Below are 57,671 nucleotides of genomic sequence, written 5' to 3'. Positions count from 1 at the left end.
GACGTCCGGCCCGGGTAACACCGACTTCGAGCACCTGAACGATATTGGGATGGCCCGAAAGTCTGCCCATGACCTGCTGTTCACGTAGGAACCCCGCGCGGTCGCCTGCCTGATGGTCTGCAATCATCACCTTGATCGCCACTACTCGGTCGAGAGCGGGCTGGCGACAGCGGTAGATGACGCCAAACCCTCCTCGTCCGACTACCCGGAGATCGTCGAAGCCCTCCGCGGCTAGTTCGTTCCTAATCTCGTCCTGAGCCGGGCTTCCGGGATTCGCGACCTCATCGGCGGGCACCGCACGCCTCACTGACCACTGAACCGGGGTCCGGCAGTGGAGGAGCGGACCAAGGCCGGAGCCCATCCACGGACCGGTCCGCGAGAGCCATCCGCACCTCTAAGCATGCGCCACCTCATGTTGCCTCAATTCTAAACCGCGCCCCTACCCCCGGAACGTGACCTCCAGCAAGGATGGTGCAGACTGTGGCGTTCTCCCGGTCTCCGGTCGCCAGCGGGCTGTCCGGGGCGGTTCGCGACGGACGCGCACGGCGCCTCGTTTCGGCGATCGGCGCCACCCTGCCCGGGGCAACCTGGCACCGTTGCCGTACCTACTACGCCGCGACCTGCTCGGTTCCGTCGAGTATCGACGATCCACGTACCTGAACAATCGAGCCGAGAACTCGCACCTGCCGACCCGGCAGCGCGAGCGGGCGATGAAACGCTTCAAATCGATGCGGCACGCGCAGCGATTTCTGTCGGCGTTCTCGTCGATCTCACAACACTTCCGGCCACACCGACACCGATTGTCGGCGGGTGAGTACCGGGAGGTGATGGCCGACCGGTTCACCATCTCGCGTGAGATTCAGTTGCCGGAGATCCCTGAATGATTGGCTCCGACGAGGAAGACCCCGAGTCGGGCCGGCGAATCGGTCTTGTTCCGCCGACCGTGCAGAGTTCCGTTCTGGACCACACTGTCTCCGTGACGGAGCACGACCTCGCGGCCTTCCGGCAATTCGAGGATTACCTCTCCTTCGATGACGACGCAGAAATCCACCGACGCTGTCACGTGCCTACCGGGGGCGGAGTCGTCGGAAACATTCACGCCTTGAACATCGTTCGCGGAGTAGTCGATTTCGGATTCCGGTTGAACAACCAGTTGGACGAATCGGATGCCGCCGACGGGAGGGAACGGTGCAATCCTCGGATCCACGCTGCCGTCGGTCGGAAGGTCCGGGATTGTGTCCGTTCCCCAGAGCGCATGGAAATTTGTTCCGGCTGCCGACATCTTGGAGATCTCGACCATGCGATCCTCGGCCACGATCGATTCGCCCTGACGGTCATGGGCTGTGATCACGAGACGTGCAGGGTTCGAACTCATGGTTCTCTGTTCCTTTCGATGGTCCAACCGAGTGATGTGCCACCATTGGCGAGGGATGATCAGGGGCGAGTCGCCCGGTCCTCACTCTTGCCCGGCCTTCCTACCGCAGACTGCGAGCAGCGCGGCCACTATGGCGGATCCGAGAATGAAGAAGAAAAGGAAGCGGATCGACTGCACATTCACCACACCCACGAGGGCTGCCGGGAAGAGCATCGCCGCGATGGTGAGCGGCAGGATCGAGTAGAGGGACTGCCCGAGTGTCGTCATGGTGAGGTACAAGCTCGATGCCGACGACCGGCGAGTGGCCGCGACGGATCGAAAGATGAAGTTGAAGTTCGCGGAGAAGAAGACGCCGATGACGATGCCGATGATCAGGTGCACTGCTGCGAACACCAACACCTGGTTGAACGACAGCACACCGATGATCGCGCTGAGCCCGAGTAGTCCTGCGCCGCCGAGGATGACGCCGATGTAACTCATCCGCTGCAATGCCTGAACCGCGATCACTCCGCCGACGAGGAATCCCAGAAAGTAGAAGGTCTGCAGGTAGGCGTAACTTCTGGCACTCAATCCGAGTCCGTAGCCGAGCGTCTCGCCTGCCGGTGTCTGGGCAACGTACGAGGATGCGATGAGGAACAGAGTTCCCGTGCCGGCGACCAATCCACCTGCTATCAGCCCCACAGTCATTCGTCGGTCGGTGAGAATAGACAGGTCGATCAACGGGTTCTGCGACGCCCTCGAGTGCCGGACCCAGATTGCGATCGCGACGATGCCCACGATGAAGAGGACGATGGTCGCAGCCGAGGCCCAACCGAGTGACGGTCCGAAGCTGAGACCGGCGAGGATCGCGGCCACGCCGCCACCGAGTAGCAGCACGCTGACGTAATCGACCGAACCGGAATCGAAGACGGTCGATTCGGGGATCGTCGCGAGGATCAGTACCGCGAAGATGGCCATTACTGCTGCAACGCCCCAGAATACGACCCGGAATCCGTAGTTGTCGATCACGGGACCGGTGATGAAGGGGATGAGTGCCCCGGGTAGTCCCGACCCGGTGGCGACGAGGCCGACGCCGAAGGGCGCGATCCGTTCCGGAAGTGCTTCGCGGACGAGAGCCGGCGCAAGTGCCGCGCAGGCGAGGGTCGCGCCTTGCAGGAACCGTCCCGCCAGCACCACCCAGTAAGCCGGTGCGATGGCAATCAGCACGGATCCGATGGTTCCCACTACCACGAGCGCGATGATGATGCGGCGTTTGCCGTAGAGCTCGCCCATTCGCGCTGCCAGCGGGGTCAGGACCGCTGCTGCGATGAGTTCGAGGGTGACGAACCAAGCACCCTGATCGGTGTTGAACTCCGCCGAGACGAACGGCAGTCCTTGCGGTCCGAGCAGGACCGTAGCGATCGCACCGACCAGACTGCCGACGAGTGCAAGGACGACGATGATTCGGCGCAGGTTCCATCCGGTGCCGGGCGAGGATGACGTACGCTTGTGTGTCTGCGTGGTTGTGGACGAGTTGTTTAGTGAAGAACTCATGCATTCCGCCTGAATGTCGAGGTACGGCAGGCAACCGGCGATCGCCCGCAGCACGATGTGCTCGACGAGCATCGGGGTTCGCGAAGAACCCGATCTCTGTCCGAGTGGGGAAAGTAGGGGTCCTGCGCGCGCAGGAAGAATCCCATCGGTGATCACTACCGATGTGGATTCGAATCGGTAGTGAGGGGATGCGGTATCGACAGCCAACCCCTCACTACCGATCTGTGCCGCCTGCGATCAGGATTCCGGGGCGGCGTGACGTGCGCCGGCCGATCATTCTCCGACTCGATGTTGCGGAGGGTGGGAGAATGTCGGTTCCGGACTTCGCACGGATCACTCTCGAGACATTCATACAACCTTGACGGGCAGCGAATTCAGCTGGTTGACCAGCGAACTCCAACCGCGTTCCGGTGTGCCGTTCAGTTCGAGCCGAACGCCGCGACGATTGATGTCCTCGAACAGGATTCTCAGCTCGAGTTTGGCCAGCATGCTCCCGACGCACCGATGTGGCCCACTACCGAATGCGACACCGTCTGCTGCAAGCGGTTTCGGATCCCGGAACGGGTCGAACCGATGAGGATCCTCGAAGATCTCGGGATCTCGATTGGCTGCTGCCAACATCAGCTGCATGGTGTCACCCTTGCGAATCTGTTGACCGTTGAATTCGAGGTCGTGAGTGGCGGTTCGTGCCACGTTGTACGCCGGCGTGACATAGCGGAGGCATTCCCCCACCAGTCGAAGGTACTCGCCGTCGGCGAACGCCTTCTCGAACGTCGCCCGGGTCACCTCATCTTCGATCATGAGACGGATCGACTGCGACATCAGCGTCTGCGTTGTCTCAGTGCCCGCCACAAGAATTCCAGTGGTGTACATCTGGTACTCGAACTCGTCGATTTCGCCGTTGTCGAGTGCGGCTGCGACAACCGACAGAAGGTCGTCCTGAGGATCGCGCAGCTTTTCCACTCCCAGCTCAGCCATGTATGCGCCGATCTCCGCGAAGACTGCTGCGAAGGCGGCGCCTCCGTCCTGCTCCGCCTTCGCTTGCGCGACGAAGACGTCGAGCGACCATTGAACGATCTGCTCTCGCATCTCGCTCGGGACACCCATGATGGCACTCATCACGCGGCACGGAATCAGCTTGGCAACGTCCTCTACGAAATCGAACTCCCCGAGGGGAAAGGCGTTGTCGAGTGCCTCTTCGGTGACCTCACGGACCCAACCGTCGAATCGTCGGACGATCCGAGGGCCGAAGGACCGCGAGGCCATCCTCCGGAGCCTGCTGTGCTCCGGAGGGTCCATGAAGAGAATGTGCTTCTGCATCGGACTGGTGCCATCCATGTTCCCCAACGGGTAGAAGGCGCCAGGGACCGAGCTGAAATCGGCTGGACGAGACTCGATGTCCATCACGTCGTTGTATCGGGTGACGAGCCAGAGCCCGCCGTTGTACGTGCCGTGTTCTGCCGGCTGCCACACCAGACCTTGACGAGCCCGGATCTTGTCCAACGTTTCATGCGGAAAGCCTTCGACGTACACCGCGGGATCCGTCAGGTTCGGCTCCTGCAATGCGTCGTCCACAATTGAGGTCATAATCTCACCGTTTCGGTTCGGGGATCGCTGATTGATTCGCAAGGGGGCACGCGCAACTCCCGGTGTCCCTTGCGCTGCGCTCAGGATTCGGAGGGGCCCGCCATCAGCGCTAGCAGACGCGTCGGATCGTTGTATTCGCGCCAGTGGGTGATCTTTCCGTTGTCGTCGAACTCCGTGATGCCTGCGATCGGAGTGGAGATGATGATGCTGCCGTCGGCGCGAAGGAGGTGGTCGATGCGCTCGTGCAGCACGATGTTCCCGACCTCGGCGATGTGCCGAACCTCCACGCGAATGCACTCCATGCCCAGTGCCGAGTCCTTCGAAGGCTGAATGATCTTTTCGAGGGCTTCGTCAAGACCCTGAACCTGGGGCAGAGACTCGGTGTTCCACCAGATCGTCTTGTCGGTGAAGACGTCGCGGAAGGAGTCCACGAATGTATCGAAATCGGTGTCCCACTTGTCCCAGAAGGTGAGCAGCCGCTGCGAGTTCGGTCCGGTGTTCGTCATTTCTTCCTCCAGATGATTCTTCACGGTTGATGCGCATGAACCGAGGCGTACTCCCCTCGAGGGCCGAAAGCCCGAGTGGATTGGTTGAGAAGCCGACGCTGCGGAAATGCGCAAATGTACGCTGTGCCTTCAGTTCCGGATTGAAACTACGGCTGGTGACGCAGGGGCGGATCGGATACTGCCCTTGCTGCGTATACCGTATCCCAGTGTGTTGGCGATCACAAGCCTCCGATTTCGGAGCTTGGTGTCCCCGACTGGAACCTGCCGCTTCGGAGGGTGGGCGCGGCGGGAGAGCGAACCGCTCCCGTGCTCGGGGCAGGGGAGATAGGGATCGTTCTCGATCGGTAGAACGCGGGGGACATGTGCCGGCCCGCGTTCTACCGGTAGGGAGCAGTCGCACGCGGACAACGACTCGTGGGTATGTCCGGCGAGGTTGGACACGATGGTCCGGCGAACTGTCCCGAGTCAATTCTTCCGGTGAAGGTTTGCTCGCTCGAACGCGTGCATCGCGTGTGCGCGCAGGGTTTCCGGCTTGTCATTCACCCAGTCGTACAGTGACACCCGGACACAGGTGACGATGATTGCCGCCACCAAGCGGGCGTCGTGAGGATCCGAGTATTCGGGAAACGCAGTTTCGATGGCTTTGGTGTATTCGGTCTCGGCCTCGAGGGCGGAGCGCAGCCAGACCGAGCTGAGTTCCTCGACGCCGAACAGCAGGCGATATGTGCGATGCGCGCCCTCGAGCCCACCGTGTGATTTTTCGTACGACGCCACCAGAGCATCGGCGGCCCGTTCGACGATGTCGGGCTCATCCGAGTCGATGAACGCCTGGTGCTGGATCTTCATATGTTCATGAAGGATCGGCCAGAACGCATCCGACTTGTTGGCGAAGTGCCGGTAGAACGTGCGGACCGAGATGCCTGCGTTCTGGGCGATGTCGCTGGCGGTGACCTCACTCCAACCCCGCTCGTCCAAGAGCGACATCGCCGACTGTGCGAGCTGGCTGCGGAGTGCCACGCGCTGCTGCTCGCGGAGGGTCGGCTGTTTCGTCTCGGGTTTCGATGTAGTCACGCCTCATCGCCTTTCTTGTCGGGTAAGTCGACCGGCTCGGCGGGCCGCTCGGCTGTTCTCGAGGAGAGTCGTCCCTGCGGTCCGGTGAGCGCCGGACCGCCCCGCCCCCCAGGCGGGCTTCTCCTCACGAAACTCGGCAAACACAAGCGTGAACTGTGGTTCTGCCTCAGAGTTCGAGCCTGCTTGCAGGTCGAACGGCTGCGCGGCCGAGCGCGCCGACGCCGCGCGCCGACGCGGTACCGACCTCAGCCGGTGAAGCACGGTGTGAAGAGCCACGAGACCATCCTTCCAGCACCGCACGCACCGCCGCTGTGCCGGTTCGTGGTGCCCAAATTCATCGGCAACCGAGTATTGCGACTTCTGTCACTTTGTGCCAAAGTAGCTCAAGATGACACGTTAGGGCAAGCGTCATCGGTTGTGATAGCGCAGCGTCTCCGCGGGTGTAGTTGCTCGTGGAGACCGACGTGGACCGGCAGTGCGCGGCGATCCGCCGCTCGCGTCTCCGGCCAGTCGGCAGTGCCTCCGGCCTGTCGACCAGATCAGTCCCCGGCAGGTTGATTCGTCGTGACGTCGAGTCGACCGGCTCGGCACGAGAAGTAATTCGAGCTCATTCGGTTCCCATTCTCTAGGGAGAGGTGTATTTGCGGTGTTGGATTTGACGGATGTTTTGTATGAGGTTGTGGGTGGGGTTGCTCGGATCACGATTAATCGTCCGGAGAAGTACAACGCGTTTCGTGAGGAGACGTTGGATGATCTGATTGCGGCGTTCGGTGCTGCGGAGGCGGATCGTTCGGTGGGTGTGATCGTGTTGACGGGGGCGGGGGAGAAGGCGTTTTGTTCGGGTGGGGATATTGCGTGGGAGGATGCGTCGGATCCGGTGGGGGCGGCGCGGATGAATCGGCGGACGAGTAATTTGTCGTTGATTATGCGGGGGTGTGGGAAGCCGATTATTGCTCGGGTGCGGGGGTTTGCGGTCGGTGGGGGTAACGAGTTGCAGATGTTGTGTGATTTGACGGTGGCGTCGGAGGATTCGAGGTTCGGTCAGTCGGGTCCGAAGATGGGGAGTGTGCCGGTGTGGTGGGGGACGCAGTTGTTGCCGCGGATCGTGGGTGAGCGGCGGGCGCGGGAGATCGTGATGTTGTGTGAGCAGATTCCGGCGCCGGAGGCGGTGTCGCTGGGGTTGATCAACAAGTGTGTGCCGGCGGCGGAGTTGGACGCTGCGGTGGATGCGTGGTGTGCGCGGTTGTTGTCGTTGAGTCCGCAGGCGTTGCGGGTGGCGAAGATTTCGTTGAATTTCGAGAGTGATCAGTTGTGGCCGGCGGTGCAGCATGGTCAGCAAATGATCAATTTTATTCATGGGACGGATGAGTTCCATGAGGGGACGCGTGCGTTTTTGGAGAAGCGGAGTCCGGATTTCGCGCAGTTCCGTAAGTAATGCAATTCCGTAAGTGGTTCTGTCGGTTGGTTTTGTCGGTGTGAGTTTTGTGGAGGGTGGTTTGTGATGCGGTGTGATGGCAAGGTTGCGGTGGTTGTCGGTGGTGGTAGTGGTATCGGGCGTGCGGTGGCGGAATTGTTTTCCGCGCAGGGTGCGGCGGTGGCGGTGGCGGATGTGAACAAGGCCGGTGCTGCGGAGACGGCGGAGTTGATTCGTGCGCGTGGTGGTGTGGTGTCGGAGCATGTGTGTGATGTGACGGATTTCGGTCAGACGGATGCGTTGATCGAGTCGGTGCTTCGGGAGCATGGTGGGGTGGATATTGTGGCGAGCACGGTGGGGTGGTCGGATACGACGTTTTTTGCTGATGAGGATGATGAGTATTGGCAGAAGATTGTGCGTATCAATTTGATGGGGTCGATTTATTTGTGTCGGTCGGCGTTGCGGGTGTTCAGTGCGCAGAAGTCGGGGTCGATCGTGTTGACGAGTTCGGATGCGGGGAAGGTGGGGACGTTGGGGGAGACGGTGTATGCGGCGGCGAAGGCGGGGGTGATCGGGTTTGTGAAGTCGTTGGCGCGGGAGGTGGCGCGTGATGGGGTGCGGGTGAATGCGATTTCGCCGGGGCCGACGGATACGCCGTTGTTGCGGGCGCAGTCGGATCAGCATGTGATCGATAAGATGGTGCGAGCGGTGCCGTTGAAGCGGATGGGGACTGCGGAGGAGCAGGCGGCTCCGGTGGTGTTCTTGGGGTCGGATGCGGCGAGTTATGTGACGGGGCAGACACTCAGTGTCAGTGGCGGATTGACGATGACATCCTGATCGCGTAGCCCGCCGTAGATTCAGTCCCCGACCGCCGCCAGGAACTCGCGGAACCCCCGAATTTTCGCAGGTCGGAACGTGAGCTCGTCCTGGACAAGGCGACTGTTTCCTGTATCCAGTATGACTGGATACAGAAGATGTATCAGATCATTTCAGCAGAGGATCCGACGCTTTCTGCGTCGTCATCGAGATCCCACTGAGTAGCTTGCGTGCGATACACGTATTGAGGAGCCCATTGTGAGCGTAGAACGCAAACTGCAGTTCGCCCTCGAAAAGGCAGTCGAACGGGGAGAGCGCGGCGTCCAGATCGCCGCTTACCTGAAAGGCGAGCCGATCCTGTCCGGTGCCATCGGCACCATGGACGACGCGGGGACCCCGGTCACCGGGACGAGCCTGTTCCCGATCTTCTCCGTGACAAAGGGATTGGCGGCGATGGCCGTCCATATCCAAGCCGAGCGCGGGTTGCTCGACTACGACGAGCCTGTTGCCACCTACTGGCCGGAATTCGGGTCGAACAGTAAGGGCGAGATCACCGTCCAGGAAGTGCTCGTGCACCAGGCGGGGGTTCCGCAGATGCCGCCGGGGACAACCCCCGAGAGGTTGGCCGACTGGGATTGGTGCGTCGCCGGGCTCGCTGCGCTGGAACCGTTGTTCCCGCGTGGACAGAGTGCATACGCGTCCATCAGCTACGGTTGGCTGCTCGGCGAGGTGGTGCGCAGGACGGACTCCGTCGACCGCACGTTCGCCGACTTCATTGAGCAGGAGATCTTCGAACCGCTCGGCATCGAGGACTACTACCTCGGGATGCAGGGAAACAATCACCAGCGTGTCGCGCAGCTGTACACGGCGGGCGGGCTGCGGCCGCAACCGTCGGAGTACCGTTCGCTTGCGATGCCGGAATCCATTACACCAGGCCCGATTTGGAACAATCCGGTCTTCTACGATGCGGTGGTGCCGGGGGCCGGCGGCATTGCCAACGCCGACTCCGTGGCCAAGTTCTTCGGATTGCTGGCAAACGGGGGGGAGCTGAACGGGACGCGCTTGCTCAGCGAGGAGCGTGTGATGTCCTTCGTCGAGCCGCGGCCGCGGTCGGAGGAGTACGACGAGGTTCTCGGCCAAACGCCGCTCGTCGGGGTGGGCGGGTTCTGGCTCGGCGGGAACACCCCGCCTGCGGAGCCGATCATCGGGACGAACCCCAATATTCTCGCGAGTAACGGTTCCGGCGGATCGATTGCGTGGGCCGATCCGGACACGGGCCTGTCTGTCGCGATCTGCCACAACCGCATGTTCCGGATCAACCCTCCGCTTCCGCCGGACGAACATCCCTTCACCGAGCTCGGCGATTTGGTGCGAGACATTGCCGGATAACCGTTTCCCTGTCTGTAATACCGTGACGACTCCACCTGCACTGCAGTGGGATTCGTCTAGCATGAGAGTGGTCAGCTGATATGGCATCACCGAACGGACGTAAGCACTCTGAAACGCTCGATGTGCTCGACGCGACCGAGGGGCGAGAGTACCTCACCGGGTCGGATCTGCTCCTGCGCCTGCCGGCGATTCAGAAGCGGCTCGATGATCGTGCCGGGCTGCATACCCGAGGCTACGTGTCGGGATACCCGGGTTCGCCTCTGAGCGGTCTCGACTCCTTGCTCCGACGTGAGAAGTCACGGCTGTCGGAGGTCGGCGTCGAGTTCGAACCCGGTATCAACGAAGAGTTGGCGGCCACGGCGGTCTGGGGCACTCAGAACCTCAATCTCGGAGGAAACCACTCCGATCTCGATGGTGTCTTCGGCATGTGGTACGGGAAGGGGCCGGGTGTAGAGCGGTCGGCCGATGCGCTCCGCACGGCAAGCTACTTCGGAACCTCCCAGTATGGTGGTGCGTTGGCGCTCGCCGGCGACGATCACGAGGCACGAAGCACGGTGACGGCTCAGCAGAGCGAAACCCTGTTCGTGCACATGGGGATGCCTGTCCTCAGCCCGGCGACCTTGCAGGAGATGCTCACCTACGGGTTGTTCGGTTGGGCGCTGTCCCGGTACTCGAAGATGTGGGTCGGGATGATCTGCCTCAACGATCTGGCCGATTCCGCCGGTTCGGTCGACCTCGGTGCGCTGCCGACCATCACCCCCCCCGGGGGTGACGGTGCACCGGGAGCGCAATTGGGAAGGACCGCAATCGATATCGAATACGATATCAAGCGGTGGCGTATGCCCGCGGTGCAGAAGTTCGCCGAGGTGAACGAACTCGATCGAGTGACGGTTGAGGGTGGACCACACCGTCGGGTCGGCATCGTGGTCGCGGGAAAGCCGTATCTCGATGTCCTGGATGCGCTCGATGAGCTCGGTGTCACGGAGCAACGCGCCCTCGAGCTCGGCGTGACGGTGTACAAGCTCGGGTTGGTGTGGCCGATCGCGGAGAAGGGTGCGCTGGACTTCATGTCCGGTCTCGACGAGGTGATCGTCGTGGAGCCGAAGTACCCGGTCATCGAGGATCAGCTGAACCGACTGGCCAATCGTCTGGACCGCGATGCGCGCCCGCTCATCGTCGGCAAGACGGACGAGCAGGGTGCTCGGCTCGTGCCCGAGATCAGCGGATTGAACTCCGGAATCGTCACCGAGGTGCTCGGAAAGCGGCTGAGGCGTTTCGGATTGGAAACGGGGAAGACCATCGCTAGCGGCGTGGGGCAGTTGTTGAGCCTGACTCCGGTGCAGGGCGGGTTGGTCCGTGCTGCCGGCTTCTGTTCGGGATGTCCCCACAGCACCTCTACCCGCGTCCCTGAGGGCAGCTTCAACTTCGGCGGAACCGGTTGCCACGCGATGGCGACGTTCGCCGAGATGGAGGGTCGCGAGACCGACATGCTCCCGCAGATGGGAGGCGAGGGGGCCATGTGGATCGGCATGTCACGGTTCAGCTCCGAATCGCATGCCTTTCAGAACGTGGGCGACGGTACCTACTCGCATTCCGCATCGCTCGCGATCCGGGCGGCGATCGCTGCCGACGTGAACATCACCTTCAAGGTTCTTCTGAACGGGTTCATCTCCATGACCGGAGGCCAAGCGATTCCGGGTCAGTTGAGCGCGATCGAGGTGGCAGAGCAGGTTCTGGCCGAGGGCGCCAAGAAGGTCGTCGTGGTGACCGAGAGCCCGAGGCGGGTACGGAGGCGCGGACGGTTCCCTCGCGGTGTCGAGATTCGCCACCGGAAGAAGTTCATGCAAACCGAACAGGAACTGTCGACGGTTTCGGGAGTCACCGTCCTGATCTACGACCAGGAGTGTGCGGCGGAGCTTCGGCGACATCGCAAGCGGGGCGCAGCGGACGATCCGGATAAGCGCACCTACATCAATCCCGAAGTGTGCGAGGGGTGTGGGGACTGCAACCACCTTTCGAACTGCATCTCGGTCGAACCTCTTGAAACGCCTCTCGGGCGGAAGCGGAAGATCGACCAGTCCACCTGCAACAAGGACTTCAGCTGCGTCGACGGCTACTGCCCGAGCTTCGTTACTGTCTACGGCGCCACGCCGCGCAAGCGCACCATCGACGGCGCGTCCTTGGATGCGCTCCCGGCGGCACCGGAACCCACCGGGTTCCCGTCGAATCGGGAAGCGTACAACGTGGTCATCGGTGGTATCGGTGGCGGTGGTGTGCTGACGATCGGGGCGCTCCTGGGTCGCGCCGCGCACACGGAGGGCAAGTTCGTGTCGGTCCTCAACGAGACCGGCATGGCGCAGAAGAACGGTGGTGTCCAGAGCCACGTTCGGATCACGTCGATGTCGGATGCGGAGCTGTCACCGCGGATCGGACCCGCTTCGGCGGACCTGGTGATCGGTGGCGATATCGTCCTCGCTTCGTCGAAGGACCTGCTCGGTTTGTACGATTCCGACCGCACGAAAGCGATCGTCAACGAAGAGGTCAAGCCGACAGTCGCTTTCGCGGAGAATCCGAACCTGAACCTCGACAGCGGGTACATGGTTTCTGCCCTGCGGGAGGCGACAGCCGGAAACGTGGAGTTCGTGGATGCGAACGGGTTGGCGGTCGCGCTTCTCGGCGATGAGATCTATTCCAACATCATCCTGCTCGGCTACGTGGCGCAGCAGGGCAAACTCCCCGTGCGAGTGAGCTCGTTGGAAGAGGCTATCGAGTTCAACGGGATCAGTGTGCGAAAGAACCTCCAGGCTCTGCACATCGGCCGGCTTCTCGCCGCGGGCAACCCCGCAGTCGAACGGCTCCTCGATGAACTGGACAGGGCCGGCACCGTGGGATCGGGCGACGCCCCGGTCGACGTGGATCTCGAGGACGTGATCGTGGATCGCGTCGCGCGTCTGACCAACTATCAGAACCGGGAGTACGCAGAACGCTACCTGTCGCTCGTCAACCGGGTGAGGTCGTCGGACATCGGTGATGACCTGCAGTTGACGCGGGCCGTCGCGGTCTACTTCTACAAGTTGATGGCGTACAAGGACGAATATGAGGTCGGCCGGCTGTACACCGATCCCGAGTTCCGGCGCGGGCTCGAGGAAGAGTTCGAGGGCGACTTCCGGATCAAGGCGAATCTGGCGCCTCAGCTGTTCAACACCCGGGACAGCTACAGCGGTCGATTCCGCAAGTGGGAGATTCCTTTCTGGGCCGCAGCCCCCGTGTTCCGTGGACTGGCAGCGATGAGGCATGTGCGGGGAACGAAGCTCGATCTGTTCGGGGCGACCGCGCACCGCCGTGCAGAACGAGCCCGGGTCGGCGAGTACGAGCAGCTGATCGACAAGCTGATCGGTGACATCACCGAAGAAAATTACGGTATCGCGGTCGAGATCGCCTCGTTGCCGGAGCAGATTCGAGGGTTCGACTCGGTAAAGGACCTCTCTGCGCAGGATGCCGATCGGCGACTCCGCGAGCTCCGGACGGAGTTCGATGCGTCGGAGACATCGTCGGTCGCGTGACGCGCGTACAGGGAAATTCGAGTGGATATCGTTGAGGAGGTCGTAGAGATGACTGCACGCAAGTCGGTGGAATTTGTCGATGTAGACGGAAAGTGCCCATTCCAGTACTACGAACAGGCGCGAGCCCGCGAGTCGGTGGAGTTCGAGGACCGGACCGGGTTCTGGATCGCCGCGGGGTACAGCGCTGCAAGTAACGTGCTCACGGACGAGGAAACGTTCCCTCGGTTCCTTCCCGAGGAGATCGTCACCGACCCGAAATATGTTCGTACCGTGGCCACTCCGTCCTTCCTGCTGGGCGAGGAGCGAGTCAAGCATCACAAGTGGTGGCTTCAGCTCTTCAACGCCAAGGAGCTGGCCCGGTACCGCCGGGACATCGTCAGCGGTGTGGTGTCGGCGACGATCGACGAGTTCGCCGGCAACGGGACGGTGAATCTCATCAGCGAGTTCACCGAGCCGGTTGCGGACCGGGTCATCGCTGCGGTACTCGGCTTGCCCTGGCATGACGCCGAGTGGATGGCCGAACTGCGGCACAACTTCGATCTGACCGAAAGGTACAAGGAGTCGATCTACCTCAAGCCGGCGGAGTCGAAGCAGTTCGCCGAGGCCGCCTTGGCCGGAACCTACCGGATCGACGAGCTCATCCGCCCGTACATGGAGCGGCGGAAGCAGACCCCGGACGACACCGTGATGAGTCGGATCTTCCACGACGATGCGCTCGAGGGGTGGTCCGAGGACGAGCGGTACGGCTTGGCGCGGACGTTCTTCACCGGTGGCAGCGGCACCACGAGCGTTCAGATCGGGAATGCCGTGTGCCTGATGCTCCAGACCGAGGGGATGGTGGAGCAGCTGGTCGACGGTGACAGCGAGCTGACCGCCCGGTTCGTCGAAGAGGCGCTGCGTTTGGTACCCACCAATCACTTCCGCAGTCGGAAGATCGCCGCCGATACCGTTTTCGAGGGTGCCAACCTCGAGAAGGGGCAGGTTATCGCGGCCGTCATCGCCTCGGGCAACCGCGACGAGAGCAGGTATATGAACGCTCACGAACTGGACTTGACCCGGCCGAATCCACGGCAGCACTTGACGTTCAGTGTCGGAATCGGTGCTTGTGTGGGTTCGGGACTCGCGCGCGTCATTCTCCAGGAGTCGATCGCTGCATTGACCTCGCGGCTGACGGGGATGCGTCTGGACACTGCTATGGGCGTGCCCGAGCTGCGGGGGTCGATGTTCCGGCCGTACACACCAATCCACCTGACCTTCGAAGCTGCGAAGTAAAGGACCATGCTCCGGTCGAGAACTCGACACGGAACTACGAAAGGAAGTCGAAACAATGGGTCGCATGCAGGACAGGGTGGCATTGGTTACCGGTGGAGCCTCAGGCCTCGGCGCTGAGACGTGTCTGCTGTTTGCCGAAGAGGGTGCTGACATCGTCGTCGCCGATGTCAATGCCGAACGTGGGGCGGAAGTCGTGCGGGGTGTCGAACAGCGCGGCCGCAAGGCGGTATTCCACCACACGGACGTGGCCAAGAGTGCGGACCTCGAGTCCGCAGTACGGCTGGCGGAAGAGACCTTCGGGAAGCTCGACACGGTGGTTGCGAACGCAGGTATAGGCGGGGCCGCTTCACGAAAGCGACTCGAGGATCTCACCGAGGAGCAGATGGACGAGGTGATCCAGGTGAACATGAGTGGAGTGTGGCGAACCTTCAAGTTCGCGGCTCCGGCTCTGCGACGTGCAGGTGGCGGGTCGATGACTTCGAGTGCATCGGTTGCCGGCCAGACTATTCTGGGTGGCTCGACGCTCGGAGGTTACACGGCGTCGAAGTTCGGTGCAGTGGGCCTGACGAAGTTCTTCGCCTCGGAGTTGGCCGCAGACGGAATCCGGGTCAACTGTGTTTGCCCTGGGCGAATGCAGACGAACATCGACGAGAGCTACCACTGGTCGGCTGAGGAGCTCGAGGCTGCGCGCAAGCGCCGCCAGGGTGCGGTGAACACTGCGATGCGGACGATGGCGGAGCCTCGTGAGGTCGCCTACCTGCACCTGTTCCTGTGCTCCGATGAGGCCTCCTTCGTCACGGGCCAATCGATCGAGGCCGACGGTGGCCTGAATCTGTTCATGAACAAGGCCGGGCTGGTAACCGAGACCCCGGCTGATCAGGCCTGACCAGCATCATTCCGGCGGCCGGCCGTAGCGGTCGCCGACCACTCGAGCCCGTGCCGATCGGCCCGTGGACAGAAGGGAGGAGACTGCAGTGACAAACCTTGCGAAGCTCGTCTCGGTCGCTGAGTATCGGCGGACGGCCCAGCGTCGGCTGCCCAAGTTCGTTTTCGACTACGCAGACGGGGCGGCAGGTGACGAGAAGACGATGGCTCTCAACCTGCGTGCGTTCGACAAGTACCTTCTGCATCCGCGGCAGCAAGTCGATGTGAGCCGAATATCGATGGAGACGTCGGTCTTGGGACGCACCATCCCCTTTCCGTTGATGTTGGGTCCTACCGGGCTCCAGCGGATGGCTCATCGTCACGCCGATCTGGAAGTGGCACGTGGCGCGTCCAGGACCGGGGTTCCCTTCGTGGTGAGCGCGTCCACGGCGTTCACGGTGGAAGAGATCCGCGAGGCGAGTGGTGGCGGGGATCTGTGGCTGCAGATCTATCCGTGGCGAGACCGTTCGGCGATCGAGCACGTGGTGAAACGTGCGATCGCGTGCGACTACTCGACTCTTGTCGTGTCGGTGGATGTTCCTCTACTGGCTCGTCGTGAACGTGATATCCGAAACGGCATGAGCATCCCGCCGAGACTGAGTGTGAGCAATATCTTCCAGGGGGCTACTCATCCCCGGTGGGTGACTCATCTCGTGCGTGGACCGGAGATCACGTTCGCGAACTTTGCGGATCTGGTTCCCGATTCGCACGGAATGGCGCTCATGAACTGGGTGAACGAGGAACTGACCAATCCGGGGTCTCGGTGGGACGAACTGACGTGGCTCAGGGGTCTGTGGCCTGGACCGATGGTGGTCAAGGGCATCATGACAGTGGCAGATGCTCGGCAGGCTGTGGCCAAGGGAGCCGATGCAATCGTGGTCTCGAATCACGGTGGCCGTCAGTTGGACGGGACCCCGGCGACGATCGACGTGCTGCCGAGGATTGTCGACGCGGTCGGTGACCGCACCGAGGTGTTGCTCGACGGTGGCGTGCGACGAGGCACGGATATCCTCAAGGCAGTGGCTCTCGGGGCGAAGGCGGTCTTGATCGCACGGCCTTACTGGTGGGGTCTCGCGGCAGGCGGGGCGAACGGAGTTGCCGGCGTGATCGACCTTCTACGAACCGAATTCGAGATGGCGATGGCCTTGTCCGGCCGACCCACAATCGAGTCGATCGGGCCGGATCTGCTGGATCCGGACGACGCGTGACCGGATCGTAACCGGTAGGTCGACGAGGCGCGCGAAACTCGTTGTGATTAATGCCATATCCGTATTCGGTATACGGAATCCCGATGATTCGAAGCGGCGGTCGGGCCGAGCGAATGTCAAAACGGAAGGGGCTGTGGTGGTTGATTCAGAAAGTGCCAGCACACGTTTGGTCGGTAGGGTCGCCATCGTCACGGGTGGTGCGAGCGGTATCGGGCGTGCGATCGTCGAGAGGTTCGTTCGAGAAGGCGCACAAGTCGTCATCGCCGATCTGAACATCGACGGCGACACCGTTCCGCGCGGTGAGTCGATCATCGCGGAGCGTCTCGATGTCACGGACCGCGAGGGTTGGGTCCGTGTCGTGCAGAAAACTCGTGAGCACTTCGGCGACCCGACTGTCTTGGTATGCAGCGCAGGTACGATGGCGATGAGCTCGCTGCTCGATACCGACGGGAGTGAATACCGGACGAGCTTCGACATCAACGTTCTCGGCGCCGTCTTCGGAATTCAAGCGACAGCGCCGGGCATGAAAGATGCGGGCGGCGGCTCGGTGATCATCGTGTCATCGACTGCCTCCGAGATCGGCACATCGGGTCTCGCGCCGTACGGTGCGAGCAAGGCCGCCAACAAGTCACTTGCGAAAACGGCGGCGATCGAACTCGGTCCGATGGGGGTGCGAGTGAATTCGCTTCATCCCGGCGGCACCGACACACCGATGCATCAGAACTTGATGTCCGACGGTTTCGACGAGGACGCCTTCTACTCGCATCTTCCGATTCCCCGCGTCGCCAGGCCTGAAGAAATCGCCGGCGCTGCCGCATTCCTCGCGTCCGAGGACAGCAGCTTCGTCACCGGTTCCGCGATCTTCGTCGAGGGCGGGCAACTCGCCGGACCAGCCATCTGACAGTCGGCTTGTGCCCCGACCTCGATTCGACATCAACTATTCCTCACTTCATAGGACAGTCATGACACTCAGCGTGGAGACACCCATCCCTTTCGAAGACCCCAACTTCTATGTGAACGATCCGTGGCCGGTGTACAAGGAGCTGCAGGAGAACGATCCGATCCACTACTACGAACCGCTCGATGTCTTCATCATCACGCGGTTGGACGACCTTCGCGAGGGAGCGAAGCGGAACGATGTGTTCTCGTCGGGACACGGCATGTTCCTCAACGACCTTCGCATGATGAAGACCGCCGCCACCACCGAATCGGTGTTCGACGGATTGTTCCCCGCAGATGCGGAACACTTTGCCTTCGCGGACCCGCCGGAACGTCACAAGACGCTCCGCGGTCTCATCAGCCCGGCATTTGCGATCCGCAACATCAACGCGATGCGGCCGACGATCGAAGGCTTCGTCCGAGAGCTGTTCGACAAGATCGAGCCGGGAAAGCCGATCGATTTCGTCGCCGAGTTCGCGGATCTGCTTCCGATCATGATCGCCACGCGGCTACTGGGCATCCACGGCAGGACCGTCGAGGAAGTCAAGCGATGGAGCGACGCCCTGGAAGCCATGAACTCCGTCGAGACTCCGGAGCAGATCGCCGAGGCAAAGGCCACCTTCGCCACGATGAACGGGACCTTCGCCGAGGAGATCGAGCGTAGTCGTCGCGATCCCAGCCCCGGGCTCGTCACGGACATGGTCGATGCGACACTGGACGGCAAGCCGGTGTCCGATTCGAACATCATCGCCTACTGCACCACGGTTCTCGCGGCGGGCAGTGACACCACCCGGGCACTCATGACCGGCATGCTCCTCGCCTTCGCCCAGTTCCCGGAGCAGTACACGCGTCTCCGCGAAGACCGGTCGCTTATCGGTTCGGCAATCGAGGAGTCCCTCCGCTGGGTGTCACCCGCTCGGTCGTTCCTCCGTACCGCACTGGAGGACACCGAACTCGGCGGGCAGAAGATCAAGAAGGGACAGCGGATCTTCCTCCTGTTCGCGGCGGGTAACGTCGACGGTTCGGCGTTCGACGACCCGTACACGTTCGACGTGGGACGGACGAACGCGCTGCAGCATGTGGCGTTCGGCTACGGCCCGCGTTCGTGCATTGCGGCGCAGCTCGTGCGTGCCACCATGCGAATTTTCCTGACCGAGCTGCTCGACCGCTTCAGCGCGATCGAGTCGGTGTCCGAGCCGACTCCGGTGGTGCATGTACTGCGGAACAGCTGGTACGACGCCGAGCTGGTGTTCACGAAGTAGCAGCAGGCAGCCCGCACGCGGACGGCACTGCTTTTGCCGGATGCGGCCCGGACCGGAGGGTCGAACAGGAACTCGACCTCCGCGTCCGGGCGGGTGCGCCGCGTGTAAGGCAGCAAGCGACCAACTGAGAGGGACGAGTTTCATGCAAGTGTGCGAGGCGCTCGCAAGGGCGCTCTACGACAACGACATTCGCAAGGTGTTCGGTGTACTCGGTGACGCCAACCTGTTCATCATGAACAGCTTCCACGAGATGGCCGATGCCGAGTACATCGGCGCAGCGAGTGAGGGTGGCGCGGTACTCTCCGCGGTCGGCTACGGCCAGGTCTCCGGCAAACTGGCCGTGGCGTCGGTGACGCACGGTCCGGGCTTGACCAACACACTCACAGCTCTGGTCGAGGCCGAGCGCGCTCGGCAACCACTGCTGCTGATTGCTGGCGATTCGCCCCTCTCGCAGCGCGAACACATCCAGGACATCGACCAGCGCATGGTCGCACTGGCAGCGGGTGTTGCATTCGAGCGGGTCCGGTCCGCGGAGTCCGCCGTGGCGGATGTCGCGGCCGCGGTCCGACGCGCATGGGTCGAGCGGATCCCGGTCGTGCTGAACGTGCCGATCGAAATCCAATGGCAAGAGGTGGAGTACCGTGCCGTCCGTGCGTCGATCGACGCCGTGCCGTCTCTGCCGGCAACGGAGTCGATCGAGGATGCGGTGGGGCTCATTGCTTCGTCGGCCCGTCCGTTGGTGCTCGCCGGACGTGGCGTCGCATTGTCCGGCGCGACCGAGGCCATCGCACGGTTCGCCGAAAGGGTGGGTGCACCACTGGCGACGACCCTTCGCGGAAAGGACCAGTTCCGGGGACTCCCGCAGAACCTCGGGGTTTTCGGGACGCTGAGCCACGAGGCTGCGCTGCAGGTCATCACGCACAGCGACTGCGTCATCGCGTTCGGCTGTGGGCTCAACCCGTGGACTACCGCCGAAGGATCGTTGGTGCGTGGAAAGCGCGTCGTGCACGTCGACACCGATGCGACCAGGCTCGACAAGTCCACGACCGTCGACGTTGCGGTCCTCGGCGATGCGCAATCGGCTGCCGATGCCATGGCGCAACTCCTGGATGACGCGGAAGTGCCGGCCTCGAAGTTCGTCGATACCGCAATTGCCCTCGTATCCGCGGGTGCCGACGACGATCGGCCGTCTCGGGCCACCACCGGAAACTTCGATACCGCAGCAATCCTTGCGCGGGTCAATGCCGCAGTGCCGAAGAACAGGGTGGTGGTGACCGACAACGGACGGTTCATCAAGCAGGCGTTCACGGCGTTGGAGGTGGAGGAGCCGCAGTCGTACGCGCACGCGGTGAGCTTCGGAGCAATCGGCTGCGGCATGTCGGTGGCGCTCGGCGCCACTTATGCAGCACCGGACCGCCCCGTCCTCGTTGCGGTCGGAGACGGTGGGTTCGCTCTCGGTGGGTTGTCGGACCTCGTGATGGCAGTTCAGCAGAAGCGGAATCTCGTCGTCCTGCTGTTGAACGACTTCGCGTACGGTGCCGAGTATGTCCAGTTGACGGGTCGGGATATGGAACCGGGATTTACAACGCTCACCTGGCCTGACTTCGGAGAGATCGCAAAATCCATCGGCGCACAGGGATATACGGCTTCGAACTTCGTCGAATTGGACGAGGCTCTGAGCAGTCTCGACTTCGCGAGCGGACCCGCATTGCTCGAAGTTCGAATCGATCCGGCCAAGGCGTAAGGAAGGCTCGCGATGCGTGACAATACTCTGTTGGCTCGACTCCGACGTGGCGAAGTTTCGGCAGCGAGCTTTGTGACCGTGCCGGATCCGTTCGTCGCGGAACTGATGGCGCGATCGCAGATGGATGCGTTGATCGTCGATACCGAACACTCGGCGATGAGCGCCGAGCAGCTGCAAGGTGTGCTCACCGCACTTCATCCGAGTGATTCCACGGTGATAGTGCGGGTCGCGGACAAGGCCGACGTGTACATCAAGCACGCCCTGGACCTGGGCGCCGAGGGTGTGCTTGTCCCCGGCGTGAGTTCCAAGGCCGATTGTGAGGCTGTCGTCGCATCCTCGTTGTATGCGCCCCGGGGAAACCGCGGGTTCGGTCCGCGCCGTGCGAGCCGCCTGTACGGGACCCGCGCCGACTACTTGGCCAGAGCAAACGACAATATTGCCGTCCTCGCGATGGTCGAGAATGTTGCAGGTGTGGACGTGATCGACGAGATCGCGACGGTCGACGGCCTCTCCGGTCTCTTTGTCGGTGTGGGTGACCTGGCGGTGTCGATGGGCCACATCCTCGATCCGGGTGCACCGGAGGTGGCCGAAGCGGTATCGGTGGTAGCCCGTTCGTGTGCCCGCCACAAGGTTCCATTCGGTGTTTTCACCGGCACGGAAGCTGCTGCGAAACATTGGATTTCGCAGGGAGCAACGTTGGTGACCATGGGTAGCGACGTCGGATACATCGACGCCGGTATCGCCCGGACCCGCGAATCGTGGGCAACCCTTTCCTGACTACATAGCAGTCCGAGATCGAATCGGACCGGATTGGAGAAACAATGTTCGTGCTGGACACTGAGTCGATTCCGTGGGAGCCGGTTACGGCGAATACCCGAACCGGAAAGATCTCACGAAAATTCCTTCGCGAGAACGAGCTCGCCGAAGGCATCGGATACACGACAGACCTGGTCTACTACCACAAGTCCGACGAGGCGTTCACCGCCCCGAGGCATCGGCACGACTTCGCTCAGTTCCGTGTGACGCTGAGTGGGCTGACGGACTACGGGTTCGAGCAGGTTGCGGAGGGAGGCGATGTCACCTACTTCCCCGCCGGCGCGTACTACGGCCCGGAGACCATCGAGGAAGCGGAGATCCTCCTGATCCAGTGGAGTCGCGGCTGGGTCACTCGCGAGAAGTCGAACCGCGCGTTCGAGGAGCTGGCGAAGAAGGGCACGTTCAAGGACGGCTACTACCATACAACGGACACCAAGGGACGCCCCGTGCGTCGTGACGGAAATATGGCCGTGTGGGAAACCGTCACCGGAACGCCGCTGACTATTCCATCGCCGAAGTACGGTCAGCCGATCGTGATGAAAACATCCGGTTACGACTGGAGCGCAACAGAATCCGGCCTTGCGGTGAAGGATCTCGGACACTTCACCGACGAGGACGTGAACGTGCAGGCCGTGAAGTGGAAGCCCGGTCAGGAGATCGAACTGGGTTCGGAACGTACGACCCTGGTGTGGGTGGCGAGCGGAGAGTTGTCCTCCGAAGGCCAGAACCTCACGGCGCGATCCGTCATGTTCTCCGATTTCGGCGATACGCACACGCTCACGGGCGTCGAAGACGGTGAGGCGCTTCTGCTCCGCCTGCCGATAGTCGAACCCGGGGCATGACCCCACCCCGCCCGCGAAGGCGGGTATTGAAATGTGACCAAAACCGTATACTGTATACAGAAGATTCATCGAGTGGGATCCCCTGCAGGTACGTCGTTCAGTGCGCCGGTGCAATGGTTTTCCGCTCAGGCATCGAATAGGAAGGCGTGTCACGCCATGTCGAAAATTACCTATGTTCAGCCCGATGGCTCCCTCGAGATATGCGATGTACCCGCAGGTAAGTCGCTGATGCTCGCTGCGCAGGCCAAGGGCATCGCCGGCATCCTCGGTGAATGCGGCGGGCAGGCCATGTGCGCGACGTGTCACGTCTACGTTGACGAGGGATACCTGGACAAGCTGCCGGAGCCGTCGGAGGAGGAGGACGTGATGCTCGAAGAGGCGGCCTCCGATCGTCGACCCAACAGTCGGCTCTCGTGCCAGATCGACGCCTGCGACAAGCTGGACGGGCTCGTGGTGCATGTACCGGAAGAGCAGCTGTGGTGACGCCGCGGCGGGTCGTCGTCCTCGGGGCACCACGCCGGCTTCCACATCGCCTTCTTTCTCCGGTCGAAAGGCTGGACCGGCGAGCTGACCCTGATCGACAGTGAGAACCGGGTTCCGTATCAGCGCCCACCGCTGAGCAAAGAGTTCCTCTGGGGTAAGCAAGAACTCGATGACGGAGTGTTCCGACCCGCGACCTACTACGCCGACGAACAGATCGAACTGATCTCGGGCCATCACGTGACGGCAATCGATCGACCCGCGAAGCAGGTCGTGATCGACGGGCACGACCCCCTCTCCTACGATCATCTGGTTATCGCAACAGGGTCCGTTCCCCGTAAACTGCCGGTGCCGGGCGGCGACCTCGAAGGTGTGCTCAACCTTGCAACGGCAAGCGACGCATCGGAGTTGCGAGGCAGGATTGCCGACGCCCGGAACGTGGTCGTGATCGGTGGTGGGTTCATCGGGCTCGAGTCCGCGGCTATGGCCGCATCGGCGGGAAAGCAGGTCGTGGTCTTCGAGGTCGGAAACCGATTGATGGCACGTGCTGTCTCGCAGCCGATGTCGCGGTACTTCGAGAATGTGCATCGGGCCGGCGGCGTGGATCTGCGTCTCGGGACGGGTGTGACAGCCGTCGAAGGTCGCGATGATCGTGTGACGTCGGTCGTGGCATCCGACGGGACCAAGGTGGACGCGGACCTCGTGGTCGTCGGGATCGGCGCAGACGCCAACGATTCGCTGGCCGCGAGGTCCGGTCTGGCGACCGACCGAGGGATCCTGGTCGACGAGTTCCTGAAGACGACGGATCCCGATATCTCGGCCGTCGGTGACTGCGCTCGGTATCCGATTCTCGGGTCGGATGGCACCCCGCCGATCCTTACACGCCTCGAGTCGGTGCAGAACGCCACCGATCAGGCGCGCTATATCGCCCACCAGATCATCGAGGATTACTCCGAACCGTACCGCGCGGTTCCCTGGTTCTGGACGGAACAGTTCGGGCGCAAGCTGCAGATCGCCGGGCTGGTGGAGGGACACACCCGGTCGGTGCAGGAATCCGTCGACCCCGACAAGTTCTCGATTCATTGTTTTGCCGACGAGACCTTGCTCGGAACCGAATCGGTGAATGCACCGCGGGATCACATGGCGGCGCGGAAGAAGCTCACCACCCGACTCAAAGAGGAATCCAAGGCGCGCTGAGCGTGATTCGTCGACGAGTTCCGGGCTCCGTCCCGAAGGGCTGCGAACGCAACGAAAGTGAAGGATATGAATGAATCGGACGAAGTGACGCCCGTCGGTATCGGGATGGTGCTCAATTCACTGAACCTGACGGACGTTGCGCGACAAACGAAGGCTGCGGATGAGGCCGGGTTCTCCTTCGTCACCGTCGGCGACAACCCGGAACACATGTTGGACACGTACGTGTCCCTGACCCATGTCGCGCAGGCTGCAGAGCGTTGCCACGTGGGTACGACGATCACCACCCCGACCCATCGTGATCCGTTGGTGGTCGCCACCGCGTTCTCCTCGGTGGAAACCATCCACCCGGGTCGTGTCTTCATCGGGATCGGGACGGGTCGTGCACGTCAGAAGGTCAGCGTGCGTGACCTGCGTGAGCACATCGAGGCATTACGCGAACTCTGGTCGGTTGGGAAAACGACCTATCGGGGTGTCGAGATGCGACTGAGCTGGGATGCCAAGCCCGTGCCGATCGTGGTGTGTGCCTCCGGACCGCGTGCCCTGCGCGTGGGTGGGGAATTGGCGGACGCCGTCATCATCGAGTCCGGCCTCACCCCGGAGTTGATCGAGAGCGCGAAACAGCACGTGGCCGCCGGAGCGCTGGCGGCCGGGCGGGACCCCTCCGATATCACGCTGTGCTGGTACGCGCGGACGAGCATCGGCGTGACCACGGAGGAGGCCCGCTACGACTGCCTGCCGTCGATGGCGGCGGCGGGAGCATTCCTCACCCGCCGGGACGCGGGTCTCGAAGATGTTCCATCGGTGCATCATTCGAAGATCCGTACACTCGCCGAGAACTACGATATGAGCGCGCACCTCCGCACCGATGCCGGCAACCCGAATCGGCGATTGCTCGACGACGAGGCACTGCGGAATTACCTGATCGAGCGTATGGGTGTGGTCGGTTCTCCAGCGCAGTGGGTGGAGAGACTCGAAGGACTCCGTGAGTTGGGCGTCCACAACATCCTTTGTGTCGGTGCGAGCGGAGACAAAGACGAGATGATCGATCTGGTGGGTAGGGACGTGCTCCCGAAGTTGCGTAGCGGTCGGGTCGGCGTGTAGCTCGCCTGGTCACGATAGACGTGCATTATGGATACGGTATACTGTGAGTGTGTACTCTGCTATTACAGAGGGCTCCTGAATGCCGGGTCGAAACGGACTGCGACGGACCACAGCGGTCGTCGGTCGGGTCACTACTACCTGGAGTTTCATATGTTCACACACGTAGTCCTCATCAAGTTCAACACCGATGCCGATGAGTCATACATTGCCGATGTTGGGAGCAAGATCGACACGCTGCCACAGGAAATCGAACAGGTCCGCGGCGTCGCCTATGGGGCCGACATCGGATTGACCAGCGGTAGCTGGGATTACGCAATCATCGTCGAGCTCGGTGCGGCCTCCGACTACGAGGCGTACGCGAAGCACCCGACACACGTCGACCTGGCCGAGCTGATCAAGAAGGGCGTGGCCGATCGCACGGTGGTCGACTTCGACGGCTGAGCGTGGGACACCCTCAGCCGATTCGACCGATAACTCTCTCTATCAGAACATCCAACCGAAGGGATCTCGAAATGTCACTGACCTCGATTGACGACAACGCTGCGCTGGTGGTTCTCGACCTGCAGGTCGGTACCGCGGGTCTTCCGTCCGTGCCGAACGCCATGAGCGAGATCATCGACCGATCGGTCGCTCTCGCAGAGGCATTCCGCAAGAAGGGCCTGCCGGTGATCTGGGTGAACGTGGCTGGCGGCAGTACCGCTCGGAAAGAGGTCACCGATCCGGGCGGCTCGCTGCCGGAGAACTGGACCGAGCTTCTTCCCGAGCTAAAGGTTCAGGATTCGGACAAGACGTTCACCAAGTATGCAATGGGTTCCTTCCACGATGACCGATTCTCGGAGCTGCTGTCGGAGCTGAAGGTCGGCCAGCTGGTTCTCACCGGCGTCACCACGAGCTTCGCGGTCGAGTCGACCGCTCGCGGAGCGTACGACCGGAGCATCAACGTCGTGGTCGTCGGTGATGCGGTGGGTGACCTCGACGCAACGGTCAACAATCACGCTCTCGAATCGGTGCTCCCGCACGTGGCGGAGATTTCGACAACGGACGAGGTGCTCGCGGCGGTCCGCTGAGTGGGCGAGCCACTTCGCGAGTCGGCAACCCAGTCGACCGGAAGTGGCGGCGCCCGCCGGTGGGTCGTGGGCGAGAGTGGCCACAGTGAGCGTGGTGGACCTGGATAGGATACGAGCGTACTCACTAGCGGCGTTCGAAGATGTGGCGATTGGCAGGGACAAAACGTGGCGGCAACCAGCACATACACTTCCGAACTGCAAAGAAGTCCGCTCGGCAATCAGATTGCGGATTCGCTGAGGCACGACATCATATTCGGAGTTCTGCGTCCGGGCACTCGCGTCTCGCAGCAGGAAATGTGCGATCGCTTCGGTACCAGTCGAATGCCAGTTCGCGACGCGTTGCGCATCTTGGTCGAAGAAGGACTGATGACGGTCGACAGTAATCGGCGGATCGTGGTCGCACCGCTGACGCGCGAGGATCTCCTCGATGCCTTCACCATCCAGGGTGTCTTGACCGGCATGGCGACAGAGCGTGCTTCCCGGCGTGCCGAGCAGTCGGAACTCGATGAGCTGCAAGTAATGCAGAGTCGGATGGTTCAGGCGGCCCACGCGGACGACTTGGACGCGATGGTCGATCTGAACTGGACTTTTCATCGCAGAATCAATCGGATGGCCGGCTCGCGCAAGCTTCTTGTCGCGATTCGGAAAGTTTCGGTCGATCTGCCGCGAGACTACTTGGCTCAATTGCCGCAGTGGAGCGAGCGGTCGATTACCGAGCATGCCGAGATCATCGAGGCGATGACTCGGCGCAAGCACCGCGCGGCTCGGGATCTCATGGTGGAGCATGTCATCAGCTCCGGGCGTGGACTCATCGAATACCTCGAAAGCCTCGGCATCGACTTGGACTAGGACGAACAGCTTCCCTCGCGCGCCCGTTCTTCGCGGATGTATGTCGTAAGCCGTTCAGCGGGGGTGTTCGATCGATTCACCCTCGCGTACCTGGTCGACCAATGAATCTTTCACGGGTTCCATTTCCCCAATAACGGTATACGGTATACAAAGGAGAAGACATGCGCGATACCTTCCTGGTAGGTGTCGGTATGACACCGTTCGGCAAGTTTCCGGAGACGGATCTGGGCTCGTTGGGTCGAGGGGCTGTCCTCGAGGCGCTGGCCGACGCCGGCCTCGGTCCACGCGACATCGAAGTATTGGCCTGCGGTTCCGCGCGGAGCGGCACCCTCCAGTCAAGAGAGAGTGGCGTCGGTCAGCTCATCGGCTGGGAAGCCGGTATCGAAGGTGTGCCCGTCTACAACGAAAAGGCATTCTGTGCGTCAGGCGCGATGGCGTTCAACATCGCCACTATGGCTGTCTCGTCCGGTACCCACGATGTCGCGCTCGCGATCGGCGTGGAGAAGATGTCGCAGCGCAATGGAACGGGCAGGCCTCTCACCTCTGACGGTATGGCCTTTCAGAGCGAAGCCGGATACACACCGCCCGCCTACTACGCCATCGCCGCCCGCCGTCACATGGAGGTGTACGGAACCACGCGCGAACAGATCGCCGCGGTTGCGGTGAAGAACCGGACGGCTGCAGCCGACAACCCTCGCGCGCAGTATCGAGACCCATACACCTTGGATGACGTCCTGTCGTCGAGGCCCGTCGTGTGGCCGCTGAACCTACTCGATTGCTGCCCGACCGGCGATGGCGCTGCAGCCGCGATCATCGTCAGCGAGGCGGGGGCGGAGCGACTCGGGATCGAGCCGAAGATCAAGATCGAAGTGTCGTCGGCGGGTACCGGTTACTACCGAACCCAAGACCGAGACATGACCTCCTTCGGTCTCGACAGGGTCACCTCGCAGCGAGCCTACGAGAAGGCCGGAATCGGACCCGACGACCTCGATGTCGCCGAAGTCCACGATTCCTTCACCATCGGTGAGATCATCCACTACGAAGATCTCGGCTTCTGCGAACCGGGCTCCGGTGGCAAACTGGTCGAAAGTGGAGAGACCGCGCTCGGTGGCCGACTTCCCGTCAACACCGGTGGTGGGCTCCTGAACCGCGGGCATCCCCTCGGCGCCACGGGAGTCGCCCAGATCGTCGAGCTGGCCGATCAGCTGCTCGGCCGCGCAGGTGCCCGCCAAGTGCTCGGAGCGAAGACTGCTCTCGCACACATCTCGGGTGGCTTCCACGAAGACGACTTCGCTACTTCCTGTATCACCATTCTGACCAAGTACGGACGGTAGAAGCATGAAAGAATTGGGAGAACTGTCGCTGGGGCGGTCATTGCTCCTCCAACTGGACGGGCAGTCACCGCGGCTGGCCGCGAGCCGTTGCCCGAGCTGTGGCGATGTACGCATTCCGCAACGCGAGGTGTGCTGTAACCACCAGGTGACATGCGAACCGATCCAGCTCAGCGGATTGGGCACAATCTACGAGGCCGTTCATATCTCGTTGCCGCCGAGCGGATTCGACGAACCGTTCTGGGCCGGATTCATCGACCTGGAGGAGGGGCCCCGCTTCTTCGCGCAGATCGGGTGTGAGCCCGGCGAAGGCAACCCCGAGCACGGCGAGGTCGTCGAAATGTTCGTCGAACCGATCGGATCGGCCGAATCACAAATTCTGGCACCGGTGTTCAGGAGGGTGGGTAGCCATGCTGCACTCTGACCTTGACGAGCAGCTGAGAGACCTCGTGGATGTCACACACCGTGTGGCAACGGAGAAGATTCGACCCCTCATCGACGAGACAGAGCGTTCCGGCACCTTCTCGCCGGAAATTCGAGCCATCCTCGCTTCAGCGGGATTCTTCGGACTCGTAGTACCGGAGGAATACGGCGGCGGCGACAGCGACGTCCGGCACCAGGCAGTGGTGTTGGAGCAGCTGGCCCGCACCTATCCCAGCGCTTGCACGTACCTGACGGCACACTGGCTCGCCACCAAGGTGATCGCGCTCAATGCGACAGGACCGGGCGAACCCGACTGGGTCCGTCCACTGCTCGAGGACGCGGCTTCGGGAACGCGGATGGGCGCCATTGCCGCCACCGAACCCGACCACGGTTCGGACCTCGCGCGAATCACCACGAACGCGCGGCGCGACGGTGACGACTGGATAATCAACGGCACCAAGCGATTCATCACCAACGGTGGATTCGCCGATTTCTACACCGTCCTGGCGCGCACCGGCGGAGAAGGATCACGAGGGCTGTCTCTGATCTTCGTGGAGGCGGACCGCGCCGGCGTGAGCGTCGGCCGGTGGGAGCGGAAGATGGGCCTCCACGGCTCGGCGACGGCAGAAATGATCTTCGACGACGTCCGCGTTCCGGCAGACCACGTCATCGGCGAGGTCGACCGAGGATTCACCTACCTCATGCGGGGCTTCGACGAGGGACGCGTCGGTGTTGCGGCCATGTGCCTGGGGATCGCTCAGGGCGCCCTCGACGCAGCGACCGCCTACGCGACGCAGCGCCGACAGTTCGGCAAGGAGATCGCCTCGTACCAGGGCGTGCAGTTCCTCGTCGCCGACATGTCGATCGGTGTGCAAGCGTCACGCTCGGTGGTGTACGACGCGATGCACGCCCTCGTCGCCGGGCATCCGGACGCATCGAGGCTGGCTGCAATCGCGAAGACCCTGGCATCCGACACGGCAATGGAAGCGACGTCCAACGCGGTCCAGGTCCACGGCGGAGCGGGATATGTCAGCGACTTCCCGGTGGAGATGCTGATGCGAGACGCCAAGATCGGCCAGATCTACGAGGGCACCAACCAGATCCTGCGGATGCTGATCGCACGCTCGTACTTTGGGGACGCGGCGCGATGACACCGCCACCGGGAGGCCGGCACACCTCGACCGCTCCGTCAGGCCCGTCTGCGGCTGCCGACACCGTCTCGAATGTGTCGGATGGTCAGGTGCAGGTGGAATTCGACGGTCCGGTCGCCCACGTGATTCTCAACCGTGCCGGAAAGATGAACGCGATCAACCGAGGTGTCCTGCGCGGTGTCCGCACCGCGATCTCGCTCCTCGATCACGAACCCGCGGTCCGCGTGATCGTACTGAGAGGCGCCGGCAAGGCATTCTCGGCGGGCGGAGATCTCGGTGAAGTATCCGAGATTGCCGGCGACACCGCAGCGTTCAGCGAGTTCCTGGACTTCTGGCACGCGTCGCTCGCCGTCGTGGAGAAGTCCGATCGACCGACTATCGCCGCGGTCCACGGATTCGCGCTCGCCGGTGGATTCGAGCTCACCCAAGTCTGCGATTTCGTCGTCGTCGGTGACCGGACGGTGTTGGGCGATCAGCACGCCAACTACGGACTGTTTCCGGCCGGTGGCTCGACGCAGCGGTTGCCGCGCCAGATCGCCGAGCGCCACGCGAAGTGGATGCTGATGTCAGGTGAAGGCATCGAGGCCGACACTGCGGTCTCGTACGGGCTGGCCAATGTGGTCGCGCCGGAAGCCGAGGTGGTCGAACGAGCCCAACAGATGGCGGAGCTCCTTGCGGACAAGAGCATGCATGCGAGCGCAGCAATCAAATCGGCGGTCGCGCTCGGTCGTGACCGGCCTCTGTCGGATGCGATTGCACTGGAGCGTGACATAGCGGTCCGGCATATGGCCGGCTCCGATGCACGCACCGGTTTCGAAGCGTTTCGGGCGCGGTCCGTTCCAGTATTCAGATGAACTTTTGCTCAGAGAACAAATAGCGGGAGAGGTGTATTTGCGGTGTTGGATTTGACGGATGTTTTGTATGGCGGATTGACGATGACATCATGACCACTTCCGGGTCCTCGACTCCATCCGTAAACGGCACAACCATCGATTTCGGCCTTCGCAAAGACGAAGGGAAGTCGAAGGTCATGGAGCTCGACGATGCGATCCGTTCGTTTGTCGAGCCGGGCAACACGATCCACGCGGCCTATTCGGATGCTCGCCCCAATGCTGCGCTCATGGCAGTCGCACGCGTGTTCAACGGAACCGATCCACAGTTCACCCTGGTGACTGCGGGAATGGTCAACATTCAACACTCGTTGATCGAACTCGGGTTGGTCCGTAAGGTGATCGCGTCGTTCGCCGGTGAGAACTTTCCGGTGGCACGCCCCAATCCCGCCCTCGTGAGGGCCATTTCCAGCGGTCAGGTACAGATCGAACATTGGTCGCTGTGGTCCTTGCTCGCGCGGTTGACTGCGGGGGCGTTGGGAGTGTCCCACTTCCCCGTCAAATCGATGCGGGGAAGTTCGATGGGGGACGAGGCAGCGGCTCGCGGCGAGTTGATCGACCTGGCCGCACTCGACGGCGGATCGGACACAAGCCTGGTCTCTGCGTTGCGACCGGACATCGTCGTCATGCACGGTGCAGCTGCCGATGCGCACGGAAACGTCATTCTGGCTGCCCCGTACGGTGAAGGGCAGGTGGGAGCGCTGGCCGCCAAACAGGGTGTAATCGTCACGGTGGAACGCATTGTGTCCACCGCCGAAATTCGAAAGATGAATACACGCACGCGAATTCCAGCGCACGTCGTCCGCGCAGTGTGTGAGGTACCTTTCGGTGCACATCCGTTCGGATTCAATAACCCGGGTGTTCCCGAAGTGGAGGGATACGGCGAAGACCTGGATTTCGTTCTGGACACGCTGAAGGCCAGCAAATCGCCGGAGACCTTCCGTCGCCACATCGAGCAATGGGTGACAGGAATCAATGGGGTGGACGAGTACCGCCGACTCCTCGGGGACGATCGACTGAAGTCGCTGATTCGGCGAGATGTCGCCACCAACGAGATTGCAGTTGCAGTTCCCTCGCCCATTGAGCCGGCCACGCCGGTGGAGCACCAGGTGATCGCGACTTCCCGTGCACTCCGTCGGTCCGTCATGCGACGTGGACATCATGCGGTTCTTGCCGGAGTGGGACTGTCCAACCTCGCTGCGTGGGTGGGTGTCAAACTATTACGGAAGGACGAAGTCGATGTCGCGTTGATGGCGGAGATCGGTCTCTTCGACTACTCACCGCTTCCCGGTGAGCCGTTCATCTTTGCCGGTCAGAATGTTCCGACGAACAAGCTGTTGGTGGACGTGATGAGCGTGTTGGGTATGTATGTATCCGGACCAGGGACATCAGCCATCGGATTGGTCGGTGCCGGACAGATCGACAAAACCGGTGCGATCAACTCCACATACTCCGACGACGGCCGTTTCATTGTCGGATCCGGCGGGGCCAACGACGTCTTGTCGGGTGCGGAGGAGGTGATCGTCACGGTCGGTCACGACCGTACGCGACTTGTCGAGGCGGTACCCTACATCACCTCACCGGGCGCGAAAGTCCAGACGATCGTCACCGAACTGTGCGTGTTCGACCGATCGCCGAGCACCGGAGAGTTCGTTCTCACTGCCTTGTTGCCTGCGGCGGGAGCGACTGTAGCAGAAGGCCTTCGTGAAACCCGCGAACGGACCGGGTTCACATTCGAAGTCAGTGATGGGCTCACCATCGAAGTTCCGCCGTCGGATGAGGAGCTGACGATCCTCCGTGCGTTCGATCCGCAGAAGTTCTATCTCCGCGATCGGTAGTTCGCAGGCGATGTGGCGTACACAGCGTACGACTCAAGTGGTGTGCTGGCGGTGCGACGGGAGGTAGATGGATCCGACGGGACAGACGCGAAGCGAGGGAGCAATGGCACAAGACGAGGGAGTAACAGTGGAAGGTGTATCCGAGGCGGGACTGATCCCACGCTACCGATCTCATCCTCCTGGAATGAGGCAATCCAACGCAATTCACGGCAGCGCGACAGGAACAGATCGTCGGGCACGCGTCGATCGGGCACAGCCTCGGGCGTCACAGTTGTCGCCCGAAGGAGAGGAGATCTTGCGACTCGCAGTGATCTGGGAGCCATACGGTGGCCCCTCGAACGAGGAGATCTTCGTGAGGTTCGGTGTTTCGCGGAGGCGTTTCGGTGAAGTTCTGGCTGATGCCGTGAAGGATGCGGGAATCGAGCAGTCAGTGGCGGATCGGTTGCTCAACGCTTACGTGCGAGATCGGTTCGAGTCGGCAATAGGACGGTGCCGGCCACGAGCAGCGCCTCGAGCTTAGCCTGGATGCACCGATCCGGATGAGTTCGTGGGTGGGTCGTAACGGCGAAATGCCCTGTCGTAATGGAATAATTGAACTTCTCACAGAAACAATTCGGCCACGACGAAGGGCATCTCGTAGATGCAACTATCTCACACCCGACCCATCGCCGCTGCCAGGTTCGACGATCCCAATCTCGTGTCGACTGCGGGACTGGTCCCGGTGATGGCATTGGCGCAGGCCAGCGGCCTGCTCACGCTCGCCGACGAGCAGCTGAGCGTGCCGACCGACAAGGGCGCCAACCCGGGCCGCAAGATCGGGTCCCTGATCGGTGGGATGGTCGCCGGCGCGGACAGCATCGCTGGCCTGGCGATCCTGCGGCACGGGGCGATCTGAACGGCATTGTCACGTTAACGAGCTGTCGAGAGTGGCTGGCAGGATGGTGGTCGTGAGCACCGCCGCGCCGTCGTACAAGCGACACCGCTACCCGAGCGAGATCATCGACCACTGCGTTTGGCTGTACTTCCGGTTCACCTTGAGCTTTCGCGACGTCGAGGAAGTGATGCTGCAACGCGGCGTGGTCGTGTCCTACGAGACGATCCGCCGCTGGTGCGCCAAGTTCGGCCAGGACTACGCCAACCAGCTACGTCGCCGCCGTGCCCGCCCCGGCGACAAGTGGCACCTCGACGAGGTGTTCGTGAAGATCAACGGCAAGCAGCACTACTTGTGGCGGGCGGTCGATCAGGACGGCACCGTCCTGGACGTGCTGGTCCAGTCGCGCCGAAACGCCCCGGCGGCCAAGCGGTTCTTCCGCAAACTGCTCAAGGGACTCGGGTATGTGCCGCGGGTGCTGGTCACCGACAAGCTCGGCAGCTACCAGGTCGCGCACCGCGAGATGATGCCGTCCGTGGAGCATCGCCGATCGAGGTATTTGAACAACCGGGCCGAGCTGTCCCATCAGCCGACCCGGCAGCGGGAGCGGGCGATGCATGGGTTCAAGTCACCGGCCCACGCCCAACTGTTCCTGTCCGCCTTCGGGGTGATCTGCTCACACTTTCGACCGAGACGGCACCGGCTTCCGGCCGGCGAGTACCGACAGGTGATGGCCGACCGGTTCGCGGTCTGGCGCGAATCCACCGGCAGCGCCACAGCTGCCTGAAACGTCAACCGCGACGCCGCCGCTGCCTCAATTTACACCGGAACACGTTGTGCCACCGAACATTCAAGTTAATGTGACAATGCCGTGCGGACACTGCCTGACACATCGGCCGGAAATCCCGCATCCGCGCTCGTCTCGACCGGCTGCCCGGGGACCTGCTCTCGCCCGAACCGCGGCATGGGGCCCCTGCGTCATTCTGTTCTCGGACCGAAGAGCGTCGGGATGTTGATGCTCCGATCGATCGACGGCGCTTTTGTCCGGGCCCGGAACCTGTCAACCTTTCTGAGACAGTGCTTCGGCAGGTTTAGTGTGTCGGGTTCTCCTCCTCGGTGGGTGGTTTGTTGATCCATGTGGTGGTGGGAAGTGCCGGTGGTTCCGGTGGGTTGTGAACGAATCGTTCCGGGTGCGCGGCGTAGGCGGTATCGAGGACGATGCCACGCCGGCGGCGCACCTCCGTGGCTCGCCCGTAGTGCACGTCGGCAGCGGTGTGTAGGCCGATCCCGGAATGGCGATGCTCGAAGTTGTACCAATCGAAGAATTCCTTGCCGTGCATCCGTGCGGCCTCGATGTTGGCGAACCTGCCAGGAAAGTCCGGCCGGTACTTCATCGTGCGAAACTGCGACTCCGAAAACGGGTTGTCATTGGACACGTGCGGGCGTGAATGGGACTTGGTGACCCCGAGGTCGGCGAGCAGCAACGCGACCGGCTTGGACGTCATCGACGACCCCACCGCTGCGAGTTCAGTACCGCGAGGGCCCGCGCCCGTTCCGCGTTCGACAATGCCCGCGGCTGCGCACTCTCTCGCCCGGAAGCGTTCGCCGGCCCGACTTCGGGGATTGTCGGTGAAGTGCCCTGTATGCCAGCGCATTTCGGGTGTGCACGGTAGTAGCTGGCGTGTGCACGACCCGTCGAGGTGCACGCGTGGCGCACCCCGATCAGCGGCGTCAACTCGGCGATCGCGTGATCGATCATCGTCAACGCCTGCTCCCGCGATTTTCCGCGCTGCTCGATGAGAGCTTCTCCAAGAGCGCGGACAGTTCCCCCTGGATACGGATCACGTCCCGGGCCTGCTCGAGTTCCGCGGTCAGCCGCGCATTCTCCGCAGCCAATCCGCTCTCGGTGGGCCCGGTTGCCGGCTTGGGTCCGCGCGGCACCGACAAGCCGGCGAGGGCACCCCTGTCGCGTTGACGCCGCCATTCGGTGAGCAACGACGAGTACAGGTTCTCCCGCCGCAGGATCGCCCCCCGCTCACCGTGGTCGGCTCGCTCGTATTCCTCGACGACGGCGAGCTTGTACTTCGCGGTGAACGTTCGCCGCACCGCCTTCTCGGCCACTTGGGGGTCGGGCACCTCACCGGGTCGCACACCGACCGGATCCACCCGGTCCGCAGTCTCTTCGCTACTCAATGCTTCCTACTCCGAACTCGCCCTCAAACCTCACTGATTACAGACACAGATTGTGTCTCAGACCAGGTTGACAGAGAGGGGCCGCCACGAGAGTGCCGTCCCTGTTTCGGTCGGCGCGCCTCAGGCGGCTACCAGCCTGAGACTGACCGGCAGCGGTTCAGCCGTCCCGGCGCCCGACCGGTGTTGCCGCGGTAAACACAAGACCGCGCGGCGCCGTCACTGCCGAGCGAAAAGTGCCTCGACGAGCGCGGTGGCCGATGCGGTCTTCGCCGCCGTTCTCGTTGATGCGTCGGCGGTGGCGGTGCGGCCGGCGAGGTGCACGGTGGCGGTGAAGCGGGGTGCGTGCGCGGGACCGTCGGTGCGAATCTCCCACTCGGGTGGGGCCTGATTGTTGTTCTGGGCCAGGCTCATCAGCCAGGCGGTCGGGTTGGAGAGTGCCTTGGATTTCTTTGCCCCGTCCAGGTTCAGTGCGGCCGGCGTGGTCTTCCGATGCGGTTCGACGGTCTTGGCGGGCCGGGAATCCTGTGGCGTCGGTGGGGGAGTCGTGGGTTGCGTGGACGGCTCGGTGGTGGGCCAGTCCGGTTCGGTGTCGGGGTGGTCGGTGCCGGTCAGCTGCGCGCGCAGTGCCGCCCAGAGGGCGGCCTGTTCGGCCGGCTTCTTCGCAGCCGCGATGGTCCAGGGGCCGCGGATGCCGAGGTGGGTGGCGCGGGCGGCGAACAGCGGGTTGTGGGCGGCGCCGTTCTGCCGGGTCTCGACGTCGGTGGGGGGTTGGTCGGGGTGGGTTTGCCGCCACACCGACGCCACACTCGGGCCCATCTCCGGATGGGCGGCGGCCATGGTGTCGAGGACGCGGAGTTGGATCGGGCGCCAGGTGGGGTCGGCGGCGTCGATCAGGACCGCGACGTCCGGGACGGTCAGCAGGTCGGCGTCGACACGGCGGGCGAGTTCGGCGGCGATCTCGTCGCGAAGCGGTCCGGCGGCCGCGGCTTTGAGGACCTTGTGGAATCGGCGCCCGTCCAGTGCAGCGAGATCCTGGGTGGCCTGCTCGGCGACGATGCGGTGGTCGGCGTGTTTGAAGTGGTTCTTCTTCGCTTCCCGAGCCTGGCGGGTGCGCCGGTTCAGGTCGGCGCCGAGGGCGGCCAGTTGGTCCGGGTTGTAGGGGGTGGGGGAGTGGTCGAGGTGGGCGAGGATGATCCGCTGGTTGATCAGGTCGGCGACCCTGCGCAGCGGTGAGGTGACGTGGGTGTAGGCGCTCAGGCGGAGGCCGTAGTGGCCGTGCACGGTCGGGTCGTAGGTCGCGGCCCGCAGCGTGGACAGCAGCCGTCCGCGGAGTTTCGCGAACAGGTCCGGGTCCCCGGCCGCGGCGGCGATCTCGGTCATGAGCTCGTCGGTGCTGCCGGCGACCGGGTTGGGTCGGTGGTTGCGGAAGAGGATCGGCAACCCCTGCTCCACACACCAGAGGGCGACGGCCTCGTTGGTGGCGATCATCAGTTCCTGGACGATGAGGTAGGCGACGGTGCGCAGTTCGGCGGCGATCGCCACGATGGCGCCGTCCTCGTTGGCTGCCCAGCCGCGGGTGAGGTCGTAGAACGCCAGCGCCCCACCGTCGCGGCGGGCGCCCAGCAGGGCCTGCGCGGCCGCATCCGCCGCGGCCAACTGGACATGGAGCGGATGCTGCGGGTCGGTCAGGATGCCGGGCACCTGCGCGTGATCGACGGCCGCACATCTTCCGGAGGGGATCTGTCCGCGGGCGACGGTGACGTCGACCAGGCGGCCATCGGTCGTGATATCGCCGGTGACCCGCAGACTGGTCCGCCGAGACTCGGAGGTCAGGGTGGCCGCCTGTTCGGCCGTCTCGCCGAGCATCGGGATGGTGCGGTCGCGCAGGTACCGCGTCTCCGCCCGCAGGAACGCCTGCTCGTCGGCGCCCGACCCCAGTTCCACGACGTCGGCGACGCCGGCGATGTGGACCTCGACCGCCCACCCACGCGCCCCGGCGAGCGGGAGGACCGAGAAGGCGTCGTCCCGGTCCCGCGCGGAGGCGGAGTCGATCATCAGCAGCGTCGACAGGTCGGTCGTGGTCGGTGATGCCATGTCGATACCCCCTGGGTTCCCTACAGGTCTTCGACGATAACCGGCTACGGACCCTGCGGGTCGCCGGCACACGCCGGGCCAACCCCACGGCGTGGGTGGCATCCTCGTGTGAGGTCCCATGGAATGGTGTGCGGTCAGCGCTGCGGGGTGTCACTACTCGGCCGACGATGTGGACGGTGCGACACGCAGAACGTTGATAAGACCAGCTAGCAGCATCTTTCCTTCAGCACGAACATATGCGCGCCCCAGATGGGTTCGACACGATCATGCCCAAGACCCTTGCCACCGCTGCGGTCGACCGACTGCTGCATCATGCCCACATCGTGCTCGCCGAGGGCACCTCGCTGCGGCTGAGCGAGGCCACCGCCGGACGCGGGGTGGTGCCACTGACCTGACCGAACAGGGAGATCACATGACCGCGGATAGGGAGATCAACTGTCCGCAGGCTGGGAGGTCACCTGTCCGCCTACAGGGATCCCCAGGGATCTGGCGCACTTTCCGTGATCGACAGTGCCGGGTCGTCATCGGAATCGACAGGCGACCCGAGCGCACAACCCATGAATCTGATGGGCAGCCAACGACTCTTCTCGCCTCGCGGTGTTTCCTCGCGACGTCGACCTGTCCACTGAAGTCATCTACCGGTCCGGGGCTTTCACGGAAAGTGCGCCAGATCCAATTTCGGATCTGGCGCACTTTTCGTGAAGGTGTTCGGCGTGTCGCCACGGTGTGCTGACCTGCGGCGGGTGAGGATCGTCGGCGTGTGATTTCGAGGGCGTGCGGGCGTTGCTGCCCCACCTGGTTGGTGTTGTTATCGCAGGGGTACGTCGGGTCGGTTCCACGATCCGCATCGCCGCGGAACCGCAGGGCGACCGGGGACGGTGTCCGGGCTGTGATGGTGAGTCCGCTCGCGTGCATTCCCGGTACCGCCGACAGTTGGCCGACACCGCGATAGGTGGGCATCCGGTCATGATCGACCTTCGGGTGCGTCGATTCTTCTGCGACACCATCGATTGCACGGCAAAGACTTTCGCCGAGCAGGTGCCGGGTCTGACCCGCTCGCGGTCACGACGCACGCCCGTGCTCGGCGCGATGGTCACAGCGATCGGATTGGCCGTGGCCGGGCGGGCCGGGGCGCGGCTGGCGACTCGCCTCGGGGTGGCTGTCGGCAGGGACACCCTGTTGCGGGCGGTCCGGGCCATGAGCGATCCGGAGATCGGGGAGGTCAGCGTCCTGGGCATCGATGACTTCGCGATCCGCCGCGGGCACGTGTACGGCACCCTCGTGCTGGACATGGTCACCAGCAAGCCGATCGACCTGCTCGCCGACCGTACCTCTGACACCGTTGCCACCTGGCTGAAAGAGCATCCCGGCACCGAGGTGGTGTGCCGTGACCGCGCCGGCGCCTACGCCGAAGGCATCCGGATCGGTGCGCCAGATGCCGTGCAGGTGGCCGACCGCTGGCACCTGTGGCACAACCTGGCCGAGGCGGTGGAGAAGACCGTCACCCGTCACCGCGCCGACCTGCGTCTACCCGACCAGGAGGTCGATCAAGTTGGCGTCGTCACCGCAAGGGTCGATGAGAACGCGGACGCCGCGAGCGAGCCGATCGACGGTCGGCTCGTCACCCGAACCCGCGAACGGCACGCCACTGTCCGGCAACTGGCTTCCCAGGGGATGTCGATTTCCGCGATCGGGCGGAAGCTCTCACTCGACCGCAGGACGGTACGGCGGTTCGCGCGCGCCACCGAGAGGTCGAGGAGCTGCTGACCAAGGCGGAGTGCCGCGCCAGCCTGCTCGACGAGTTCAAGCCCCACCTCCACGAACGCTTCAACGCCGGGTGCACCGATGCCGCCCGGCTCACTCGCGAGATCGTCGAGTTGGGCTACCGCGGCAGTGACAAGACTGTCCGCCGCTACCTGCAGCCATTGCGGAGCGCTCTCAATTCGCTTCCATCAGCACCCGCAGCGCCGTCGGTCCGGCAGGCCACCGGCTGGCTGACCCGCCACCCGGATCGGCTCAGCACCGACGAACGCACTGAGCTCGAGGCGCTGCTGGAACGCAGTCCCGCCCTGGCCACCACCCGAGACCTCGTCCACGACTTCGCCGAGATCATGATCGAGCGTCGCGGGAGCGACCTCGGTGCCTGGATGACGGACGTTGACACCAACGGAGATCGGGCACTGCGGTCCTTCGTCACGGGTTTGCGCCGAGATCTCGATGCCGTCACCGCAGGGCTGACGTTGCCCTACAGCTCCGGGCCTGTCGAAGGACACATCAACCGCATCATTCTGTGGAATCTGAGATGCTCAAACGCCAGATGTACGGACGCGCCAACCTCGATCTGCTCCGCAAACGCGTCATCCACTCCGTATAGCCAAGCACCCCAACAGAATCACGAAAAGTGCGCCAGATCCAGAAACCAATGTCCCTTGACAAGCGTGTCGCTGCTTAGTTCTGGCCTGTTTCGGTGCGAGGGTGGGGTGGCAGACTTCCCCTTCCCTCTGCCGGTCAGGACTGTTGTCATGCCTACCGAGTGCGCACAAACCATGAGTGACACGGACTGGGAGCTGAGAAGCGCCGTTGCGGGAGCATGTTGTAGGTTCCACGTTTCGGTGTCGGTTTTCCAGATTTCGCGTCGGTGGCGTGTCGGTTGTCCAAGTGCCGTGTCGGCAGGAATCCCTAACCTGATACGTTTCCGCAGGTCACAAGATTGGCTGACGGATCCACTACTGCCCAGGCGCCCGGGATCCAGCAGAATGCCGGGGTGCCCGCTCTGACAAACTGGCTGGAAAGCCCAGGTCGCCGAGATGAACGACCGACGTCGGACGTTGAAACCTACACGTCGTGCCGTTTCCATGTAGCGTCCCTGACGCCTGGCTCGACGCCGCGACCGTATACGAAGCTGAGCGAGAAAGATACGTGCTGCAGCGCAGGCAGGTATGTCCGGTTGGCGCAGATGGTGCTTTGTGCACGCAACTGGCGGTTGGCGCGGGATCAGGTAGGGGCGACATGGTCCTTCTGCTCGAAGTCGCGGGACCACGCACCGCCGATGGCCGCGACCACGAACATGCAGCACATGAAGATCGCCGGCGGGAGCCATCCAAGTGGCCCCGATCCCAGCAGGGCAGTGCAGATTGCCGGGATGAATCCGAGGATCACATAACTTGATTGCTGCGCGAGGCCGACTCCTGTGTACCGAACCTGGGGAGGGAATTGGCGAGCGTAGAAGACAGGCGATAAAGCGAGTGGGCACGAAAAGACGACTGCTTTGAACAGAACGGTTACCAGGATGACCAGTGCCGCACTTCCGTACGAAATTGTTCCCAGGAGGACGATGGCGCCTCCGGCGCACAGGAGCGAGCCCGCGACCCAGAGTCGCTTCTGGCCGATGTGGTTTGACGCAACGGCCCAGATTGGGACAGCGAACAAAGACACCACCCCGGAGAGGGTAATTGCAGTCAGCATCTCTGCTTCTCCGATATCGCTGAACTGCGCGGCGACGACAAGCGAGAAGACAGACACGAGTGGTGCGGCCATATGGATGAATGCACAGATGAAGACGGTAAAAAGAGCCCGCGGGTGTTCACGGATTACCACAGCTAGAGGCGCCTTCTCAGGGTGCTTCTCTTCGCTGTCTTGGCCTTCGAAGACAGGGGACTCTGCTACGCCCCGCCTCAACACCCAGACGAACGCCACGGTGATCACGCTCAACAGGAAGGGGATACGCCAACCCCAGGAAAGTTGCGCTTCTTCAGGAAGTGCCGTGATCGGGATGAAGACAGCCGCCGCAAGGGCGGCACCTACGACCGAGCCATTCGGCGTCCAACTTGTGTAGAGCGTTCGCTTCTTGTCCGAGGAATGCTCCATCGTGAGCAGACTCGCCCCGATTTGTTCGCCGCCGGCGGATAATCCCTGTGCGAGTCGGCACAATACCAAGAGTGCGGGCGCCGCTATCCCCACCATCTCGTAGGTGGGGAGTGTACCGATCAGCGCTGATGATCCGCCCATCAGTACGATAGTCGCCTGCAGGACCCGCTTACGGCCCACCTTGTCGCCGAAGTGTCCGAACAGGATCGCCCCTGCCGGTCGGGCGATGTAGGCGACCCCAAACGTCGCTAGTGCGGTCAAGGTCCCAATAGTCGGCGAGCTTGCCGGAAAGAACAACGCCCCGAACCAGAGCGCGGCTGCGGTGCCATAGAGAGTGAAGTCGTAGAACTCGATGACGCTACCGAAGAAACCGCTGAGTGCAGCACGTTTCCCCATTCGGTTTCCGGCCCGCTCCAGGCCAGAGGGATCGCTGCCGTGAGGCGGTTTAGACGTGTCCGTCTCTACTCCTTGGACAGCTTTGTCGTTAGCTAGCATTCTAGAGCCTCATCATCGATTTCTTTTCGGGGGATATCGTCTCGGCATGTTCATCGAGCCGGTGAAGGTGGTCTTTGTGGAATCCGCGTCTGTGGGTTGGGCGCGTTACTGTGCGCGTTTAGGCGCTGGCGTCGCTATTGGTCGGAGCGTCTCGGGTGTTTAGCGAGATGCCCGACACGACCCGACATGCCATGAACCTGTCTTCCCGGAGCTGATGAGATTACGGAGCACGGCGATCGACGCCTGTGAATCCTAAGGCAGGACCCGCAGAGGATGAACTTTGTTCACGTGGAGTGGGTAGGTGTCGGTACCGCCAGCTCGAACCAACCTGAATACAGTTCTCTCGACGATAGGTGAATCAGATCCCCTCCGACTCGGTGAGTAAGGTCTGCTCCACCGCCCAAGCCGCGATCTGCGCCCGTGACGTGAATCCGAGTTTCGTCAGGACATGTTCGACATGACCTTGGGCAGTGCGCGGTGAGATCACCAGCTGCGTGGCTATCTCTCTGTTTGTCAGACCCTTTGCGACCAGAGCGGCGACCTGATTTTCTCGTTTGGTTAGCACAGAGGACGCGTCGGCGTGCCTTGGTGATGGTTTCTCCTCCCGGGCGTACGAGATCGCGGACCCGAAGCTCATCGATTCGCCCTCACGACACGCTGCGGTGAAGCCTCGAGGTCCCAGTCCCTCCCGTGTGGTGCGCTCGCATTCCTGGTGAGCGCCGGTCAAGTTCGGTATCTGGAGGACCGAGGTTCCTACCTTTCGCCGAAGCGCGGCGGCGGCTGCCATGAGAACACCGGCACGGTGAAAATGTCTCTCGGTGGCTGCGATCCAGGCCAGTAACTCGAGGCACCAAGCCGCCCCAGAGGGGTCGTCGGACAGCCGTGCCAGTTCGAGGCCGTCCCGCAGCAGCGACACTGCGCGATCACGATTGTCTTGTTGCCACACCACCAGTGCGAGAGTCCACGAGGAACGGCCCCGCGAGGCCGACTCGCCGTGCGATTGTGCGATCTGAATCGCGTCTTCGAGGCGAGCGACGGCCTGGTCCGGTTGACCGAGCAGGTGATGCGCCAACCCGAGCCCATGCAGGGTCATGATTTGCAGCATGAGGTCACCGTCTCGGCGGAATTCATCCAGGGCCTGGGACAGGAAGGTCACTGCCCGTCTCGGATCGCCGCGGTGCAATGCCAGGTACCCATCGGCCCGTTGTATGAGTGCGCGATCTCGTGCCGTCCCTACCTCGTCGGCGATCATTCGGCCCTGCTCGATCAGTGCGATCGCCTCTTGAAGGTCTCGCTGTCTGGTCGCGAGGATGCTGGCCGCGTAGAGGCCCTTGACGCGCAGCGCAGCCGATTGGTGCTCGTCTCCGGCCAGGGCGCGCTCGAGCCAGCGCCGTCCCTCGGTGAGCAGACCGTGGGAGAACCAGAACGGAAACAGGGCGGCGGCGATGTCCAACCCCGCCGAAGAGCCGTCCGATACCGACAAACTGAACTCCAGCGCCTCACGCAGATTCGGTTGTTCCAGGTTTAGTCGTGCGATCCAGTCGAGCTGTCGTGGGCTGATCCACTCGCTCTCCGCATCGAGCGCCATCTGTCGATACCAATCCCGGTGCCGAGACCGCATCGCCTGATGCTCGCCGGCGTCTTGCAGCCGTTCCCGCCCGTAGTCGCGAAGAGTCTCGAGCATGCGGAAACGGACTCCGGTGTCCGACTCTTCCCGGATCAAGATCGATTTATCCACCAGCGAGGTCACTTGCTCGAGCAACTCCTCAGGCTCGCCGGTGTCCGCCAGCATGTGTGTGGCGGCGTCGAGGTCGAACGCGCCGGCGAACACCGACAATCGGGCCCACATCTGTTGTTCGGCCTGGGTGCAGAGGTTGTGGCTCCAGTCGATGCTCCACCGCAGCGTCTGCTGACGCGATGGCACTCCACGGGCTCCGCGGGTCAGCAGCGCGTACCGGTCGTTCAGGCGTTGCAGAATCTGGTCGGGGGACATCACCCGTAACCGAGCGGCCGCCAATTCGAGCGCTAGGGGTAAGCCGTCCAGGCGGCGGCAGATACGGGCCACGGCAACGTGATTGTCCTCGGTGAGTTCGAAGCTGGGCACTGCCCTGGCGGCCCGCTCGACGAACAAATTGACGGCCTCGTATTGCGGCAGGCTCGCTAACGGCGGATCGTAGTCCAGGTCGGGGGCCTTCAACGGTGGCACCCGGAGGACCGATTCCCCGCCGATCCCCAGGGGCTCGCGGCTGGTGGTAAGGATTTTCAACCCCGGGCAGGAGCGCAACAACGCTATCGTCAGCTCCGCGGCCGCGGAGATCACATGTTCGCAATTGTCCAGGATCAACAGCAGGTTCTTGGCGGCGAGGTACTCGGTGAGAACGGGCAGCGGACCTGTCACCTCGTGGCGCACGCCGAGTGCGGTCGCAACCATGTGGGTCAGCAGTTGCCCGTCTCGCAGTTCACCGAGCTCCACCAGCCATAGTCCGTCAGGGAAGGCCCGCCCGAGGGTGTCGGCAACCCGGAGGGCGAGTCGGGTCTTACCCACCCCGCCGATCCCGGTCAGGGTCACCAGGCGCGAGGTCGAGAGCAGCTTCCGTACCTCGGCCAACTCGGCGCGGCGACCGACGAAGCTCGTCAGGTCCAGCGGCAGGTTGGTTTTTCGGCCCCCACCGGTCGGCCCCGCCGGTAGATGCTGCGAATCAGGAGGAGGCTGCGGCGCAGACAGAGGGCTGTTGTCGGGGGAGTCCCGCCATGTTCGGTCGCTGCTGCCCTGTCCTGAGGAGCTGGGCTCGGCGCGCAACGCCATCTCGTCGAGGGTGAACCCGTGGCGTGTCTGGACTTGCTGCAAGAGGTTACCGAACACGGCCGCGGACGGCCGGTCCGCTGCACTGCGGGACATGGCGCGTTCGATCGCTACGCTTACCTCTTCGGAGTATCCGTGCACACGCAGGTCCGGTACCGGCTGTGTCGTAATCCGGAGGAACTGGGCAACCACCTGTTCGCCGCTGCGTCGTTCGTATGCGGCGTGTCCGGTCAACGCGGTGAACAGGGTGGCGCCGAGTCCGTAGACATCGGAGGCGACCGTCGGTGAGTCACCACTGAGAACCTCCGGCGCCGTGAACGCGGGGGAACCGGTGACAGTACCCGTGGCCGTCCTGAAGGCGCCGGCGATGTGCGCGATGCCGAAATCTGCCAGGACCGGCTCCTCGTAGTCGGTGAGCAAGATGTTCGCAGGCTTGACATCCCGGTGCACGATCCCGGCTCGATGTGCGGTCTCGAGCGCGCCGGCCGTCTTCACCCCGAGACGCAGTACTTCCTTCTCGGTAAGGGCGCCGTGCCGACGGATCTGGGCATCGAGGGAATTGTGCGGGTAATAGGGCATCACCAGGTACGGTCGACCGCTGGCAGTAGCCCCGACCTCGAAAACTTCCACGATGTTGGGGTGTCCTGTCAGCCGGCCCATTGCCCGCTGTTCCCGGAAGAATCGGGCCCGATTATCGTCGTCCAGGTCGGTGGTGAGGACCTTGACGGCCACGATGCGATCGAGTGCGGTCTGGGTGCACCGGTAGACGACTCCGAATCCCCCGTGCCCGATTTCGTGGACGTCGTCGAATCCGGAATCATGGAGTTCGTCCGCAATGAACGGAAGCACCTGGTGATGCGTGCGAAAAGGGTCGCTGTCGTCCATTGCACATCCTGCTTCCACCCACACGGCCAGGACAGCTGGACACTCCCACCGTCTGCGCCTCGGCGTGCCCTCAGGATATCGCCGTCGCCCGCCACGACGCTCGCGGCGCGTGTCGGCTCGGACCCGCCGAATCCGCCTTTCGCGCGGTTCACGACGATCCTGGCGAATATCGTGTGGGGTGGCGCTCCTGCGCTTTCTCCCTCCGCACGATGCCTCTGGGACACCTCGGCACCCTGATCGCCGCTACCACCGAGCTGTGGTGGTCGCCGTCCACTCCACACACGTAGATCTGCTCGGCAACGGTGGCATCTGCGGGACAGTGCGGCCAAGTCGTCGACCGCGCATCACCGCGCTCGTGGCACAGCGCTGGAGCCTTGATGACGAGGAACGTCCACAAGTCCGTTCCCCGCTCGGGATGTCAGCTGTGCGTCCAGCTGCTCAGACCGGCACGCTTGCGTTCGCGTCCATGTTGATGCGGATGTGGTCGCGCAGATAGCTCAGGTGCTCGATGATCGCGTGCTCGGCGGCCTCGGGGTCTCGGTCGGCGATTGCCTTGATGATGCGCTGGTGCTGGGCGAAGGTGTCGCGGCCCAGTTCAGGTGTGAGGTCGAGGTAACCGACAGGCTCGGATTCGCGGTGGAGGGCGTAGACCAGCGCGGCGAGGATCCGGTTGCCGGACATCCGCGCGATCGTGATGTGGAACTGTGCGTCCAGCTCGGCGATCAGCGGGTCGCCGACGGTGCGACGCTTCATGTCGGCGTGGATGGCGCGCAGTTCCTTGAGGTCGGCGTCGGTGCGGTTCGACGCTGCCAGGACGGCGACCGGTATCTCGAGGTGCTGGCGGGCCATAGCGACCTCCTGGAAGCTGACACTGCCCAGCCGCAGGAGATTGTGCATCGATTCCTGCACGACCTCTCCGAGCGCGGTGTAGTCGACAGCCTGGACGAAGCTTCCCCCGCCGGCTCCCGGGACCTTGCGGATCAATCCCTGGGACTCGAGGGCGGAGAGCGCCTCGCGGATGGTGGGCCGGCTGACGCTGAACTGGCGGGCGAGTTCCGTCTCGGGCGGGAGGCGGTCACCCGTGCGCAGTTGTCCGTCCAGGACGGCTTTGCGCAGTGCGTCTTCGACTTGCTGCCGGGGGCGCAACACCTTCTGCCCGAGGATCGGCGTCTGTGATTGGCGCGTATCCCCACCATGAGTACTGTTTGACATAAGCTCTCCAGGAGTCCGGGACAGGGATCGTATTAGTCCGACAGTTTACTCCCTCCGGGTCAACGGAGTCGCATGGCTCGCGGCTTCCCCCTCGAGCTCGATGTTCGGCCCAGCACGCTACGTACGGTGCCACCGTCACCGCAGCACATGACCGACGGCAGCAGACCCTCCCATGCGGGCCACGACCCCGATCACCGGCGCCGTCCGTCATGGGAGGCGCCGGTGATCGGGCAAACCCGTAAGACCCCGTGCGTTACTGGGTCGTTGCGGTGGTTGCGATGTCGGTGTCGATGGCGTCGTTGAGCACGTCCTCGCTGAGGTCGCTGCCCACGACGTCGTTCTGGAACTCCAGCGCTGCCTTCGCTGCGTTCTCGTCGATCACCGGGGTTGACGGCCACGACGGGATGTTCGACTCGAACGCCGTTGCGTAGATTGCCGGGTCGACGTCGCCCATCAGCGGTTGGGCGATCTTCGCGGCCGCGTCGGGGTTCTCATGGATGTCCCTCTGCGCGTGGGCGAGGGCGGTCGTGAAGCATTCGAGCACGTCGGCTTTCTGCGCGATGGTCCGTTCCGAGGCCATTGCGGTGATGTAGAGGTTGTTCGCGAGTGGCTTGTAGTCGCCGTGGGCGAGGTTGTACAGGTAGGCGCCCTCACCTTGCTGGATCGCGATATCCGATTGCGGCGAGGAGATGGCGATCGCGTCGAAACGGTCGCTGGTGAAACCGGAAACACTGCTGGCGCTGCTTCCCGTGGCAATGACTTCCATGTCATTGTCGGGATTCACACCTCCCGCCGTGGCGAGGTAGCGCATTACCTGGTCGCTACCGCTGCCTGAGCCGGTGACTCCGACGCGCAGACCCTTCAGGGCGCCGAGCCGCTCCGCGTCGGAACTGTTCTCATCGATACCCAGTTTGTCCAGGATGTCCTTCTTGATGACCACATTGGTGCTGAGTTTTGTGACCTGCGCGAAAGACTGCACCGGAGCCCCTTCATGACTGGCGACCATGACTTCGCCGGCTGTCACGAGGGCCACGTCGACGCTGCCACTGACTGCAGCGGCGACGATCCCCGAACCGGTGTGTACCTCGACGGACTCGGGGACGAGCCCCTCCTGCTCGAAGTAGCCGGCGCCCTCTGCTACATAGAACGGCAGGTAGACGAAACTCGGTGAGGCCTTGGCGATCTTCACCGCCGCACCCTGACAGGTGCCGGCGGCAGCAGCACCGGGATTGGCTGCCTGCCCACCACCGCCGCCGCCGGCGCAGCCGGCAAGCAACATCACTGATGCGGCGCCGGCGACGGTGACCTTACGCACGCGGCTTCTGTTCATGACTTTCCTTCGATACGGGGCGCGTACGCCATTGGTGGAGATCGCAAGTCCTGAAGCGGAGCAGGGCATGCGAATTAGTGGGTCAGGCTGGGCGAGGCTCGCTGGGGAGCCACCGTCACAGCCCAGGTGTCGGGCGATAGCCGCTGTTGGAAGCGGGCCCCGTGCAGCTCAGCTCGTCCGGCGGCCGGTGACCCTCTCCGACCAGTCGACCATGAAGTTGAGCAGCGTTCCGATCAGCATGAGAATGAACAGTGCAGCGAAGGTGCCGGCGGTGTTGAACGTTCCGGCCGCCCGGGCGAGCAGGAAGCCCAGGCCCTTGTTCGAGGCCACGATCTCGCCGACCACGGCGCCGATCAACGCGTAGGGCACGGCCAGCCGTAGGCCGGTGTAGATCCAGGTTGCTGCGCTGGGGAGTACGACCTTCAAGAGCAGGTCGCTTCGCTTGCCGCCCATTACTCGAACGACGTCGACGAGGTCTTTGTCGACATCCCGCACGCCGGCGTAGGTGTTGTAGAAGACCAGGAAGAAGCAGACGACTGCGGTCAGCACGACCTTGGAGGTGAGGTCGACGCCGAACCAGAGGATGAACAGCGGAGCCAGGGCGACCTTCGGCAGCGAATAGATTGCTGTGACGATCGGGTCGAGCAATTGGGCAAGCCACTCGACGCGCCCCAGTACGAACCCGACCGTGATTCCGCCGATGGCTCCAAAGATCAGGCCGAGGGCCATTGCAGTCATTGTCGCCTGCAGGTGCACCAGAATCTCACCCGTCGAGATCCAGCCCCAGAGCACGTCCCAGATGGCGGACGGTTTCGAAATCCAGAACTCGTCGACCCACCGACCCGAGATGAGCTGCCAGATCGCCAGGATTGCGACCACGATCCCGAGTCGCCCTAGCTGGACGGCGCCCAAGTGCAGCCAGCGACGGCTGCCGGAGCGTGGCTCGTCGAGCCACACGGTTTCCTCGCGCTGCGCCTTGTCTATTGCCATTGGCGACTCGGTGAGGCTAGTGGCGCCCGCATCGACCGCATCAAGGACATTTTTCATACTTCGTCACCTTCGTTCAGGTCCTCGGAGAGCACGGACCACAGATATTCGTTGAGCTCGCCGAATCGTGGGTCGAAGCGGAGTTTGGACAGATCGCGCGGGCGCGGAAGGTCGATCGGTACCTCAACCTTGACGCGGGAGGGTCTCGCGGACAGGACGACGACCCGGTCGCCCAGGGCAACCGCTTCGGAGATGTCGTGGGTGATGAAGACGACCGTGTTCTTCGACGCGGCCCAGATACGGAGCAGTTCTTGCTGCATGACACCCCGCAGCTGTGCGTCGAGCGCACCGAACGGCTCGTCGGCAAAGATGACCTCGGGCTTGTAGGCCAGGGTCCGCGCGAGGGTCACGCGCTTGCGCATGCCGCCGGACAGCTCGCCCGGGTAGGCCTTCTCGAACCCGGTGAGGCCGACGAGTTCGATCATTTCGCCAACCCGGTTGCCCATTCCCTTCTTGTCCATTCCGCGGATCTGGAGTGGCAGAGCGATGTTGGCTGTGACCGTGCGCCACGGCATGAGGTTGTCCTTCTGCGTGATGTAGCCGACCTTGGTGTTCGGCTCGGCTACCGGGGCGCCGTCGTACAGCACATTGCCTGCTGACGGGTGCATCAGGCCGGCGGACATGTTGAGCAGCGTCGATTTTCCGCAACCACTCGGGCCGACGACGCAGACGAACTCGCCCTCGTAGATGGTGAGATCGAGCCCCTCCATCACGGTGACAGGCTCACTCTTGCGGTGAAATCGTTTGCCCAGTCGCTGAAACTCGATCTTGGGCCTGACCTTCGGCGTCACCCTAGGGGCCGCCGCGGTCGTGCTTGCATTCGGCATGTGATTCCTACTTCGTCATTCCATGACGGGCGCCGGTCGGTGCCGTCAATGTGGGACTTGGGGCGGCGGGTCGGGCAAATCCGTTACCGCTTGTAATGAGACTGACATCACATCAAATGTAAGTCAATAGCCAATCGTTAAATTTTCACGCGATGCTGATTTCAGATGCCTCGAACGCACCCACGCAACGCGGCGGAATCGACTGAGGTTCAACTGTGTTCGCGCGCGTAATGGCCCTCGGTCCGTCTTGCCATGCGGGTACGGAGTCGTTGGCTTCGATGTGTTTGCGCATATGGTCGCGGAGATAGCCGAGATGTTCGGTGATCGCCTGCTCGGCTGCCTTGGGGTTTTGGTCGATGATGGCTTTGACGATGCGTTGGTGCTGGGTAAAGGTGTCACGGCCGAGGTCCGGTGACAGATCCAGGTAGCCGACCGGTTCGGATTCGCGGTGAAGGGCGTAGACCAGCGAGGCGAGGATCCGATTTCCGGACATGCGAGCGATTGCGATATGGAACTGCGCGTCCAGTGCGGCGATCATGGGGTCGTCGACGGTGCGACGTTTCTGCTCGGCCAGGATCGCGTGAAGTTCTTCGAGGTCGGCGGTGGTGCGGTGTTCGGCGGCCAGTACTGCTGCCGGTATCTCGAGGTGCTGGCGGGCCATCGCGACCTCATGGAAGCTGACACTGCCCAGCCGCAGGAGATTGTGCATCGATTCCTGGAGGATTTGTCCGAGGGAGGTGTGATCGACGGCTTGGACGAAACTTCCTCCGCCGGCCCCGGGAGTCTTGCGGATCAGTCCCTGGGTCTCGAGGGCGGAGAGTGCTTCGCGGATGGTGGAGCGGCTGACGCTGAACTGGCGGGCCAGTTCCGTCTCGGGGGGAAGACGGTCTCCGGTGCGGAGTTGGCCGTCGAGGACGGCTTGGCGCAGTGCGTCCTCGACCTGTTCACGGGGACGCAGCACTTTCCGTCCGAGGATCGGCGGCGAGGAGTGGGCATCCCCGCCGCCAGTACTGTTTGACATATGACCTCCAGTAATATACGTCGGGGACTTCATTAGTCTGACATTTCACCGGGCTCGAGATCGGATGAGCGGCGCGATTCGGGCACGGGACGGCCCGACCCGCCTTCCCGGGGTGTTCGCATGATGAGACCGGCCGAGATGAGGAGCAGTACCGCCGGCCACCAAAATGCTGCAGCCAGGCCGATTCCTCCGGCGAGGGCGCCGGCGGAAAGCGGCACCACGACCTGGCCGAGGCGGTTACCACTGAGCCGGATACTCACGGCCGTCCCCCGGAGATGGACCGGCGTCCGTGCGGCCACCCACGCCATAGTTGCGGGTTGTCCGATGCCCAGCCCGAGGCCCGCCAACATCATGACGGCGAACAGCGCCGGTTCGGGTCTGTCGAGTAGACCGAGCACAGGAACGCCGGCAAGGCTGATCGCCGCCAGGGTCATCGTGCCGACCAGCAGACGGCGGCGAGTGAATCGAGCGATGAGCCGGAGCATCCAGATCCGCACCACCATGGCCGCGACTCCCTCGGTCGCCAGCAACAGTCCCACGGTGCGCGCCGAGAGGCCGTGCTGCTGTCCGTAGACCGGCAGGTAGGCCACCAGCAGGTCGATCGACGTCAACACGGTGAGGCTGGCCAGCATCGCCGCTGGAACAGCAGGTAGCCGCATCACGGCCGCGAAGCTTCCTCGGCCGGGCCGAGTGTCCGGAACAGCGCGCTCTACCAGGGCTCCGGGCCGCAACTTCAGGCTGACGGCCGACAACGTCGCGACCACGGCCATGCCGGCGGCAATGGTGAGCACGATGTGACTGTTCGGAACGTGGGTGGCAAGCTCGTCGGGTCTGCTGGCCACCTCCCCGACCAGGAAACCGGTCATAGCCGGTGCGACGATCTGGGCCACCGCGTTCACCGTCGTCAGCGTGGCGAATCTGGTCTCGCGTCGCTCCGGCTGGCTACCTTTGGCGATCAGTGTCTGCGACGCCACCACCAGAACGAGATGGCCCAGACCGAGGAACGCACTACATATCCCGAGCAGGAGCAGACTCGCCGGGGCAAGCAAAGACAGCAGGGTTGAGCAGACCAGGATCCCACCGAGTACGAGGAATCCGGTCTCACCACGCCGGTCGACCGCCTTCCCCAACGGAATCGCCGCAAACAGAGCCAGCACCGAGAACGCGGCGGTAATGATGCCGACCTGCACCGCGCCCGCCCCCGCCGCCAGACTCTCGTAGGTGATCAGCGGCCGGATCGCCGAGCTGATGAACTGGGCAACGAACGTCACCACCATCAAACGGGCGAACCAGGGACGCTCGAGACGCGACGCCCACCGTGGGCGGGTACCGACGGCCGTCCGTGGCCCGGTCATCCGGCCGCGCGCCGCGGCTGCTGAACGAAGAGATTAATGACCCACGAAGCTGCCAGAGGCTGTTCGAGAATCAGGTGGTGGCTCGCGCCGGGAACCCGCATGAGGGCACCGGCGGGACCGAGCGAGTCACGAATCCGCTGCGCCATCACCTCATCGACGAAGCCGTTCTCAGCCTGCACCCACCAGGTGGGAATCTGCGCAGTGAGCACGAAGTCGTCGGGAACCTGAGGGCGAAGATAGATCCCTGGATCGAACTTGAGCGCCCACCGGTCCCCCGCACGCCTGATCGCGGCCCGGGCGATGTGGTTCATCACCCGCGCAGGCGCCTCGGTGACCGGCGGAAAGGTCTTGTAGCCCTCGAGCGCCTCCGTCTGTGAGGTGAACGATCTCACGGGCCGAGACGCGATCTTCGTGCGCCGCTCCGCGTAGCTGTGGGACGAACGTCGGAGGGGGCTGTCGAGTGCCAGGACGGCCCCGAACCGGTCCGGCTGCCGTTGGGCGGCATTCACGGCAACGAGACCGCCCATGCTGTGCCCGACGAGCAGCGGTGTGGGACTGCAGAATACGTCCGCAACACCGGCGACCTCCTCGGACCACGCATCCAGGGTGTACTGATCCCGGTGCTCGCTGTCACCGTGTCCCGACAGGTCGAGTGCGACCACCCGCCCCGCTCCGTACAGGAACGGGGCCAGGTGATCCCACCACTGGCGCTGGGCCGCGCCCCCGTGGATGAGCACCACGTCGGGGCGGGTCCGATCGGACACCGCTTCCCAGCAGCTCACCGCGATCTCGGTCCCCGCGACTCGAACTCGCTCGGTGCGGGCCGGCGTGCAATACGCCGACTCCCACCGATGCTCGGAGTCGAAGCCGGGGATCGGGGTCAGCGGCGACCCGGTCACTCCGGCCGGCATTTCATCAGCAAGGGCATGACGCCTTCCTGCACAACCTCGTCGCGCTGGTTGACCAACTGGTACCGCCGCCGCAGCACGCCCCGCTTGCCGTCGCTGGTGATCTTCGTGTCCTCGATGAGAACCTCGACGTGGATGGTGTCGCCGTCGAAGACCGGTCCCTTGAACCGCCATTCCTCGATGCCGAGCAGGGCGATGGTGCCGGCCTCGAAGACACCGAGACGCGTGACGAGTCCGGTCAGCACGCTCATCCCCAATACGCCGTGCGCGATGCGTTCGCCGAACTGGCTCTTCGCGGCGAACTCCGCGTCCGTGTGAATCGGGTTGTAGTCACCGGAGAGGCCGGCGAAGGTCGCGACCTCCGCCAGACCGACGGTGCGGCTGGGGGTGGTGAAGGTGTCGCCGACCTCGAAATCCTCGAAGTAGTACGCCGGCTTTATCGCGTTGCCCATCAGCTTTCCTCCTCGAGCTTCGGTCCGAAGGTCTTGCTCTTGATCATGCGGGCGGATGTGTAGGTCGCCACCGTCTCGCCCTTGGAGTTCACGACGACGTTCTCGGTCTTCACCACCCCCCGGTCACCGCGCGAGGTCAGCCGCTTGGAGACCACATGAATCTGGGTCTGGATGGTGTCGCCGGCGTACACCGGCGCTTTCCAGGTCGGGGTGAGTTCGAGAAGGGCGAGCCCGGTGCCGGCCGTGACGCCTGACGCGAGGATCAGTCCCTCAGCGAACGACAAGGTGAGCATGCCGGGGGCGATCCGGCCCGAGTAGTGCTCGGGCCGGTTGACGTACTCCAGGTCGATGAAGGTCGGTGTGAGAAATCCACACAGATTCACAAACGCCGAGATGTCGTAGTCGGTGACGGTCCGCCGGGGTGTCTCGATCCGCTGGCCTTCGTAATAGTCCTCGAAATAGAGCCCATTCATGCTGGCTCCTCAGTAGGACTTCGGCATCCCCAGCACCTTGTGGCTGAGGTAGTTGAGCACCATGTTCGGTGAGACGGGGGCGACCTGGAAGACGCGGTTGTCGCGGAACTTCCGCTCGATGTCGTATTCCCTGGCAAGACCATAGCCACCGTAGGTCTGCATGCACGTCTGCGCCAGGTCCCACGAGGCCTCCGCAGCAAGGTATTTGGCAATATTGGCGAGCTCGGGGGCGTTGTCGGCGCCGGCGTCGTAGGCGGCTGCAGCCTTCCAGCGCATCGCATCGGCCGCCTCCAAGTGGGCGTAGCCGTTGGCGATCGGGTGCTGGATGGCCTGGTTCGCGCCGATCGGCTTGCCGAACAGCACACGCTCGTTGGCGTACTTCACTGCCCGCTCGATGAACCACTTGCCGTCACCGATGCACTCGGCGGCGATGACGATACGCTCCGCGTTGAGCCCGTCGAAGAGGTACTTGAAACCGATACCCTCTTCGCCGATCAGCGAATCGGCCGGCACCCGGAGATTGTCGATGAACAATTCGTAGGTGTGATGGTTGAACATCAGCGGAATCTTGCGCATCGCCAGCCGCGCGGGGTCGACGTCGCGAATGTCGATCAGGAAGCAGGAGATACCGAGACCGGGCTTCTTCGGGTCGGGCGACGGGCTCGTGCGGGCCATGATCACCATGAGGTCGGTGTAGGCGGCACGCGAGATGAACACCTTCTGGCCGTTGAGGACCCATTCGTCGCCATCCAGGCGGGCCGTCGTGGCCAGCTTGGAGGTATCGGTGCCGGCGTTCGGCTCGGTCAGGGCGAAGGTGGTCAGTCGGACGTCACCGCTGGTGATCTGCGGGAGCCACTTCTTCTTGAGTTCCTGCGAGCCGTGGTTCACCACGATGCCCATCGCGAACATCGCCGCGTGGATGGCGGCGCCGGCACCACCGGAGCGGTTGATCTCCTCGGTGATGACCGAGGCCTCGGTCACACCCAGGCCCCAGCCGCCGTACTCCTCCGGGATCATTACGGAGTGCAGGCCGGCCGTCTCCGCCGCCTTCGCGAACTCCTCGGGGAAGGCCTCCTTCTCGTCGACCTCGCGGTAGTAGTCGTTGTCGAAGCGGGAGGTGACCGCCTTGGCGGCCTGGAGCACGTCGTCCAGGGTCGCCTTTGTCTCGCTAGTGGCGTTGTCAGCAGTCATGATGGTTTTCGAACCTTTCTTGTCTAGCCCGTGGGCTGGCTTATGTGGTCGCGTTGACCTGCGGCGTCGGGCCGAATGCCCCGCCTTCGGCCAGCGACTCGATCTGGGACTCGTGCACGCCGATTTCGTTGAGGATGGCGTCGCGGTGCTCACCCAGGCGCGGCACGCGGGCCGGAGTCGGCACCGCGAACCCCGTGGGGTCATCCGGCTGCCGCAGCGAGCCTCCGATGGCGTCGTCCACCTCGACGAAGGTGCCTCGGTCGGCGAAGTGTTGGTTGTCGAGCACCTCGCTCATCGTCAGGACCGGCGCCACGGGGACGTCCACCTCGGTCAGGGCGTCGACGACCTGCGCCCGGGTCAACTGGGTACTCCACGCTTCGAGCAATTCCTCGACTTCCCGCTGCCGGTGGGCGCGTTCGATGTAGGTCGCGTAGCGCGGGTCGTCGGCGAGTTCGGGCTGCCCCATCGCGCGGCACAGGCGCGCCCAGAAGTCGTCGCGGTTGACTCCGATGTTGTAGTAGCCGTCCGCGGCTGCGAACGTCCCGTAGGGGACACCGTGGAAGTCGTTTGCTCCGGCGGCCTTCGACAGGTGCGCGTCGCTGGACTGCACGCGAGCGAGGGCCACCGTCGCCAGTGGCAGCGTGCACTCGGTCAGCGACAGGTCGATCATGCGGCCGCGGCCGGTTTGCTCGCGCTCACGCAGCCCGAGCAGCACCGAGGAGTGCGCGGTCATCCCGGTGACGATGTCGCCGAGGGCGAACCCGCACCAGGTCGGTCGCCCGTCACGGTCGCGGGTGAGCCCGGTGGTGCCGGACAGTGCTTCGGCGACCATCGCCAGGCCGGCGCGGTTGGCGTCGAGGCCGGCGTCGAACAGGCCGAATCCGCTCATGCTGACCACGATCAGGTTGGGGTAGCGCTCCTGAAGATCCGCCGGGTGGATTCCGAGGCGCCCCAACGCTCCGCCACGCATGTTCGTGATGAACACGTCCGCATCGGCCAGCAGCCGGTCGAGGAGCGCGGAACCGGATTCGGACTTGAGGTCGAGGGTGATGCTGCGCTTGCGCCGGTTGAGTGAGGCGAAGTACCCCGACATGGTGCCTTGATCGGTGGTGCGGATCGGCTCGCGACTACGGGTGAGTTCGCCCTGGGGCGGCTCGACCTTGATCACGTCGGCACCCTCATCGGCCAGCAGCATCCCGCAGTAGGGTCCGGCGATGAGGTGGCAGAGTTCGACGACCTTGACGCCGTCGAGTACACCTTCACGCACAGGGGTGTGGTCGTTCATCGGGTGGCCGGTCCTTTCGACGGTCGTGCGAGGAGTTCGAGGAGCCCGGAGACGGGGGCATCGTGTGCCAGTGCCTGGACGGTGTCCCACAGCTCGTCGACGGCCACCGCCGCCCCGCCGTGCTGGAAGCAGTCGGCCGCTTTGGCTTTCAACTGGTCGACGGTCAGACGGTGATCCGGACTTCCCGAGATGGTCTTACCGACGAAGGTCTGCTCGGTGCCGTCCTGGAGCCGGACCTGCGCTGTTACCGGCGCCATGGCCAGGAAGTCGACGTCCTCGGTGGGCCGGACAGTGATGCGCCCGGCGGCGAACCCGCCGACGACCGGGTCGCGCAGTGCGTCGTCGGCGAAGTCGCCGATGAGGACGGCGCCGCGGTGTAGTGCGACGCTGGCGGTGTAGCCGATGCAGAACTGTGCGTCCACGATGTTGGCGGTAGCGGGATCGAAGGTGCGTCCCACCATGTTGAACGCCTGGCCGCTGGTCTCGAACGTGATGTGTTCGACGGCCTCCGGTGTGATCCCGGACTCGCGGATCCGCAGCGTCAGGTCGATGGGAGCATGCGTGAAGCGGCACGCCGGGTAGGGCTTGAGGCTGAGATCGGTCAGATAGCCGGCTCGGTCGGCGCCCTCGAGCAGGACGTCGCGGTCGAACGTGCCGTCCTGGTAGAGGTTGATGAAACCGGCGCGGCCGTCGAAGACGTTGCGCGGGCCGTCGACGCCGGCACCGGCCAGCGCTGCACCGAAGAGGACGTCCTTGGCGACGACGGCGGGCTGG

The 57,671-nt window shown here is 63.4% G+C and carries 48 protein-coding genes and 6 pseudogenes (2 of these 54 only partly in view); 31 read left to right on the top strand and 23 right to left on the bottom strand.

Annotated elements, in window-relative coordinates; translation table 11 throughout:
• A protein-coding gene (locus CJ179_RS01345) for a serine/threonine-protein kinase (protein WP_095860499.1) crosses the window boundary here: on the bottom strand, window positions 1-361 show its start. 3,164 nt of this gene lie to the left of the window's left edge; the window shows 361 of its 3,525 coding nt (coding positions 1-361); the start codon lies at window positions 359-361; the stop codon falls past the left edge of the window.
• Between the two features lie 91 nt (window positions 362-452).
• Between CJ179_RS01345 and CJ179_RS52535 the strand changes: the two are divergent.
• Window positions 453-615 (top strand): annotated as a pseudogene (locus CJ179_RS52535) (IS256 family transposase); the annotation flags it as partial.
• Window positions 616-650: 35 nt separating this feature from the next.
• Window positions 651-884 (top strand): annotated as a pseudogene (locus tag CJ179_RS01340) (DDE-type integrase/transposase/recombinase); the annotation flags it as partial.
• Here CJ179_RS01340 and CJ179_RS01335 read toward each other — a convergent pair.
• From CJ179_RS01335 to CJ179_RS01315, 5 genes are all read right to left on the bottom strand, one after another.
• The gene (locus CJ179_RS01335) at window positions 860-1,375 is read right to left on the bottom strand and encodes a cupin domain-containing protein (RefSeq protein ID WP_095860498.1); all 516 of its coding nucleotides are present in this window, start codon (window positions 1,373-1,375) and stop codon (window positions 860-862) included. The pseudogene CJ179_RS01340 and the gene CJ179_RS01335 sit on opposite strands and share 25 nt — an antisense overlap.
• An 81-nt stretch (window positions 1,376-1,456) precedes the next feature.
• Window positions 1,457-2,908 carry an MFS transporter gene (locus CJ179_RS01330; RefSeq protein WP_179377493.1) on the bottom strand — a complete coding sequence of 484 codons (1,452 nt, stop codon included), beginning with the start codon at window positions 2,906-2,908 and terminating at the stop codon, window positions 1,457-1,459.
• A gap of 348 nt (window positions 2,909-3,256) precedes the next feature.
• On the bottom strand, window positions 3,257-4,495 hold the full coding sequence (locus tag CJ179_RS01325) for a cytochrome P450 (protein WP_095860496.1): 1,239 nt from the start codon (window positions 4,493-4,495) through the stop codon (window positions 3,257-3,259).
• Window positions 4,496-4,575: 80 nt separating this feature from the next.
• Window positions 4,576-5,001: a limonene-1,2-epoxide hydrolase family protein gene (locus CJ179_RS01320; RefSeq protein WP_143548862.1), complete on the bottom strand. Its 426-nt coding sequence runs from the start codon at window positions 4,999-5,001 to the stop codon at window positions 4,576-4,578.
• A 465-nt stretch (window positions 5,002-5,466) separates the two neighbouring features.
• The gene (locus CJ179_RS01315; RefSeq protein ID WP_143548861.1) at window positions 5,467-6,072 is read right to left on the bottom strand and encodes a TetR/AcrR family transcriptional regulator; all 606 of its coding nucleotides are present in this window, start codon (window positions 6,070-6,072) and stop codon (window positions 5,467-5,469) included.
• Between the two features lie 646 nt (window positions 6,073-6,718).
• On the opposite strand from CJ179_RS01315, the gene CJ179_RS01310 reads away from it, so the two are divergent.
• The 26 genes and pseudogenes from CJ179_RS01310 (at window position 6,719) to CJ179_RS01190 (ending at window position 34,246) form a co-directional block, all read left to right on the top strand.
• The gene (locus tag CJ179_RS01310) at window positions 6,719-7,507 is read left to right on the top strand and encodes an enoyl-CoA hydratase-related protein (RefSeq protein WP_257015234.1); all 789 of its coding nucleotides are present in this window, start codon (window positions 6,719-6,721) and stop codon (window positions 7,505-7,507) included.
• Window positions 7,508-7,573: 66 nt separating this feature from the next.
• Window positions 7,574-8,323 carry an SDR family NAD(P)-dependent oxidoreductase gene (locus CJ179_RS01305; RefSeq protein ID WP_095860493.1) on the top strand — a complete coding sequence of 250 codons (750 nt, stop codon included), beginning with the start codon at window positions 7,574-7,576 and terminating at the stop codon, window positions 8,321-8,323.
• Window positions 8,324-8,560: 237 nt separating this feature from the next.
• The gene (locus tag CJ179_RS01300; protein WP_179377492.1) at window positions 8,561-9,691 is read left to right on the top strand and encodes a serine hydrolase; all 1,131 of its coding nucleotides are present in this window, start codon (window positions 8,561-8,563) and stop codon (window positions 9,689-9,691) included.
• An 80-nt stretch (window positions 9,692-9,771) separates the two neighbouring features.
• Window positions 9,772-13,254, top strand: coding sequence for an indolepyruvate ferredoxin oxidoreductase family protein (locus CJ179_RS01295; protein ID WP_095860491.1), 3,483 nt, complete (start codon window positions 9,772-9,774; stop codon window positions 13,252-13,254).
• A gap of 48 nt (window positions 13,255-13,302) precedes the next feature.
• Window positions 13,303-14,526: a cytochrome P450 gene (locus tag CJ179_RS01290; protein ID WP_095860490.1), complete on the top strand. Its 1,224-nt coding sequence runs from the start codon at window positions 13,303-13,305 to the stop codon at window positions 14,524-14,526.
• A 64-nt stretch (window positions 14,527-14,590) separates the two neighbouring features.
• Window positions 14,591-15,412 carry an SDR family NAD(P)-dependent oxidoreductase gene (locus tag CJ179_RS01285; protein ID WP_218834799.1) on the top strand — a complete coding sequence of 274 codons (822 nt, stop codon included), beginning with the start codon at window positions 14,591-14,593 and terminating at the stop codon, window positions 15,410-15,412.
• 88 nt (window positions 15,413-15,500) lie between these two features.
• Window positions 15,501-16,658 carry an alpha-hydroxy acid oxidase gene (locus CJ179_RS01280; protein WP_179377491.1) on the top strand — a complete coding sequence of 386 codons (1,158 nt, stop codon included), beginning with the start codon at window positions 15,501-15,503 and terminating at the stop codon, window positions 16,656-16,658.
• Between the two features lie 136 nt (window positions 16,659-16,794).
• Window positions 16,795-17,559, top strand: coding sequence for an SDR family NAD(P)-dependent oxidoreductase (locus CJ179_RS01275; RefSeq protein WP_179377490.1), 765 nt, complete (start codon window positions 16,795-16,797; stop codon window positions 17,557-17,559).
• Between the two features lie 61 nt (window positions 17,560-17,620).
• Window positions 17,621-18,859: a cytochrome P450 gene (locus tag CJ179_RS01270; RefSeq protein ID WP_095860486.1), complete on the top strand. Its 1,239-nt coding sequence runs from the start codon at window positions 17,621-17,623 to the stop codon at window positions 18,857-18,859.
• Window positions 18,860-19,001: 142 nt separating this feature from the next.
• Window positions 19,002-20,603 (top strand): thiamine pyrophosphate-binding protein, encoded by a 1,602-nt coding sequence (locus tag CJ179_RS01265; RefSeq protein ID WP_179377489.1) that lies wholly within the window; start codon window positions 19,002-19,004, stop codon window positions 20,601-20,603.
• Window positions 20,604-20,681: 78 nt separating this feature from the next.
• Complete coding sequence (locus tag CJ179_RS01260) at window positions 20,682-21,380, top strand: HpcH/HpaI aldolase/citrate lyase family protein (RefSeq protein ID WP_179377488.1); 699 nt, start codon at window positions 20,682-20,684, stop codon at window positions 21,378-21,380.
• Between the two features lie 44 nt (window positions 21,381-21,424).
• Window positions 21,425-22,261, top strand: a complete 837-nt coding sequence (locus CJ179_RS01255; RefSeq protein WP_095860483.1) for a hypothetical protein — start codon at window positions 21,425-21,427, stop codon at window positions 22,259-22,261.
• Window positions 22,262-22,417: 156 nt separating this feature from the next.
• Window positions 22,418-22,744 (top strand): 2Fe-2S iron-sulfur cluster-binding protein, encoded by a 327-nt coding sequence (locus CJ179_RS01250; protein WP_095860482.1) that lies wholly within the window; start codon window positions 22,418-22,420, stop codon window positions 22,742-22,744.
• A gap of 42 nt (window positions 22,745-22,786) precedes the next feature.
• Window positions 22,787-23,647, top strand: a pseudogene (locus tag CJ179_RS52530) (NAD(P)/FAD-dependent oxidoreductase); the annotation flags it as partial.
• Complete coding sequence (locus CJ179_RS52525; RefSeq protein WP_257015368.1) at window positions 23,636-23,938, top strand: oxidoreductase C-terminal domain-containing protein; 303 nt, start codon at window positions 23,636-23,638, stop codon at window positions 23,936-23,938. The pseudogene CJ179_RS52530 and the gene CJ179_RS52525, both read left to right, overlap by 12 nt.
• Before the next feature lie 66 nt (window positions 23,939-24,004).
• Window positions 24,005-25,039 carry an LLM class flavin-dependent oxidoreductase gene (locus CJ179_RS01240; RefSeq protein ID WP_095860480.1) on the top strand — a complete coding sequence of 345 codons (1,035 nt, stop codon included), beginning with the start codon at window positions 24,005-24,007 and terminating at the stop codon, window positions 25,037-25,039.
• Window positions 25,040-25,189: 150 nt separating this feature from the next.
• Window positions 25,190-25,480, top strand: a complete 291-nt coding sequence (locus tag CJ179_RS01235; protein ID WP_179377487.1) for a Dabb family protein — start codon at window positions 25,190-25,192, stop codon at window positions 25,478-25,480.
• A gap of 71 nt (window positions 25,481-25,551) precedes the next feature.
• The gene (locus CJ179_RS01230; protein ID WP_095860478.1) at window positions 25,552-26,106 is read left to right on the top strand and encodes an isochorismatase family protein; all 555 of its coding nucleotides are present in this window, start codon (window positions 25,552-25,554) and stop codon (window positions 26,104-26,106) included.
• A 165-nt stretch (window positions 26,107-26,271) separates the two neighbouring features.
• The gene (locus CJ179_RS01225; RefSeq protein ID WP_095860477.1) at window positions 26,272-26,955 is read left to right on the top strand and encodes a GntR family transcriptional regulator; all 684 of its coding nucleotides are present in this window, start codon (window positions 26,272-26,274) and stop codon (window positions 26,953-26,955) included.
• A 161-nt stretch (window positions 26,956-27,116) separates the two neighbouring features.
• Complete coding sequence (locus CJ179_RS01220) at window positions 27,117-28,289, top strand: thiolase family protein (RefSeq protein WP_257015231.1); 1,173 nt, start codon at window positions 27,117-27,119, stop codon at window positions 28,287-28,289.
• Window positions 28,290-28,293: 4 nt separating this feature from the next.
• Window positions 28,294-28,710, top strand: a complete 417-nt coding sequence (locus tag CJ179_RS01215) for a Zn-ribbon domain-containing OB-fold protein (RefSeq protein WP_095860476.1) — start codon at window positions 28,294-28,296, stop codon at window positions 28,708-28,710.
• Complete coding sequence (locus tag CJ179_RS01210; RefSeq protein ID WP_095860475.1) at window positions 28,697-29,860, top strand: acyl-CoA dehydrogenase family protein; 1,164 nt, start codon at window positions 28,697-28,699, stop codon at window positions 29,858-29,860. The genes CJ179_RS01215 and CJ179_RS01210 overlap by 14 nt, the downstream gene beginning before the upstream one ends.
• Window positions 29,861-29,934: 74 nt before the next feature.
• Window positions 29,935-30,714, top strand: a complete 780-nt coding sequence (locus tag CJ179_RS01205; protein ID WP_257015230.1) for an enoyl-CoA hydratase/isomerase family protein — start codon at window positions 29,935-29,937, stop codon at window positions 30,712-30,714.
• Window positions 30,715-30,803: 89 nt separating this feature from the next.
• Entirely contained in the window at window positions 30,804-32,588 is a 1,785-nt protein-coding gene (locus CJ179_RS01200; protein ID WP_095860473.1) for a CoA-transferase, read from the top strand.
• Between the two features lie 640 nt (window positions 32,589-33,228).
• Window positions 33,229-33,480, top strand: a pseudogene (locus CJ179_RS01195) (IS1380 family transposase); the annotation flags it as partial.
• A 46-nt stretch (window positions 33,481-33,526) separates the two neighbouring features.
• The gene (locus tag CJ179_RS01190; RefSeq protein ID WP_143548876.1) at window positions 33,527-34,246 is read left to right on the top strand and encodes an IS6 family transposase; all 720 of its coding nucleotides are present in this window, start codon (window positions 33,527-33,529) and stop codon (window positions 34,244-34,246) included.
• A 304-nt stretch (window positions 34,247-34,550) separates the two neighbouring features.
• Here CJ179_RS01190 and CJ179_RS01185 read toward each other — a convergent pair.
• From CJ179_RS01185 to CJ179_RS01175, 3 genes and pseudogenes are all read right to left on the bottom strand, one after another.
• Window positions 34,551-34,973: pseudogene (locus CJ179_RS01185) on the bottom strand (integrase core domain-containing protein); the annotation flags it as partial.
• Window positions 34,974-35,220: 247 nt separating this feature from the next.
• Window positions 35,221-35,652: a hypothetical protein gene (locus CJ179_RS53940; RefSeq protein ID WP_143548860.1), complete on the bottom strand. Its 432-nt coding sequence runs from the start codon at window positions 35,650-35,652 to the stop codon at window positions 35,221-35,223.
• 216 nt (window positions 35,653-35,868) lie between these two features.
• Window positions 35,869-37,746: an RNB domain-containing ribonuclease gene (locus CJ179_RS01175; protein WP_095860470.1), complete on the bottom strand. Its 1,878-nt coding sequence runs from the start codon at window positions 37,744-37,746 to the stop codon at window positions 35,869-35,871.
• A 245-nt stretch (window positions 37,747-37,991) separates the two neighbouring features.
• Between CJ179_RS01175 and CJ179_RS01170 the strand changes: the two are divergent.
• From CJ179_RS01170 to CJ179_RS52510, 3 genes and pseudogenes are all read left to right on the top strand, one after another.
• A pseudogene (locus tag CJ179_RS01170) lies at window positions 37,992-38,141 on the top strand (ATP-binding protein); the annotation flags it as partial.
• Window positions 38,142-38,520: 379 nt separating this feature from the next.
• On the top strand, window positions 38,521-39,513 hold the full coding sequence (locus CJ179_RS52515) for an ISL3 family transposase (RefSeq protein ID WP_257015228.1): 993 nt from the start codon (window positions 38,521-38,523) through the stop codon (window positions 39,511-39,513).
• A 110-nt stretch (window positions 39,514-39,623) separates the two neighbouring features.
• Window positions 39,624-40,523: a transposase gene (locus CJ179_RS52510; RefSeq protein WP_306454231.1), complete on the top strand. Its 900-nt coding sequence runs from the start codon at window positions 39,624-39,626 to the stop codon at window positions 40,521-40,523.
• Window positions 40,524-40,740: 217 nt separating this feature from the next.
• Here the strand turns inward: CJ179_RS52510 and CJ179_RS01155 are convergent, their stop codons facing one another.
• From CJ179_RS01155 to CJ179_RS01090, 14 genes are all read right to left on the bottom strand, one after another.
• Window positions 40,741-42,009, bottom strand: a complete 1,269-nt coding sequence (locus CJ179_RS01155) for an MFS transporter (protein WP_179377486.1) — start codon at window positions 42,007-42,009, stop codon at window positions 40,741-40,743.
• A 457-nt stretch (window positions 42,010-42,466) separates the two neighbouring features.
• Window positions 42,467-45,796 (bottom strand): protein kinase, encoded by a 3,330-nt coding sequence (locus CJ179_RS01150; protein WP_095860468.1) that lies wholly within the window; start codon window positions 45,794-45,796, stop codon window positions 42,467-42,469.
• Between the two features lie 438 nt (window positions 45,797-46,234).
• Window positions 46,235-47,008, bottom strand: a complete 774-nt coding sequence (locus tag CJ179_RS01145; protein WP_095860467.1) for a FadR/GntR family transcriptional regulator — start codon at window positions 47,006-47,008, stop codon at window positions 46,235-46,237.
• A 253-nt stretch (window positions 47,009-47,261) separates the two neighbouring features.
• Window positions 47,262-48,338: an ABC transporter substrate-binding protein gene (locus CJ179_RS01140; protein ID WP_179377485.1), complete on the bottom strand. Its 1,077-nt coding sequence runs from the start codon at window positions 48,336-48,338 to the stop codon at window positions 47,262-47,264.
• Window positions 48,339-48,506: 168 nt separating this feature from the next.
• Window positions 48,507-49,328, bottom strand: a complete 822-nt coding sequence (locus CJ179_RS01135; protein WP_257015227.1) for an ABC transporter permease — start codon at window positions 49,326-49,328, stop codon at window positions 48,507-48,509.
• 53 nt (window positions 49,329-49,381) lie between these two features.
• Window positions 49,382-50,212 (bottom strand): ABC transporter ATP-binding protein, encoded by an 831-nt coding sequence (locus tag CJ179_RS01130; RefSeq protein WP_095860464.1) that lies wholly within the window; start codon window positions 50,210-50,212, stop codon window positions 49,382-49,384.
• A 145-nt stretch (window positions 50,213-50,357) separates the two neighbouring features.
• A complete protein-coding gene (locus tag CJ179_RS01125; protein WP_095860463.1) occupies window positions 50,358-51,233 on the bottom strand; it encodes a FadR/GntR family transcriptional regulator in 876 nt (291 codons plus the stop codon).
• Between the two features lie 32 nt (window positions 51,234-51,265).
• Window positions 51,266-52,588: an MFS transporter gene (locus CJ179_RS01120; RefSeq protein WP_095860462.1), complete on the bottom strand. Its 1,323-nt coding sequence runs from the start codon at window positions 52,586-52,588 to the stop codon at window positions 51,266-51,268.
• A complete protein-coding gene (locus CJ179_RS01115) occupies window positions 52,585-53,499 on the bottom strand; it encodes an alpha/beta fold hydrolase (protein ID WP_095860461.1) in 915 nt (304 codons plus the stop codon). The genes CJ179_RS01120 and CJ179_RS01115 overlap by 4 nt, the downstream gene beginning before the upstream one ends.
• The gene (locus CJ179_RS01110; RefSeq protein WP_095860460.1) at window positions 53,484-53,948 is read right to left on the bottom strand and encodes a MaoC/PaaZ C-terminal domain-containing protein; all 465 of its coding nucleotides are present in this window, start codon (window positions 53,946-53,948) and stop codon (window positions 53,484-53,486) included. Before CJ179_RS01110 ends, CJ179_RS01115 begins: the two co-directional genes overlap by 16 nt.
• Window positions 53,948-54,421 carry a MaoC/PaaZ C-terminal domain-containing protein gene (locus CJ179_RS01105; RefSeq protein WP_095860459.1) on the bottom strand — a complete coding sequence of 158 codons (474 nt, stop codon included), beginning with the start codon at window positions 54,419-54,421 and terminating at the stop codon, window positions 53,948-53,950. The genes CJ179_RS01110 and CJ179_RS01105 overlap by 1 nt, the downstream gene beginning before the upstream one ends.
• 9 nt (window positions 54,422-54,430) lie before the next feature.
• Complete coding sequence (locus tag CJ179_RS01100) at window positions 54,431-55,612, bottom strand: acyl-CoA dehydrogenase family protein (RefSeq protein ID WP_095860458.1); 1,182 nt, start codon at window positions 55,610-55,612, stop codon at window positions 54,431-54,433.
• Window positions 55,613-55,652: 40 nt separating this feature from the next.
• The gene (locus CJ179_RS01095; RefSeq protein ID WP_095860457.1) at window positions 55,653-56,897 is read right to left on the bottom strand and encodes a CaiB/BaiF CoA-transferase family protein; all 1,245 of its coding nucleotides are present in this window, start codon (window positions 56,895-56,897) and stop codon (window positions 55,653-55,655) included.
• Window positions 56,894-57,671: the 3' portion of an MmgE/PrpD family protein gene (locus CJ179_RS01090; RefSeq protein ID WP_095860456.1), read on the bottom strand. It continues 623 nt past the right edge of the window; only the last 778 of its 1,401 coding nucleotides appear in the window; its start codon lies off the right edge, out of view; it ends in the stop codon at window positions 56,894-56,896. Before CJ179_RS01090 ends, CJ179_RS01095 begins: the two co-directional genes overlap by 4 nt.

It is taken from the genome of Rhodococcus sp. ACS1 (assembly GCF_002300155.1).
GTDB classification, from domain to species: Bacteria; Actinomycetota; Actinomycetes; order Mycobacteriales; family Mycobacteriaceae; genus Rhodococcus_F; species Rhodococcus_F koreensis.
This window is presented reverse-complemented; position numbering and strand designations above follow the sequence as displayed.

Coding starts and splice junctions, on each gene's coding strand:
- CJ179_RS01335 (WP_095860498.1), bottom strand. CDS start 1,375: ATGAGTTCGAACCCTGCACGTCTCGTGATCACAGCCCATGACCGTCAG.
- CJ179_RS01330 (WP_179377493.1), bottom strand. CDS start 2,908: ATGAGTTCTTCACTAAACAACTCGTCCACAACCACGCAGACACACAAG.
- CJ179_RS01325 (WP_095860496.1), bottom strand. CDS start 4,495: ATGACCTCAATTGTGGACGACGCATTGCAGGAGCCGAACCTGACGGAT.
- CJ179_RS01320 (WP_143548862.1), bottom strand. CDS start 5,001: ATGACGAACACCGGACCGAACTCGCAGCGGCTGCTCACCTTCTGGGAC.
- CJ179_RS01305 (WP_095860493.1), top strand. CDS start 7,574: ATGCGGTGTGATGGCAAGGTTGCGGTGGTTGTCGGTGGTGGTAGTGGT.
- CJ179_RS01295 (WP_095860491.1), top strand. CDS start 9,772: ATGGCATCACCGAACGGACGTAAGCACTCTGAAACGCTCGATGTGCTC.
- CJ179_RS01290 (WP_095860490.1), top strand. CDS start 13,303: ATGACTGCACGCAAGTCGGTGGAATTTGTCGATGTAGACGGAAAGTGC.
- CJ179_RS01285 (WP_218834799.1), top strand. CDS start 14,591: ATGCAGGACAGGGTGGCATTGGTTACCGGTGGAGCCTCAGGCCTCGGC.
- CJ179_RS01270 (WP_095860486.1), top strand. CDS start 17,621: ATGACACTCAGCGTGGAGACACCCATCCCTTTCGAAGACCCCAACTTC.
- CJ179_RS01265 (WP_179377489.1), top strand. CDS start 19,002: ATGCAAGTGTGCGAGGCGCTCGCAAGGGCGCTCTACGACAACGACATT.
- CJ179_RS01255 (WP_095860483.1), top strand. CDS start 21,425: ATGTTCGTGCTGGACACTGAGTCGATTCCGTGGGAGCCGGTTACGGCG.
- CJ179_RS01250 (WP_095860482.1), top strand. CDS start 22,418: ATGTCGAAAATTACCTATGTTCAGCCCGATGGCTCCCTCGAGATATGC.
- CJ179_RS01240 (WP_095860480.1), top strand. CDS start 24,005: ATGAATGAATCGGACGAAGTGACGCCCGTCGGTATCGGGATGGTGCTC.
- CJ179_RS01235 (WP_179377487.1), top strand. CDS start 25,190: ATGTTCACACACGTAGTCCTCATCAAGTTCAACACCGATGCCGATGAG.
- CJ179_RS01230 (WP_095860478.1), top strand. CDS start 25,552: ATGTCACTGACCTCGATTGACGACAACGCTGCGCTGGTGGTTCTCGAC.
- CJ179_RS01220 (WP_257015231.1), top strand. CDS start 27,117: ATGCGCGATACCTTCCTGGTAGGTGTCGGTATGACACCGTTCGGCAAG.
- CJ179_RS01215 (WP_095860476.1), top strand. CDS start 28,294: ATGAAAGAATTGGGAGAACTGTCGCTGGGGCGGTCATTGCTCCTCCAA.
- CJ179_RS01210 (WP_095860475.1), top strand. CDS start 28,697: ATGCTGCACTCTGACCTTGACGAGCAGCTGAGAGACCTCGTGGATGTC.
- CJ179_RS01200 (WP_095860473.1), top strand. CDS start 30,804: ATGACCACTTCCGGGTCCTCGACTCCATCCGTAAACGGCACAACCATC.
- CJ179_RS01190 (WP_143548876.1), top strand. CDS start 33,527: ATGGTGGTCGTGAGCACCGCCGCGCCGTCGTACAAGCGACACCGCTAC.
- CJ179_RS01175 (WP_095860470.1), bottom strand. CDS start 37,746: ATGGCATCACCGACCACGACCGACCTGTCGACGCTGCTGATGATCGAC.
- CJ179_RS01155 (WP_179377486.1), bottom strand. CDS start 42,009: ATGGGGAAACGTGCTGCACTCAGCGGTTTCTTCGGTAGCGTCATCGAG.
- CJ179_RS01150 (WP_095860468.1), bottom strand. CDS start 45,796: ATGGACGACAGCGACCCTTTTCGCACGCATCACCAGGTGCTTCCGTTC.
- CJ179_RS01145 (WP_095860467.1), bottom strand. CDS start 47,008: ATGTCAAACAGTACTCATGGTGGGGATACGCGCCAATCACAGACGCCG.
- CJ179_RS01140 (WP_179377485.1), bottom strand. CDS start 48,338: ATGAACAGAAGCCGCGTGCGTAAGGTCACCGTCGCCGGCGCCGCATCA.
- CJ179_RS01135 (WP_257015227.1), bottom strand. CDS start 49,328: ATGGCAATAGACAAGGCGCAGCGCGAGGAAACCGTGTGGCTCGACGAG.
- CJ179_RS01130 (WP_095860464.1), bottom strand. CDS start 50,212: ATGCCGAATGCAAGCACGACCGCGGCGGCCCCTAGGGTGACGCCGAAG.
- CJ179_RS01125 (WP_095860463.1), bottom strand. CDS start 51,233: ATGTCAAACAGTACTGGCGGCGGGGATGCCCACTCCTCGCCGCCGATC.
- CJ179_RS01120 (WP_095860462.1), bottom strand. CDS start 52,588: ATGACCGGGCCACGGACGGCCGTCGGTACCCGCCCACGGTGGGCGTCG.
- CJ179_RS01115 (WP_095860461.1), bottom strand. CDS start 53,499: ATGCCGGCCGGAGTGACCGGGTCGCCGCTGACCCCGATCCCCGGCTTC.
- CJ179_RS01110 (WP_095860460.1), bottom strand. CDS start 53,948: ATGGGCAACGCGATAAAGCCGGCGTACTACTTCGAGGATTTCGAGGTC.
- CJ179_RS01105 (WP_095860459.1), bottom strand. CDS start 54,421: ATGAATGGGCTCTATTTCGAGGACTATTACGAAGGCCAGCGGATCGAG.
- CJ179_RS01100 (WP_095860458.1), bottom strand. CDS start 55,612: ATGACTGCTGACAACGCCACTAGCGAGACAAAGGCGACCCTGGACGAC.
- CJ179_RS01095 (WP_095860457.1), bottom strand. CDS start 56,897: ATGAACGACCACACCCCTGTGCGTGAAGGTGTACTCGACGGCGTCAAG.